At 66.1% G+C, this 57384-nt stretch carries 58 protein-coding genes and 1 pseudogene (2 of these 59 cut by a window edge); 50 read left to right on the top strand and 9 right to left on the bottom strand.

The window, feature by feature from the left end:
• On the bottom strand, window positions 1-86 hold the start of the coding sequence (gene cofC / locus A3K89_RS17835) for a 2-phospho-L-lactate guanylyltransferase (RefSeq protein ID WP_174551449.1). The gene continues 562 nt to the left of window position 1, outside the view; 86 of the gene's 648 nt are visible here — the first part of the coding sequence; the start codon lies at window positions 84-86; its stop codon lies beyond the left edge, outside the window.
• Between the two features lie 142 nt (window positions 87-228).
• Here cofC and A3K89_RS17840 point away from each other — a divergent pair, with 142 nt between their 5' ends.
• Both A3K89_RS17840 and A3K89_RS17845 read left to right on the top strand, forming a co-directional pair.
• Window positions 229-1227: an NAD(P)H-dependent glycerol-3-phosphate dehydrogenase gene (locus A3K89_RS17840; RefSeq protein ID WP_068428489.1), complete on the top strand. Its 999-nt coding sequence runs from the start codon at window positions 229-231 to the stop codon at window positions 1225-1227.
• 51 nt (window positions 1228-1278) lie between these two features.
• Entirely contained in the window at window positions 1279-2385 is a 1107-nt protein-coding gene (locus A3K89_RS17845; protein ID WP_068429138.1) for a D-alanine--D-alanine ligase family protein, read from the top strand.
• Here A3K89_RS17845 and A3K89_RS17850 read toward each other — a convergent pair.
• Complete coding sequence (locus tag A3K89_RS17850) at window positions 2382-2990, bottom strand: DUF3515 domain-containing protein (protein ID WP_068428491.1); 609 nt, start codon at window positions 2988-2990, stop codon at window positions 2382-2384. The genes A3K89_RS17845 and A3K89_RS17850 overlap by 4 nt on opposite strands.
• Window positions 2991-3018: 28 nt before the next feature.
• On the bottom strand, window positions 3019-3252 hold the full coding sequence (locus tag A3K89_RS17855) for an Lrp/AsnC ligand binding domain-containing protein (protein ID WP_068428494.1): 234 nt from the start codon (window positions 3250-3252) through the stop codon (window positions 3019-3021).
• Window positions 3253-3422: 170 nt separating this feature from the next.
• Here A3K89_RS17855 and A3K89_RS17860 point away from each other — a divergent pair, with 170 nt between their 5' ends.
• Both A3K89_RS17860 and A3K89_RS17865 read left to right on the top strand, forming a co-directional pair.
• The gene (locus tag A3K89_RS17860; protein ID WP_084423862.1) at window positions 3423-4379 is read left to right on the top strand and encodes a thiamine-phosphate kinase; all 957 of its coding nucleotides are present in this window, start codon (window positions 3423-3425) and stop codon (window positions 4377-4379) included.
• Between the two features lie 28 nt (window positions 4380-4407).
• Entirely contained in the window at window positions 4408-5100 is a 693-nt protein-coding gene (locus tag A3K89_RS17865) for a uracil-DNA glycosylase (RefSeq protein ID WP_068429139.1), read from the top strand.
• Window positions 5101-5112: 12 nt separating this feature from the next.
• On the opposite strand, the gene A3K89_RS17870 is transcribed toward A3K89_RS17865, so the two are convergent.
• Entirely contained in the window at window positions 5113-5901 is a 789-nt protein-coding gene (locus A3K89_RS17870) for an enoyl-CoA hydratase/isomerase family protein (protein ID WP_068429141.1), read from the bottom strand.
• Window positions 5902-6037: 136 nt separating this feature from the next.
• Window positions 6038-6229, bottom strand: coding sequence for a 50S ribosomal protein L28 (rpmB, locus tag A3K89_RS17875; protein WP_008717389.1), 192 nt, complete (start codon window positions 6227-6229; stop codon window positions 6038-6040).
• Window positions 6230-6493: 264 nt separating this feature from the next.
• Between rpmB and A3K89_RS17880 the strand changes: the two genes are divergently transcribed.
• The 10 genes from A3K89_RS17880 to mutM all read left to right on the top strand — a co-directional run bounded on the left by A3K89_RS17880 (window position 6494) and on the right by mutM (window position 18577).
• Window positions 6494-8182, top strand: a complete 1689-nt coding sequence (locus tag A3K89_RS17880; RefSeq protein ID WP_174551450.1) for a DAK2 domain-containing protein — start codon at window positions 6494-6496, stop codon at window positions 8180-8182.
• Window positions 8183-8212: 30 nt separating this feature from the next.
• Window positions 8213-10474 carry an ATP-dependent DNA helicase RecG gene (gene recG, locus A3K89_RS17885; RefSeq protein WP_068428503.1) on the top strand — a complete coding sequence of 754 codons (2262 nt, stop codon included), beginning with the start codon at window positions 8213-8215 and terminating at the stop codon, window positions 10472-10474.
• 110 nt (window positions 10475-10584) lie between these two features.
• On the top strand, window positions 10585-13998 hold the full coding sequence (locus A3K89_RS17890; protein WP_068428508.1) for a pyruvate carboxylase: 3414 nt from the start codon (window positions 10585-10587) through the stop codon (window positions 13996-13998).
• Between the two features lie 17 nt (window positions 13999-14015).
• Complete coding sequence (gene rsmD, locus A3K89_RS17895) at window positions 14016-14585, top strand: 16S rRNA (guanine(966)-N(2))-methyltransferase RsmD (protein ID WP_068428512.1); 570 nt, start codon at window positions 14016-14018, stop codon at window positions 14583-14585.
• Between the two features lie 28 nt (window positions 14586-14613).
• Entirely contained in the window at window positions 14614-15102 is a 489-nt protein-coding gene (coaD, locus tag A3K89_RS17900; protein WP_068428515.1) for a pantetheine-phosphate adenylyltransferase, read from the top strand.
• Window positions 15103-15212: 110 nt separating this feature from the next.
• Window positions 15213-15983, top strand: coding sequence for a DivIVA domain-containing protein (locus A3K89_RS17905; RefSeq protein ID WP_068428518.1), 771 nt, complete (start codon window positions 15213-15215; stop codon window positions 15981-15983).
• A gap of 190 nt (window positions 15984-16173) precedes the next feature.
• Window positions 16174-16734, top strand: a complete 561-nt coding sequence (locus A3K89_RS17910; RefSeq protein WP_174551465.1) for a YceD family protein — start codon at window positions 16174-16176, stop codon at window positions 16732-16734.
• A gap of 2 nt (window positions 16735-16736) precedes the next feature.
• On the top strand, window positions 16737-16919 hold the full coding sequence (rpmF, locus tag A3K89_RS25535; RefSeq protein WP_080733022.1) for a 50S ribosomal protein L32: 183 nt from the start codon (window positions 16737-16739) through the stop codon (window positions 16917-16919).
• A gap of 19 nt (window positions 16920-16938) precedes the next feature.
• The gene (gene rnc, locus A3K89_RS17915; RefSeq protein ID WP_068428521.1) at window positions 16939-17733 is read left to right on the top strand and encodes a ribonuclease III; all 795 of its coding nucleotides are present in this window, start codon (window positions 16939-16941) and stop codon (window positions 17731-17733) included.
• On the top strand, window positions 17726-18577 hold the full coding sequence (gene mutM / locus A3K89_RS17920; protein ID WP_068428524.1) for a bifunctional DNA-formamidopyrimidine glycosylase/DNA-(apurinic or apyrimidinic site) lyase: 852 nt from the start codon (window positions 17726-17728) through the stop codon (window positions 18575-18577). Before rnc ends, mutM begins: the two co-directional genes overlap by 8 nt.
• A gap of 6 nt (window positions 18578-18583) precedes the next feature.
• On the opposite strand, the gene A3K89_RS17925 is transcribed toward mutM, so the two are convergent.
• Window positions 18584-19036, bottom strand: a complete 453-nt coding sequence (locus tag A3K89_RS17925; protein ID WP_068429147.1) for a MarR family winged helix-turn-helix transcriptional regulator — start codon at window positions 19034-19036, stop codon at window positions 18584-18586.
• Window positions 19037-19117: 81 nt separating this feature from the next.
• Between A3K89_RS17925 and A3K89_RS17930 the strand changes: the two genes are divergently transcribed.
• From A3K89_RS17930 to trmD, 16 genes are all read left to right on the top strand, one after another.
• Window positions 19118-19999, top strand: coding sequence for an MBL fold metallo-hydrolase (locus A3K89_RS17930; protein ID WP_068428527.1), 882 nt, complete (start codon window positions 19118-19120; stop codon window positions 19997-19999).
• 79 nt (window positions 20000-20078) lie between these two features.
• Entirely contained in the window at window positions 20079-20507 is a 429-nt protein-coding gene (locus A3K89_RS17935; protein ID WP_068428530.1) for an OsmC family protein, read from the top strand.
• Window position 20508: 1 nt separating this feature from the next.
• Window positions 20509-21414, top strand: coding sequence for an SMP-30/gluconolactonase/LRE family protein (locus tag A3K89_RS17940; protein ID WP_068428532.1), 906 nt, complete (start codon window positions 20509-20511; stop codon window positions 21412-21414).
• Window positions 21411-21686 (top strand): acylphosphatase, encoded by a 276-nt coding sequence (locus tag A3K89_RS17945; protein WP_068428534.1) that lies wholly within the window; start codon window positions 21411-21413, stop codon window positions 21684-21686. Before A3K89_RS17940 ends, A3K89_RS17945 begins: the two co-directional genes overlap by 4 nt.
• A gap of 65 nt (window positions 21687-21751) precedes the next feature.
• Window positions 21752-25408 carry a chromosome segregation protein SMC gene (smc, locus tag A3K89_RS17950; RefSeq protein WP_068428536.1) on the top strand — a complete coding sequence of 1219 codons (3657 nt, stop codon included), beginning with the start codon at window positions 21752-21754 and terminating at the stop codon, window positions 25406-25408.
• A 37-nt stretch (window positions 25409-25445) separates the two neighbouring features.
• A complete protein-coding gene (ftsY, locus tag A3K89_RS17955) occupies window positions 25446-26891 on the top strand; it encodes a signal recognition particle-docking protein FtsY (protein WP_174551451.1) in 1446 nt (481 codons plus the stop codon).
• Between the two features lie 349 nt (window positions 26892-27240).
• The gene (locus A3K89_RS17960) at window positions 27241-28500 is read left to right on the top strand and encodes an ammonium transporter (RefSeq protein ID WP_174551466.1); all 1260 of its coding nucleotides are present in this window, start codon (window positions 27241-27243) and stop codon (window positions 28498-28500) included.
• 74 nt (window positions 28501-28574) lie between these two features.
• Window positions 28575-28913, top strand: coding sequence for a P-II family nitrogen regulator (locus tag A3K89_RS17965; RefSeq protein ID WP_019664269.1), 339 nt, complete (start codon window positions 28575-28577; stop codon window positions 28911-28913).
• The gene (locus tag A3K89_RS17970) at window positions 28903-31425 is read left to right on the top strand and encodes a [protein-PII] uridylyltransferase (protein WP_068429155.1); all 2523 of its coding nucleotides are present in this window, start codon (window positions 28903-28905) and stop codon (window positions 31423-31425) included. Before A3K89_RS17965 ends, A3K89_RS17970 begins: the two co-directional genes overlap by 11 nt.
• Window positions 31426-31599: 174 nt before the next feature.
• Window positions 31600-32421: a M23 family metallopeptidase gene (locus tag A3K89_RS17975; protein WP_068428542.1), complete on the top strand. Its 822-nt coding sequence runs from the start codon at window positions 31600-31602 to the stop codon at window positions 32419-32421.
• Window positions 32422-32545: 124 nt separating this feature from the next.
• Complete coding sequence (gene ffh / locus A3K89_RS17980; protein ID WP_068429158.1) at window positions 32546-34102, top strand: signal recognition particle protein; 1557 nt, start codon at window positions 32546-32548, stop codon at window positions 34100-34102.
• Between the two features lie 10 nt (window positions 34103-34112).
• Entirely contained in the window at window positions 34113-35204 is a 1092-nt protein-coding gene (locus A3K89_RS17985; RefSeq protein WP_068428545.1) for a metal-dependent hydrolase family protein, read from the top strand.
• Between the two features lie 158 nt (window positions 35205-35362).
• Entirely contained in the window at window positions 35363-35833 is a 471-nt protein-coding gene (gene rpsP, locus A3K89_RS17990) for a 30S ribosomal protein S16 (protein WP_068428548.1), read from the top strand.
• Window positions 35830-36072 carry an RNA-binding protein gene (locus A3K89_RS17995; protein WP_003939023.1) on the top strand — a complete coding sequence of 81 codons (243 nt, stop codon included), beginning with the start codon at window positions 35830-35832 and terminating at the stop codon, window positions 36070-36072. Before rpsP ends, A3K89_RS17995 begins: the two co-directional genes overlap by 4 nt.
• A 10-nt stretch (window positions 36073-36082) precedes the next feature.
• Window positions 36083-36613: a ribosome maturation factor RimM gene (gene rimM / locus A3K89_RS18000; RefSeq protein WP_068428551.1), complete on the top strand. Its 531-nt coding sequence runs from the start codon at window positions 36083-36085 to the stop codon at window positions 36611-36613.
• Window positions 36614-36618: 5 nt separating this feature from the next.
• Entirely contained in the window at window positions 36619-37299 is a 681-nt protein-coding gene (gene trmD / locus A3K89_RS18005; RefSeq protein ID WP_068428554.1) for a tRNA (guanosine(37)-N1)-methyltransferase TrmD, read from the top strand.
• Here trmD and A3K89_RS18010 read toward each other — a convergent pair.
• The gene (locus A3K89_RS18010; RefSeq protein ID WP_068428557.1) at window positions 37296-38252 is read right to left on the bottom strand and encodes a serine hydrolase; all 957 of its coding nucleotides are present in this window, start codon (window positions 38250-38252) and stop codon (window positions 37296-37298) included. The two genes, trmD and A3K89_RS18010, sit on opposite strands and share 4 nt — an antisense overlap.
• 62 nt (window positions 38253-38314) lie before the next feature.
• Between A3K89_RS18010 and A3K89_RS18015 the strand changes: the two genes are divergently transcribed.
• The 14 genes and pseudogenes from A3K89_RS18015 (at window position 38315) to A3K89_RS18075 (ending at window position 51358) form a co-directional block, all read left to right on the top strand.
• Window positions 38315-40663, top strand: a complete 2349-nt coding sequence (locus tag A3K89_RS18015; RefSeq protein WP_068428562.1) for a Tex family protein — start codon at window positions 38315-38317, stop codon at window positions 40661-40663.
• Between the two features lie 45 nt (window positions 40664-40708).
• Window positions 40709-41588 (top strand): annotated as a pseudogene (locus tag A3K89_RS18020) (hypothetical protein); the annotation flags it as partial.
• A 107-nt stretch (window positions 41589-41695) separates the two neighbouring features.
• Complete coding sequence (gene rplS, locus A3K89_RS18025; protein ID WP_068428564.1) at window positions 41696-42037, top strand: 50S ribosomal protein L19; 342 nt, start codon at window positions 41696-41698, stop codon at window positions 42035-42037.
• Between the two features lie 153 nt (window positions 42038-42190).
• Window positions 42191-42973 (top strand): signal peptidase I, encoded by a 783-nt coding sequence (gene lepB, locus A3K89_RS18030; protein WP_068428568.1) that lies wholly within the window; start codon window positions 42191-42193, stop codon window positions 42971-42973.
• A 15-nt stretch (window positions 42974-42988) separates the two neighbouring features.
• Window positions 42989-43735: a ribonuclease HII gene (locus A3K89_RS18035; protein WP_084423864.1), complete on the top strand. Its 747-nt coding sequence runs from the start codon at window positions 42989-42991 to the stop codon at window positions 43733-43735.
• Window positions 43736-43775: 40 nt separating this feature from the next.
• Window positions 43776-44081 (top strand): DUF2469 domain-containing protein, encoded by a 306-nt coding sequence (locus tag A3K89_RS18040; protein ID WP_068428573.1) that lies wholly within the window; start codon window positions 43776-43778, stop codon window positions 44079-44081.
• Window positions 44082-44085: 4 nt separating this feature from the next.
• Window positions 44086-44244 carry a hypothetical protein gene (locus A3K89_RS26035; protein ID WP_167674319.1) on the top strand — a complete coding sequence of 53 codons (159 nt, stop codon included), beginning with the start codon at window positions 44086-44088 and terminating at the stop codon, window positions 44242-44244.
• Between the two features lie 193 nt (window positions 44245-44437).
• Window positions 44438-44776: a histone-like nucleoid-structuring protein Lsr2 gene (locus tag A3K89_RS18045; protein WP_068428576.1), complete on the top strand. Its 339-nt coding sequence runs from the start codon at window positions 44438-44440 to the stop codon at window positions 44774-44776.
• 222 nt (window positions 44777-44998) lie between these two features.
• The gene (locus A3K89_RS18050) at window positions 44999-45352 is read left to right on the top strand and encodes a YraN family protein (RefSeq protein ID WP_068428579.1); all 354 of its coding nucleotides are present in this window, start codon (window positions 44999-45001) and stop codon (window positions 45350-45352) included.
• A complete protein-coding gene (locus A3K89_RS18055) occupies window positions 45352-46860 on the top strand; it encodes a YifB family Mg chelatase-like AAA ATPase (protein WP_068428583.1) in 1509 nt (502 codons plus the stop codon). Before A3K89_RS18050 ends, A3K89_RS18055 begins: the two co-directional genes overlap by 1 nt.
• Window positions 46857-47981, top strand: a complete 1125-nt coding sequence (gene dprA / locus A3K89_RS18060) for a DNA-processing protein DprA (protein WP_068428586.1) — start codon at window positions 46857-46859, stop codon at window positions 47979-47981. The genes A3K89_RS18055 and dprA overlap by 4 nt, the downstream gene beginning before the upstream one ends.
• 97 nt (window positions 47982-48078) lie before the next feature.
• Window positions 48079-48861 (top strand): siderophore-interacting protein, encoded by a 783-nt coding sequence (locus A3K89_RS18065; RefSeq protein WP_068428589.1) that lies wholly within the window; start codon window positions 48079-48081, stop codon window positions 48859-48861.
• A 99-nt stretch (window positions 48862-48960) separates the two neighbouring features.
• Window positions 48961-49887, top strand: a complete 927-nt coding sequence (locus A3K89_RS18070; RefSeq protein WP_068428592.1) for a tyrosine recombinase XerC — start codon at window positions 48961-48963, stop codon at window positions 49885-49887.
• Between the two features lie 268 nt (window positions 49888-50155).
• Complete coding sequence (locus A3K89_RS18075; protein ID WP_206031001.1) at window positions 50156-51358, top strand: MinD/ParA family ATP-binding protein; 1203 nt, start codon at window positions 50156-50158, stop codon at window positions 51356-51358.
• Here A3K89_RS18075 and A3K89_RS18080 read toward each other — a convergent pair.
• Window positions 51355-51855 (bottom strand): M23 family metallopeptidase, encoded by a 501-nt coding sequence (locus tag A3K89_RS18080; protein ID WP_068428598.1) that lies wholly within the window; start codon window positions 51853-51855, stop codon window positions 51355-51357. The genes A3K89_RS18075 and A3K89_RS18080 overlap by 4 nt on opposite strands.
• Window positions 51856-52192: 337 nt before the next feature.
• On the opposite strand from A3K89_RS18080, the gene rpsB reads away from it, so the two are divergent.
• The 6 genes from rpsB to A3K89_RS18110 all read left to right on the top strand — a co-directional run bounded on the left by rpsB (window position 52193) and on the right by A3K89_RS18110 (window position 57252).
• A complete protein-coding gene (gene rpsB / locus A3K89_RS18085) occupies window positions 52193-53056 on the top strand; it encodes a 30S ribosomal protein S2 (protein WP_068428601.1) in 864 nt (287 codons plus the stop codon).
• A gap of 106 nt (window positions 53057-53162) precedes the next feature.
• Window positions 53163-53987 (top strand): translation elongation factor Ts, encoded by an 825-nt coding sequence (gene tsf / locus A3K89_RS18090; protein WP_068428604.1) that lies wholly within the window; start codon window positions 53163-53165, stop codon window positions 53985-53987.
• A 216-nt stretch (window positions 53988-54203) separates the two neighbouring features.
• The gene (gene pyrH / locus A3K89_RS18095) at window positions 54204-54932 is read left to right on the top strand and encodes a UMP kinase (RefSeq protein WP_068428607.1); all 729 of its coding nucleotides are present in this window, start codon (window positions 54204-54206) and stop codon (window positions 54930-54932) included.
• A gap of 61 nt (window positions 54933-54993) precedes the next feature.
• Window positions 54994-55551, top strand: a complete 558-nt coding sequence (gene frr, locus A3K89_RS18100; RefSeq protein WP_068428610.1) for a ribosome recycling factor — start codon at window positions 54994-54996, stop codon at window positions 55549-55551.
• A gap of 109 nt (window positions 55552-55660) precedes the next feature.
• Complete coding sequence (locus tag A3K89_RS18105; protein ID WP_068429160.1) at window positions 55661-56545, top strand: phosphatidate cytidylyltransferase; 885 nt, start codon at window positions 55661-55663, stop codon at window positions 56543-56545.
• A complete protein-coding gene (locus A3K89_RS18110) occupies window positions 56542-57252 on the top strand; it encodes a class I SAM-dependent methyltransferase (RefSeq protein ID WP_068428613.1) in 711 nt (236 codons plus the stop codon). Before A3K89_RS18105 ends, A3K89_RS18110 begins: the two co-directional genes overlap by 4 nt.
• Window positions 57253-57258: 6 nt before the next feature.
• On the opposite strand, the gene A3K89_RS18115 is transcribed toward A3K89_RS18110, so the two are convergent.
• Window positions 57259-57384 carry the 3' end of an HpcH/HpaI aldolase/citrate lyase family protein gene (locus A3K89_RS18115; protein ID WP_068428616.1) on the bottom strand. Its footprint extends 714 nt past the window's final position, so the window shows 126 of its 840 coding nt (coding positions 715-840); its start codon lies beyond the right edge, outside the window; the stop codon is at window positions 57259-57261.

Raw genomic sequence — 57384 nt, forward strand, 5'->3', positions numbered from 1 at the left:
CGATCGACGTCCGAGAACGAATCGGCCAACCTCGTCTTGGCGGTGGTCAGATCCTTCACTGCGATGACCACGTGGGCGGTACTCATGGGTACCGATCCTGCCAGCGTGCGCGTCGCGCGCCGAGTTCGACCTCGGTGACGGGGCTCGGGCGGCTACTGTGATGCGGCGGCATGCTGGCGGGGTGGCCGACGCGGATTCCGGCGAGACTTTTCGAGAAGGTGGTTTTCGATGACCAGAGCAGCAGTACTCGGTTCCGGATCGTGGGGAACGGCATTCGCGAAAGTGCTTGCCGATGCCGGGACGGACGTCACGATGTGGGCCCGACGTGAGGAGTTGGCGTCGGCGATCGCCGACAAGCACGAGAACACCGACTATCTCCCCGGAATCACGTTGCCGTCGTCGATCTCGGCCACGAGCGACCCGGAGACGGCGCTCGACGGGGCCGACATCGTCGTGCTCGCGGTGCCCTCGCAGTCGTTGCGCGCCAACCTGGCCACGTGGACCGACTTCATTCCGGCGGATGCGACGCTGCTCAGTCTGGCCAAGGGAATCGAGACCGGAACCTTGCTGCGTATGAGTCAGGTGGTCGGTCAGGTGACGGGGGCGGATCCCAGTCGGATCGCGTCGTTGTCCGGCCCGAATCTCGCGCGGCCGATCGCGGAGGGTCAGCCGGCTGCAACGGTCATCGCATGCCCGGATTCCAGGCGCGCGCTCGAGATTCAGAAGTCCTGTGCGACAGGCTATTTCCGTCCCTACACCAATTCCGACGTCATCGGCTGCGAAATCGGCGGTGCGTGCAAGAACGTCATCGCCCTCGCCTGCGGAATGGCGAGTGGCGTCGGCTACGGCGAGAACACGCTCGCGTCGATCATGACGCGCGGCCTCGCCGAGATCATTCGGCTCGGCACCGCGCTCGGCGCGAAGCCGGCGACGCTGGCCGGTCTCGCGGGCGTCGGCGATCTCGTCGCGACATGCTCGTCGACGCTGTCGCGCAACCGCACGTTCGGTGAGCGTCTCGGGTCGGGCGGATCGATGGAGAGTGCGCAGGAAGCTGCACACGGTCAGGTCGCCGAGGGCGTCAAGTCCTGCACGTCGGTACGTGCGCTGGCCGAGAGCTACGACGTCGAGATGCCGCTCACCGAAGCGGTCCACCGCGTGTGCCACGAAGGATTGTCGGTTCCCGACGCCGTCGGGCATCTGCTCGGCCGTCGTATCAAGCCCGAGTGAAGGTGGGCCACGTCCACTGTGGCCGATGAGGTGGCGGTACGGTTTGGAACCGTGAGCACACCCCGTACCAAGGTCGCCGTCCTCTTCGGCGGCCGGAGCAACGAGCACGCCGTGTCCTGTGTATCCGCAGGCAGCGTGCTGAAGCATCTCGATCCGGAGCGGTACGAGGTCGTCCCGATCGGCATCACCACCGACGGCGCCTGGGTGCTCGGCGCCTCGGACCTCGAAGCACTGGCCATCCACGGCCGTGAACTTCCGTCCGTGGACAAGGACGGCGTCGCGCTGGCACTGACGGCCGATCCGACCCGTCGAGGCGCGCTCGTCGGACTCGGGGAGGGCGACGCGGGCAAGGTTCTCGACGCCGTCGACGTCGTCTTCCCGATCCTGCACGGACCGTACGGCGAGGACGGAACAGTTCAGGGGTTGCTCGAGCTCGCAGGCATTCCGTACGTCGGCCCGGGCGTCCTCGCCAGCGCTGCGGGAATGGACAAGGAGTTCACGAAGAAGCTGTTGGCGGCGGAGGGGCTGCCGGTCGGCAGGCAGGTGGTGCTCCGGCACGACACCGAATCGTTGACCCCTGCGCAGCAGGATTCGATCGGACTGCCCGCATTCGTCAAGCCCGCGCGTGGCGGATCGTCCATCGGCATCTCACGGATCGTCGCGTGGAGCCAACTTCCGGCGGCCATCGCCGAGGCTCGTCGCCACGATCCGAAAGTGGTTGTGGAAGCGGCCATTCACGGGCGTGAGGTCGAGTGCGGTGTTCTCGAGTTTCCGGACGGTGCCGTGCGCGCGAGCGCGGTCGCCGAGATCAAGTTGCCCGGCGCCGACGCGAACGACCACTCGTTCTACGACTTCGACAGCAAGTACCTCGACGACGTCACCGAATTCGACTTGCCCGCCGATCTTTCCGAGGACGTCGCCGACCGAATCCGTGCGATCGCGGTCGACGCGTTCCGTGCGCTCGATTGCCAGGGACTCGCGCGTGTCGACTTCTTCGTCACCGACGACGGCCCCGTCATCAACGAGATCAACACGATGCCCGGATTCACCTCGATCTCGATGTACCCGAAGATGTGGGGCGAAAGCGGTGTCGAGTACGGGGCCCTGCTCGATACGTTGATCGAGACGGCCGTCGCCCGGGGTGTCGGACTGCGCTAGTTCGGGGTCTGACGCAGAGGCGCAGGATCGAGCGGTGTCTGCGGCAATGCGGCGGTGATTGCGTTCGACGCGTCCTGCAGCGGTGTCGGTCCCGACCCACCGGGAACGGTCAATGCGACGTAGACGGCGCGGTCGACGGCGAACCACGTACTGGCGTCGATGCCGGAGTCGGCACCGGACACCTCGAACCATTGCACATCGTTGACGACCTGCAGGGGCGCTGCGACGTCGAACCCGTCAGGTCGGTCGAGGCCACAACGCAGGACGACAGGTTCGGACTCGTCGTCGCCTGGTGCCCACGCGCGAGCGCCCGCCGGGGCAGGGTCGAGCAGTTCGGCCGAGCGGTAGTCACCGAGTTGCTCGGGCAGAGCGCCCAGCAGCGAGGTGCATTCCGGACTCTCGGCTTCGGGCGCGTTCACCGGTCCGAGTGCTTCGGGTGGGCGCGTGGACTTGCCCGACACCATGACGGCCGCGACGATGACACCGATCAGCAGCGCGACCGGAAGCGCGACCGCCGTCGCGATGACCGCCGGGTGACGCCGCTCGGGTTGCTCCTGAAGTGTCGGCTCTGTCGGTGGCTGGGGCCTGGATTCGGGTTCGCTCATGGTCCTTCGGTCTTTTCGCAGTGTGAGGTCAGTGCTGGTCGACGACCTGGCAGGTCAACGTGCGAGTGATCGAGTCGACCTTCTGGATGTGTCCGACGATGTCGCGAACCTGTGCGTCGCCTTCACCCTCGGCGCGCACGACGACGTCGTACGGTCCGGTCACTGCTTCTGCCGACACCACGCCGGACACCTCGCGCAACGCGGATGCCACGAGGCCCGCGCGCCCCACCTCGGTCTGAACGAGGACGAATATCTGCACCATTGCTGGTCCCTTCCGGCGATCCTCGGCCGCGACACCGGCGGTAGTGTCGAGCGAGGGGAACGTGATCGTGGTGAACAGTTCACCGCCTGCGCACCTGCCGCTAAAAGTACCGCAGCGGCGAATCGGGTCCTCGCGCGCACGACCACCATCGACACGAGGGAGCTTTCGTCATCGACAACGGAGAGACGACCGTCGGCAGCGTCGGCGAGTTCGGTGTCATCGACAGGATCACCCAGGGGCGGCATCATCCGGCCGACACGGTCCTCGGCCCGGGAGACGACGCGGCGATCGTCGCCGCGCCCTCGCGATCGGTCGTGGCTACGACGGATATGTTGGTGCAGGGCAGGCATTTTCGACTGGACTGGTCGAGTCCGGTCGACATCGGACGTAAAGCGATTGCGCAGAACGCTGCGGACGTCGTGGCGATGGGTGCACGGTGCACCGGCTTCCTCGTCGCCCTCGGCTGCCCGTCGGACACGCCGATCTCGGTCACCGACGGACTCACCGACGGGCTGTGGCTCGAAGCCGAGCGCACGGGAGCGGGCATCGTCGGCGGTGATCTCGTGCAGTCGGAAAGCCTCGTGATTTCGATCACCGCCCTGGGGGATCTGGACGGGCGACCCGCCGTACTCCGTTCCGGGGCGCAACCGGGAGACGTCGTCGCCGTCGCCGGTCGGCTGGGACGGTCGGCCGCTGGGCTCGCCGTCCTGCTGGCGGGAATCGACGGTCACGACGGACTCGTCGACGCGCATCGGGTTCCCAGCCCGGACTATTCCCGAGGGGCGGCTGCCGCGCGTGCGGGTGCGACGTCGCTCACCGACGTCTCCGACGGGTTGCTCGCCGACCTCGGGCACATCGCGGACGCGTCGTCCGTGTCGATCGACGTCGTCACGGAACTGCTGCACCCTGACGACGACATGCGCTCTGCGGCAAACGAACTCGGGGTGTCCGTGTTCGACTGGATGCTCGGCGGAGGTGAGGACCATGCGTTCGCCGGAACCTTCCCGGCGAGCGTGATTCTGCCCGACGGATGGGTCGTGATCGGGGCCGTGCACGACGGGTCGGGCGTCACCGTCGACGGGAGAGGCCACGACGGGAGCCACGGCTGGTCGAGCTTCTCCGTGTGAGGACGGTTTCTCGGCTATGTTGCACGATATGACGAAGAAGCAGCTCGCGGAGGTAGTCGAAAAGGGTTGGGCTACAGCGCTCTCCCCGGTCGAGGATCGAATCACGCACATGGGGAACTTCCTGCGTGAGGAGGTCGCGAACGGTCGGCAGTATCTGCCGTCGGGGGACAACGTGTTGCGCGCGTTCACCCGACCGTTCGACGACGTCCGTGTCCTGATCGTCGGGCAGGACCCGTACCCGACGCCGGGACATGCGGTGGGACTGAGCTTCTCGGTCGCCCCGGATGTGCGCCCGGTGCCGCGTTCGCTCGCGAACATCTTCAAGGAGTACACCGAGGATCTCGGCTTCCCGACGCCTACCTCCGGCGATCTGACGCCGTGGGCGGATCAGGGTGTGCTGCTGCTGAATCGAGTCCTCACCGTCGAACCGGGTGTCGCCGCGTCGCACCGACGGAAAGGGTGGGAAGCGGTGACGGAACAGGCCATTCGAGCGCTCGTCGCCCGCTCCGAATCCGGTGAATCGGCGGGCTTGGTCGCCATTCTGTGGGGACGCGACGCGGCGACGCTGAAGCCGATGCTCGGAAGCACCCCGTACATCGAATCGGCCCATCCCTCACCGCTGTCCGCGTCGCGCGGATTCTTCGGTTCTCGGCCGTTCAGCAGAACGAACGACATCCTCGCCGACGGCGGCCACCGGCCGATCGACTGGCGGCTGCCCTAGCGGAGGAGAGGATCAGGAGAAGTCGGGGCGACGCTTCTCGACGAACGCGTCGACGCCTTCGCGTCCGGTAGGACTGTCGGCGGCGGCCGAGATGGACTCCGTCTCCGCAGCCAATTGCTGTGCGAGAGTGTTGTTCTCGGACTGCAACAGCAGCGCTTTCACGCCCTGGAACGCCGCGGTCGGGCCCGCGGCGAACGTGCGCGCCAGACGTTCGGCCTCGCTCACGATGATGTCGTCACCCACCAGACGGCTGAGGATGCCGAGGCGAACGGCTTCCTCGCCGTTGATGATCGAGTCGTTCAGCAGAATGTCCCGCGCCCGAGTGGAACCGACGATGCGGGGGAGCGTCCACGTCAGTCCGCCGTCCGGAGTGAATCCGATTCCGGGGTAGGCGGGACGAAGTTTGGTCGCGCGGCCGCCGATCGCGACGTCGGCGTGGCACACGATGCTCATGCCCGCGCCCGCCGCCCAACCCTGGACGCCTGCGACGATGGGCGCCGTGGCTGCGGCGAGCTCGGAGACGAAAGCGTGGAACGCGTCGGCGACCTCGCGCACGTACGCGCCGCGATCGGGTGCGTCGGCGAAGGCGCGGACGTTGCCGCCTGCACAGAAGTTCGGACCGGATCCGACGAGCAGAACACATCCCGCGCGAAGTTCGTCTGCGTTCAGCAACCGAAGTGCCGCAGCGCCTTCCGTCATCGCGTCACCGTTCAGCGACGTTCCCGCGGCCTCGGTGGCCACGGTGATTCTCAGTACACCGTCCTCGAGATGGACGTAGTTCGCGCTTTCGATGTTGGTCACCGTCGCACTGTAACGTGCCTCACCCGAGCGGACGCGAACCCCCTCCGGCAGATACGACGATGCCCCCGAAAACAACTGTGCCCCGGCGCTGAACAGCGTCGGGGCACAGTCGATGATGCAGTCGGTGAGGGCTCGATCAGCCCCGAACCACCTTGCCGGCCTTGAGGCAGGAGGTGCACACGTTCATGCGCTTGCTGTTGCCGGGGGCAACCTGAGCGTGAACGGTCTGGATGTTCGGGTTCCAGCGACGGTTGGTCCGTCGGTGCGAGTGCGAGACCGACTTACCGAAGCCGGGCCCCTTGGCGCATACGTCGCAGACGGCAGCCATAGTCGCGAACTCCTTGATAGATGTTGTTCATTACATGAGGGCATTTGCTCCGACACGTACGGCGCGCACAGCACACCGTGCCGCATCAGGCAACCCTGCAAGAATAGCCGTGCCCCCGGAATTAACCAAACCGCCACCTGAGGGCGTACGTCACAGCCGCTGGGAACGGTAGCCGCGCGTCACCGAGTCTAGGCTTGTCCGGTGTCGGTCCGCCGACGGACGGGGAGTTCTCGATCGATCTGCAGCGTCGAACAGGGGGTGTACGTGGCGGAGAGCGAGCTCGAGGCGACGTCGACAGAACTCGGCGTCGACGAGTTGCGTACGTGGGCGTACCGATGTGTCGACGATCTGACCGCGCGGTGCGACGAAATCAACGAGCTGAACGTCTTTCCCATCCCCGATTCCGACACCGGAACGAATCTGGTGTTCACCGTCCGCGCCGCCGTCGAGAGCATGCGTGCGGCCGGACCCGACGCGGATCTGCGGGCGACGGCGTCGGCCCTCGCGGCGGGAGCAGTGGCAGGCGCGCGAGGAAACTCGGGCGTCATCGTGTCGCAGGTTCTGCGAGCGGTCGCCGAAGTGGCGTCTCGTGGCTCATTCGACGGTGCGGCGTTGACCGATGCTCTCGTGCGCGCAGCCGAACTCGTCGTCGAGGTCGTCAGCGTTCCGGTGCAGGGCACCATCGTCAGCGTGCTCGCGCGGGTGGCCGAGGACGTGGCGTCGCTCGATCGGCAGGCCGACGTGGCGGTGGTGGCTCGCCGGGCTGCCGAATCGGCGTCCAGTGGGCTGGATCGCACACGCAAGCAGTTGCCCGCGCTCGACGCAGCAGGTGTCGTCGACGCCGGAGCACTCGGTCTCCGCGTGATGCTCGACGCACTCGCCACCACGCTGACCGGTGCTGTCCCGTCGCGGCAGCGTTATCACCGACGGGTCGACCCGCAGACGCGACGAAGCGCCTCACCCCGGTTGCTGCCGCGCGCGACGGCTGTCGGCGACGTCACGCACGGCGAAGCGACGGTCGGATACGAAGTTCTGTACGGGATTCGCGACATCGACGACGACGGTGCGCGACAGCTTCGACTCGGCCTCGCAGACATCGGGGATTCCGTCGTCGTGGCGGGCGACGGCGACGGCGGGTGGTCCGCGCACGTCCACACCGCCAATGCAGGGCTGGCCGTGGATGTCGGTCTGAAGATCGGGAACGTGCACGGGGTGAGGATCGAAGTGCTGGAGTCCGCCGAGGCGGGTTCGGGTGGGCACTGTCACCCGGGTGACTCCACTGCCGACGTTCGCGGTGGGCGCGACATTCTCGCGGTCGTGGCGGGCGACGGTGCCGAAGGGCTCTACTCGGGCGAGGGTGCGAGCGTCCTCCGATCCGACAGACAACGCCTCGGGCCTGCCGAACTGTGCGCCGCGATCGTCGAGTCGAACCACCCCGAAGTTCTCGTCCTGCCCAACGGAGCTCTGTCCGCCCAGGAATTGGTGCACGTCAGCATCGCGTCGCGCAACGCGGGCAAGGACGTGCTGATGCTGCCGTCCGGTTCGATGGTGCAAGGACTCGCTGCGCTCGCGGTCCACGACGCGTCGCGTGCAGCGGTGGACGACGCCTTCGCGATGTCCGAAGCGGCGGCCGGCACCCGGTGGGCGTCGCTGCGTCACGCCGAGGAACGCTCGCTCACGTGGGTCGGAACCTGCGAGCCCGGTGACGGTCTCGGACTCGTCGGGCACGAAGTCGTCGTCATCGGCCCCGACGGGGTCACCGCCGGCCGCGACCTGCTCGATCAACTTCTGTCGGTGGGTGGTGAGATGGTGACGATGCTGATGGGGCGGGCCGCGTCGGACGAGTTGGGTGAGCAGCTGACCGAACACGTACGCACCCGCTATCCAGGTGTGGAAGTCGTCGTCTACCACGGCGGGCAGATGGACGAACTGGCGCAGCTCGGCATCGAGTGACTGACGAGAAGGGACGGACGACAAGCAATCATGGCCGTACTCTCGGATCGGCTCGACTCCGTGTTGGGCGCCACTGTGGCCACGCCGCTGCACGAGTTCTTCGACATCTCCACCGTCGAGGACCTGCTGCGTCATTACCCACACCGGTACATGACCCACGGCGGGGAACTCAGCGAGAAGGAACCGCCGGAAGGTGAACACATCACCATCGTCGCCACCATCTCGTCGGCGACGATGCGGCAGATGAAGGTACGCAAGGGCCAGTTTCTCGCGGTGTCGCTCGCGGCCGACGGCCAGCAGATCGACGCCAGCTTCTTCAACCCGCACAAACTCAAGCACGTCCTGGTGCCGGGACGCCGTGGCATGTTCTCCGGGAAGGTCAAGTACTTCGGCCGTCGCTGGAATCTCGCACACCCCAGTTACGTGCTGCTCGGTGGTGACGACGAGGACGGCGCGATCGTGCCGGCCGGCCGGATCGTCGGAGGCGGGGCGCTCGCCGGCTTGGCTCGCGGGTCGGTCGACTCCTCGGGCAGCGTGGACATGGCCATGTTCGAGCGCAGGTACGTGCCGATCTATCCGGCCACCAAGGACGTCGAGAGCTGGACGTTCATGCGCTGCGTTCGTCAGGTTCTCGACCGACTCGACCCGACGCCGGATCCTGTTCCGGCCGACATCCTGGCCGATCGCGATCTCGTCGACCTGGACACCGCACTTCGATGGATTCACTTTCCGGACTCCTCGGAGCAGAAGGAACAAGCCCGTGAGCGTCTGAAGTTCGACGAGGCGCTCGCGGTGCAGTTGGTGCTGGCATCGAGGCGTCGGGACGTCCAGGCGCGGTCGGCTCCGCCGTGCCCGCCGCGGACCGACGGCATCGCGGCCGAATTCGAACGCCGACTTCCGTTCTCGCTGACCGAAGGTCAGCTCACCGTCGCGGGGGAGATCTCCGACGACCTGTCCCAGGGCCACCCGATGTCCCGGCTGCTGCAGGGCGAAGTCGGCTCGGGTAAGACCGTCGTCGCGCTGCGGGCGATGTTGCAGGTCGTCGACGCAGGCCACCAATGTGCGTTGTTGGCACCGACGGAAGTGCTTGCCGCCCAGCACGCTCGTTCCATCACGTCGATGCTCGGTTCGCTCGCGACCGCGGGCGAACTGGGATCGCACGATCTCGCGACGAAGGTCGCGTTGCTCACCGGGTCGATGAGTACGGCGGCCAAGAGGTCGGCGTTGCTGGACGTGGTCACCGGGGATGCAGGCATCGTCATCGGCACGCATGCACTCATCCAGGACCGCGTCGAATTCATGGACCTGGGCATGGTCGTCGTCGACGAGCAACACCGATTCGGCGTCGAACAGCGAGATGCGCTGCGGGGTAAAGCCCGTGAGGGCACGAGCCCACACCTGCTCGTGATGACGGCGACGCCGATTCCGCGAACCATCGCGATGTCGTCCCTCGGTGATCTCGAAACGTCCACGCTGACGCAACTTCCGCGTGGTCGATCGCCGATCGTCAGCAACGTCGTGTCGTCGAAGGACAAGCCGGCGTGGGTCGGTCGCGCGTGGGAACGCATCGTCGAAGAGGTCGAGCAGGGTAGGCAGGCGTACGTCGTGTGTTCGCGGATCGGCGGCGACGAGGACGAGAAGCCGGCCAAGAAGGCGTCCGACGAGGGAACGAATCTGCCCAAGCCGAAGGCCGCGCTCGACATGTTCGACATGCTGCGTGACGGTCCGCTGGCGCAGCTACGAGTGGGACTCCTGCACGGACGTATGCCGTCCGACGAGAAGGACGTCGCGATGTCCGAGTTCAATGCGGGCGAGATCGACGTTCTCGTCTGCACGACCGTCGTCGAAGTCGGCGTGGACGTGCCCAACGCGACGGTGATGGTGATCGTCGACGCCGACAGGTTCGGGATCAGTCAGTTGCATCAATTGCGCGGCCGTATCGGCCGAGGTGGCCACCAGGGTCTGTGCATCATGATCACCCAACTCGGCGGCGGCGGTCCGACGGCAGAGCGCTTGAAGTCGGTGGCGGCCACGAACGACGGATTCGAGCTGGCCAAGCTCGACCTCGCGATGCGGCGTGAAGGCGACGTCCTCGGAGCAGCGCAGTCCGGCACGGTCAGCAGCCTTCGTCTGCTCTCGCTCTTCGACGACGAGGACGTCATCGCCGACGCGCACGACTGCGCCCGCGCGTTGTTCGACGCAGACCCGCAGTTGGAGAACAGCCCGGGCATCGCCACGATGATGAAATCGGCGTGGCGGTCGGACCGAATAGACTTCCTCGACAAGTCCTGACCGGGGTCTGCCGACCTCTGCACCGTTCAAGCAACGCATTTTGGTCAATTTGTCCCACATCTCGAGACTGAGGTCACATCGACAGCGCTCGGCGGCGGTAGGTTGAGCCAATGTTCTCCAAAGTGTTGGTTGCAAATCGCGGCGAGATCGCCATCCGAGCGTTCCGCGCGTCGTACGAGTTGGGTGCCGCGACAGTGGCTGTCTTCCCCTTCGAGGATCGCAACTCGGTCCATCGAACGAAGGCCGACGAGGCGTACGAGATCGGCGAGAAGGGTCACCCCGTTCGCGCCTACCTGTCCGTGTCCGAGATCGTCGCCGCCGCGAAACGGGCAGGCGCCGACGCGGTGTACCCGGGCTACGGGTTCCTCTCGGAGAACCCGGACCTCGCCGCCGCGTGCGCCGAGGCAGGCATCACGTTCGTCGGGCCGTCGTCCGACGTGCTCGAGCTGACGGGCAACAAGGCCAGGGCGATCGCCGCGGCCAAGCGTGCAGGCTTGCCCGTGTTGGCGTCGTCGGAGCCGTCGAGCGACGTCGACGAGTTGGTGGCCGCATCCGAATCGATGACCTTCCCCGTGTTCGTCAAAGCCGTGGCCGGTGGCGGTGGCCGCGGTATGCGACGCGTGGCCGAACCCGCGCAGCTGCGTGAGTCCATCGAGGCCGCGGCGCGTGAGGCGGAGTCGGCGTTCGGCGATCCGACGGTGTTCCTCGAACAGGCCGTCATCGACCCGCGTCACATCGAGGTCCAGATCCTCGCCGACGGCGAGGGCAACGTCGTCCATCTCTTCGAGCGCGACTGCAGCCTGCAGCGTCGACACCAGAAGGTCATCGAGCTCGCACCCGCACCCAACCTTCCCGCCGAGGTGCGCGAGAAGATCTGCGCCGACGCCGTCGCGTTCGCGAAAGAGATCGGCTACTCGTGTGCAGGCACCGTCGAGTTCCTGCTCGACACTCGGGGCAACCACGTCTTCATCGAGATGAACCCTCGCATCCAGGTCGAGCACACCGTGACCGAGGAAGTGACCGACGTCGACCTCGTGCAGGCACAGCTACGGATCGCGTCGGGGGAGACCCTTGCCGACCTCGGCCTGAGCCAGGACAAGATCGTGCTGCGCGGTGCCGCACTGCAGTGCCGCATCACCACCGAGGACCCGGCCAACGGGTTCCGTCCCGACACCGGTCGCATCACCGCCTACCGCACCCCGGGCGGCGCAGGTGTCCGTCTCGACGGCGGTACGACGCTCGGCGCCGAGGTCGGTGCGTACTTCGACTCGATGCTCGTCAAATTGACTTGTCGCGGACGGGATTTCGAGACCGCTGTGGCGCGTGCGCGCCGTGCGGTGGCCGAGTTCCGCATCCGCGGTGTCGCGACGAACATCCCGTTCCTGCAGGCCGTTCTGGTCGATCCCGACTTCACCGCGGGACGCGTCACGACGTCGTTCATCGAGGAACGTCCGGAGCTGTTGACCTCGCGCACCTCGGGTGACCGCGGCACGAAGATCCTCAACTACCTCGCCGACGTGACGGTCAACAAGCCGCACGGGGAGCGCCCGTCGACGGTGTACCCGCAGGACAAGCTTCCCGAGGTGGACTTCTCGAAGCCCATTCCGGACGGCAGTCGTCAGCGTCTGCTCGCGCTCGGGCCCGAGGGCTTCGCGCGCGATCTGCGCAGTCGCAAGGCGCTCGGCGTCACCGACACGACGTTCCGCGACGCGCACCAGTCGCTGCTCGCGACGCGTGTACGAACGTCCGGGCTGCTGATGGTGGCACCCTACGTCGCGCGTACGACGCCGGAACTGTTGTCGATCGAGGCATGGGGCGGTGCGACGTACGATGTGGCGCTGCGGTTCCTGCACGAGGACCCGTGGGAGCGCCTCGCGGCGTTGCGTGAAGCGGTGCCGAACATCGCGCTGCAGATGCTGCTTCGCGGACGCAACACCGTCGGCTACACCCCGTACCCGGAGAAGGTGACCCGCAGCTTCGTCGCGGAGGCCACCGACACCGGTATCGACATCTTCCGCATCTTCGACGCGCTCAACAACGTCGACCAGATGCGTCCGGCGATCGACGCGGTGCGTGAAACCGGTACGGCCATCGCGGAAGTCGCGCTCAGCTACACCGGCGACCTGTCCAACCCGAACGAATCGCTCTACACGCTCGACTACTACCTGAAGCTGGCCGAGCAGATCGTCGACGCCGGTGCGCACATCCTCGCGATCAAGGACATGGCAGGCCTGTTGCGTGCTCCTGCCGCGAAAACCCTTGTGACAGCACTGCGCTCGAACTTCGATCTCCCGGTGCACGTGCACACGCACGACACGCCGGGCGGACAGTTGGCGACGTATCTCGCTGCGTGGGAGGCAGGCGCGGACGCCGTCGACGGTGCAAGCGCCGCGATGGCCGGAACCACCTCGCAGCCCGCACTGTCGGCGATCGTCGCCGCGGCAGCACATTCCGAGCGCGACACCGGTCTCGACCTGGACGCGGTATGCGACCTCGAACCGTACTGGGAGGCGCTGCGCAAGGTGTACGCGCCGTTCGAGTCCGGACTTCCGGCACCGACGGGCCGCGTCTACACGCACGAGATTCCGGGCGGCCAGTTGTCGAACCTGCGGCAGCAGGCGATCGCCCTCGGCCTCGGCGACAGGTTCGAGACCGTCGAAGCGAACTACGCTGCGGCCGACCGGATGCTGGGCCGTCTGGTCAAGGTGACACCGTCGTCCAAGGTCGTCGGCGATCTCGCGCTGGCTCTGGTCGGCGCGGGCGCGTCGGCCGAGGAGTTCGCCGAGAACCCACGGGCATACGACGTTCCGGACTCGGTCGTCGGATTCCTGCGCGGAGAACTGGGCACACCCGCGGGCGGATGGCCGGAACCGTTGCGCACGAAGGCATTGGAAGGTCGCACCGAGCCCAAGCCCGAGACGCCGATCTCGGAGGAGGACGAGAAATCGCTCGACGGAACCTCTGCCCAGCGTCGAGATGCACTGAATCGCTTGCTGTTTCCCGGACCGACGGCCGAACTGGCAGCGCACCGCGAGAAGTACGGCGACACGTCGCGGCTGTCGGCGAACCAGTTCTTCTACGGCCTGCGTCAGGGCGAGGAGCACCGGGTCAAGCTTGAGAAGGGCGTCGAACTGCTCATCGGACTCGAAGCGATCTCCGACGCCGACGAGCGCGGCATGCGCACGGTCATGTGCATCCTCAACGGCCAGTTGCGGCCGGTGTCGGTGCGGGACCGCTCGATCGCCTCCGATGCCCCGACGGTGGAGAAAGCGGATCGGTCCGATCCCGGACACGTGCCTGCCCCGTTCGCAGGCGTCGTCACGCTGTCGGTGTCCGAAGGCGACAAGATCGCCGCGGGAGACGTCGTCGGCACGATCGAGGCCATGAAGATGGAAGCCGCGATCACCGCCCCCAAGGGTGGCACGGTCACCCGTCTCGCGATCGGCAACGTCCAGCAGGTCGAAGGCGGCGATCTGCTGCTGGTGATCAAAACCGGATCGGGCGCGGAGGCGCCGAGCGCGTGATGCGTAACCTTCTGTAGATGACCAGGATCGTCGCAGGCATTGCAGGAGGACGGCGGTTGAAGGTGCCGCCTCGCGGTACACGTCCCACGTCGGAACGTGTCCGCGAGGCGCTCTTCAGCTCTCTCGATTCCAGGCTCGACCTCGACGGTGCCGTCGTGCTCGATCTGTTCGCGGGATCGGGAGCCCTTGGCCTCGAAGCACTTTCGCGTGGAGCGTCGTCGGTTCTGTTGGTCGAGTCGGATGCTCGCGCGGCGTCGGTCGTGCGCGACAACGTCTCCGGCGTCGGCCTGGCGGGTGCGACGGTTCGCTGCGCGCCCGTGTCGGCGGTGCTGGCCGCGCCGGCCGACACGCAGTACGACCTCGTGATGGCAGATCCGCCGTACGCCGTCAGCGATGCCGCGGTCGAGAAGATGCTGCAGGACCTGCTCGCCGGGAACTGGCTCGCGCCGGAAGCCGTTGTGGTGCTCGAACGTTCGTCGAGATCGCCCGAGACCGCATGGCCGGACGGGCTCGTTCCGGAGAAGGTCAAGAAGTACGGCGAGACGCGTATCGAGATCGCGAGCGTGGCAGCGTCGCCCGGCTCCTGACGCGTCCTCGGTGATAGCGTCTTCGTCCATGACTGGAGCTGTGTGCCCTGGATCCTTCGACCCCGTGACCAAAGGTCACCTCGACGTCATCACCCGGGCTGCAGCGCAGTTCGACGAGATCATCGTCACGGTGATGCTCAACAAGAGCAAGCGCGGACTGTTCACGGTCGACGAGCGCATCGAACTGTTGAAGGAAGCCACCGGCCATCTCGGAAACGTGCGGGTGTCGTCGTGGCACGGCCTGCTGGTCGACTACGCACGCCAGGAAGGCTTCACCGCCATCGTCAAGGGACTGCGCGGCGCCAACGACTTCGACTACGAACTGCAGATGGCGCAAATGAACCAGAAGTTGTCCGGCGTCGACACGCTTTTCATTCCGGCGAACCCCACGTACAGCTTCCTGTCGAGTTCTCTCGTGAAGGAAGTGGCGATGTTCGGCGGCGACGTCGAGGACATGGTTCCTGCTCACGTTCACGGACCGCTCCTCGAGCGCATCGCCGAACGCAAGGCGGAGTAGCGCGCGACACGCTTGTTCCGACACACCGCGGGCGCGTCGCGCACGGGCGGGGATCTGCAGGCAAACTGGACTGTGCTCGATCTTTCTTCGTTCGACGATTGGGGTTACCGGTGTATCGCGTATTCGAGGCGCTCGACGAACTCGTCGCCATTGTCGAGGAGGCGCGCGGTGTCCCGATGACAGCCGGTTGCGTCGTCCCCCGTGGCGACGTGCTGGAACTGCTCGACGACGTCCGTGATTCCATCCCCGGCGAGCTCGACGACGCCCAGGACGTGCTCGACCACCGCGACAAGCTCGTGGGCGATGCTCGCGCCACGGCCGACAAGACCGTCACGTCGGCCAATCAGGAGGCGCAGGACACCGTCGAGAATGCTCGGGATTCGGCCGACCGCATTCTGGCCGACGCCAAAGCCCAGGCGGACCGCATGGTCGCCGAAGCGAAGGCACACGCCGAACAGCTGGTCGACGACGCCACCGACACTGCCGAACGGACCGTGGAGGACGGCCGTCGGGAGTACGAGGCCGTGACGACGCGGGCGCGCACCGAGGCCGATCGCATGATCGAGTCCGGGCAGGCGGCATACGACCGCAGCGTGGCGGACGGCGTCGCGGAACAGGCTCGTCTCGTCGCGCAGACCGAGGTCGTTCAGGCCGCGCACGCGGAATCGGCGCGGGTCATCGACGAGGCGCACGCGGAGTCGGATCGGATGCGCAGTGAATGTGACGTGTACGTCGACACGAAGCTCGCCGAGTTCGAGGAGTTCCTGACCGGCACCATTCGCTCGGTCGGACGAGGTCGTCAACAGCTTCGCACCGGGTCCGGCGTCCCCGATTATGGAACCGACCCGGCCGACGATTTCCGTCGGTCACGCCGTTCGTAGTCGTCCTCGCTCGGGATCCGGGGCCGCAGTTTGCCCCGACATGCATGCATGCGTATCGTTGTGTGGTTGCCTGATGCACGGTTCGACGACTCGTCGTGCCTGCGATCGGGCAGACATCCGTCATCGAGCAGGAAGATTCACTGTGTCAACCGGTCGTAGTACCCCCCGTCCCGACGCGGACGCGGGTTTCGTGCTGGACGTCGACAATCTGGGTCGCAGGCCCGGGTCGATGAAACAGATCCAGCGGACGGTCGCCGCGCCGTCGCGCATCGGGCTCGACTCGATCGCGATCAGCGAAGGATCGCCCGTCGAGCTCGACCTTCGGTTGGAAGCAGTGTCCGAGGGCGTTCTCGTCACCGGCACCGTGCGTGCCGACACGACGGGGGAGTGCTCTCGCTGCCTCGAACCGGTGACAGGTGACGTCGACGTCTACCTCACCGAGCTGTTCGCCTACCCGGACAGCGTGACGGAAGAAACGACCGACGAGGACGAGATTCATCGCGTCGTCGACGATCGGATCGACCTCGAACCGGTCATCGTGGACTCGGTCGGACTGGAGCTTCCGCTCTATCCGCTGTGCCGCGAAGACTGCGAGGGATTGTGCCCCGAATGTGGCGTTCGCCTGGCGATTGCTGAATCCGGCCACAGTCATGACATACTGGATCCTCGCTGGGCTGGTCTTGCAGCCAAATTTGGCGTGGGCTCAGAACCGAGCACAGAACTTGTGAACAACGAAGCCGAGGAGAAGTAGAAGTGGCTGTCCCGAAGCGCAAAATGTCGCGTTCCAACACGAGGTCGCGTCGTGCACAGTGGAAGACCACTGCGCCCACCCTCGTCACCTGCCCCAACCGCGGTTGCGGCGAGAAGACCCTGCCCCACATCGCGTGCCCCTCGTGCGGCACCTACAAGGGTCGCCAGGTAGCAGCAGCGGTCTGATCCCAGGATCGGACGAATTGTGACGAACAAGGGCAGTTCTACCTACAGGAACAGCTCGACAGCCGGCAGCGGCGGGGACGACCGAGAGTCGCTCCTCGCCGCTCTTGGCGTTGTACTGGACGAATCACTGCTGACGTTGGCGTTGACGCACCGCTCGTACGCGTACGAGCAGGGCGGGCTGCCGACGAACGAGCGCCTCGAGTTCCTCGGAGACTCGGTGCTCGGACTCGCGATCACCGAACGGCTGTATGCGGTGCACCCGGACAAGTCCGAGGGCGAGCTCGCCAAGATCCGCGCCAGCGTCGTGAACATGCACGCTCTGGCCGAAGTGGCACGCGGCCTCGGCGAGGGCGGACTCGGTCGTCATCTGCTGCTCGGTAAAGGCGAAGAGCAGACCGGCGGGCGTGACAAGCCGAGCATCCTCGCCGACGGTATGGAATCGCTCCTCGGTGCGATCCATCTGCAGCACAGCATCGACGTCGCGCGTGAGGTCGTGTCCCGACTGTTCGCCGACCTGCTCGATCGTGCACCCCGACTCGGCGCAGGGCTCGACTGGAAGACCAGCCTTCAAGAGCTGACGGCGGGCAAGACGCTCGGCGTCCCCGTGTACGAGATCTCGTCGACGGGCCCCGATCACGACAAGGAGTTCACCGCGACGGTGCTCGTCGGCGGTCACGCGTTCGGTGTCGGTATCGGCCGGTCGAAGAAGGAAGCGGAGCAGAAGGCCGCGAGTACCGCGTGGAATGCGTTGTCGGACAGCGAAGATGAGTCCGACGGCGGCACCGACGTGGCGTCGGGCAGTGTGGATGCCTGAGCTTCCCGAAGTCGAGGTCGTGCGCCTCGGTCTGGAGGCACACGTTGTCGGGTCGCGCATCGACTCGGTCGACGTTCTGCATCCGCGTGCCGTGCGCCGCCACTTCGCGGGTGAGCGAGATCTGGTGGCCCAGTTGCGCGGTCGTCGAATCGCGTCGGCGCAGCGGCGCGGAAAATATCTGTGGTTGCCACTCGACCCCGGCGACATGGCGATCGTCGTGCATCTGGGCATGAGTGGGCAGATGCTCGTCCAGCCGCCGACCGTTCCCGACGAGAAACACTTGCGGATCAGGGCACACCTCGATTCCGGCGCCGATCTACGATTCGTGGACCAGCGCACGTTCGGGGGGTGGGCCGTCGCCCCACTCGAAGTGGTCGACGGCACCGAAGTTCCCGAACCCGTGGCACACATCGCACGTGACCCCATCGACCCGCTCTTCGACGCCGAAAAGGTCGTGGAAGTGTTGCGCGGCAAGCACACCGAGATCAAACGGGCACTGCTCGACCAAACCGTCGTGTCCGGTGTCGGCAACATCTACGCCGACGAAGCATTGTGGCGAGCCAAGATTCACGGCAACCGCATCGCCGACACCCTGACGCGACCTGCGCTTCGGCGTCTTCTGACGTCGGCGCACGCGGTGATGGGCGAGGCCCTCGCACAAGGCGGTACGTCGTTCGACGCGCTGTACGTCAACGTCAACGGCGAATCCGGTTATTTCGATCGATCGCTCGACGCGTACGGACAAGAGGGTCGTCCGTGTTCGCGTTGCGGTGCGCCGATCAGGCGTGAGAAGTTCATGAACCGGTCGTCGTACAGCTGCCCGAAATGTCAGCGTAAACGGTAGAGGCGTTCAATCCGGTACTGCGCTGCCGCGACGCTCCGGCGCGACGGCCCGACGCAGTAAGTCCCCGAGCGTCTCCAGCTCGGCCGGGGTGAGCCCGGAAATCAGCGGCGACGCTCCCCGCAGCCCCGCGAGCAGTGTCCTTCGGCGCTCGGCCCCCTCGGCGGTGAGAAGAATCTGCTTGGCCCGTCGGTCGGTGGGGTGTGGGCGGCGCTCGAGCAAGCCCTGGCTTTCCAGGTAGTCGATGACAGCGGTGGCGTTGGACGGCTCACAGCCCATTTGCTCGGCCAATTCACGCATCGTCATCGGGCCGGTCAGCTCCCTGAGGGCGGAGGCCTGGGAAACGGTGAGTCCATGCGCGCCGACGCGCGCGCGCTGGCGGGCCGTGCTCTGGGTGTCGACCTCGTGCACGAGCTTGGCCAGCTCCCAGTCCGCCGCCACCATCGAATCCGTCGACGTCATGATCACACTCTAGCAATACCCTTCAGACCATGATAGATATGATCTGAATAGTTCAGTTCATATCTAAATGGAGGTTCGATCATGACGAACGAAATCGACACACGGGAGCGTCTTCGCCGCCCGTCCGGTGTCCGTTCGCTTACTCTCGGCGAGACCAAGCTCACCTATGTTCCCGATGGCGTGGCCAGACTCGACGCCCGAATGTTGCTGCCGGAACCGTCGGAAGAGGACTGGGCGCAGAACGCCGAGTATCTGGACGAGGGCGGTCATCTGGTGGCGGGCGTCGGCGGACTGCTGGTCGAGCGCGACGGGCACGCACTACTGATCGACGCGGGCGTCGGACCGTTGACGATCGGCCCGCCGATGAACCCGTTCGGCGTTCTTTCCGGCGGTGCGTTGCTGGACAACCTGGCGAGAATCGGTTGCAGCCCAGCCGATATCGACGCGGTCGCATTGACGCACCTGCACACCGACCACTTCGGTTGGGCATGGCATCCGGCTCCCGGCAGCACCCGCCCCGCCTTCACCGAAGCCGATTACCTTGTCGCCGAGACGGAATGGGCCAACCGTCACGTCGCCGAAGAGCAGGGGCAGGCCGACATGATCAAGGCTCTCGCGCCGCACGTACGGACCGTGGTGGAGAACGAGGAAGTCTTCCCCGGCGTTCGGGTCATGTCCGCTCCCGGCCACAGTCCTGGCCATGTCGGGTTCGTCATCGAAGCGGACGGGCAGCGGGTGATCGCTTTCGGCGACGCGTTCCACTCTCCGATTCAGATCACTCATCCGTTGTGGGAGAACACATTCGACCACGATCACCGGCAGGCAACCGCCCTGCGCCACCGCCTCGTGCTCGAACTGGCCGGGTCCGACGCCATCGGCTTCGGTATCCACTTCGCCGACGTACCGTTCGGACGAGTTCGCATCGAAGACAACCGGGCGACCTGGCACCCCGTCGACGACTGACGAAGCACGATCCGGTCCGCGCCCAGGGGACCATCCGCGTCGATCACGACGTCGGTGGCACTGTCTAGAATCTGCTGTCATGGCTGACGAGAGCACACCGACAGAGCTGTGGGTCGAACGCACGGGCACCCGCCGGTACACCGGCAAGAGTTCGCGAGGGGCCGAGGTGTCGATCGGTTCCGAGTCGGTGGACGGAGTCTTCACTCCCGGTGAACTGCTGAAGATCGCGCTGGCGGCATGCACCGGTATGAGCTCGGACCTGCCGCTGTCACGCAGGCTCGGAGACAACTACGACGCCACCGTCCGAGTCTCGGGCGCCGCGGACCGCGAGAACGAGCTGTACCCGGAACTCCACGAAATTCTCGAGCTCGACCTCAGCGAGCTCGACCCCGAGGCGCAGCAGCGGTTGCTGACCGTCGTCGAGCGGGCGATCGACAAGGTCTGCACCGTCGGGCGCACACTGAAGGCGGGCACGAAGATATCCCTCGACGTCGTCACGGACGCCTGACATGAGATGGGGGGCGGCGCTGGGGGTACTGGCGGCAACGTGCGGGGCAGTGGTGGCCGTCGCTCCCACGGCAGCGGCAGCGCCCGCGTGCGCACCGTGGACCGTCAGCACGGTCGCGTCGGGGCTCGGCCTGCTCGAGAACGTGACGTTCGACGACCGAGGAACGATGCTGCTGTCCCGGACGTCGCTCACCGGTCCCGGCGCCATCGCCGGTCTGACGCCGGACGGGACTCGGTCGGTCGTCGTTCCGGACGTGACCGCACCCGGTGGGCTCGTCGTGCGCGGCGACACCCTGTATTTCACGACCGGCAACGGCTTCTCGTCGGGACTTCTCGACGTTCACGACGGCACGGTCGAGGCCGTCGACCTCGACACCGGTGCGCGCACGGTGGTGGCGCGCGACGTCGTCATGCCCAACGGCCTTGCCGTGCTCGACGACGGTGACCTCCTGGTCACTCGCAATCTCGGCGCGCCGAGCGGCATCACACGGGTCGACGCGGGCGATCCCAACTCGGCTCGATACGTGCGCACGGACGTCGGGAGCGCCAACGGTCTGGCCGTGGACGACGGAACGGTGTACGTGTCGAACACGTTCGAGCCCGAACTGGCGATCACCGTTCTCGACGCGTCGAACCTCGGTGGGGATGCTCGTCGCATTCCGGTCGACGGATTCGGACCTGTCACCGCGTCGGACGACTTGACCGTCGGGCCGGACGGACAGATCTACCTCGCCCAGAACCTCGCCGGTCGAGTACTGCGCATCGACCCCGAGTCCGGTGCGTCGTGCGTCATCGGAACCGGTCTGCCGTCGACCTCGGCGGTCGAGTTCGGTGGTGTCGGATGGGACCCGGATTCGCTGTACGCCACGAGTTTCGACGGCTCGGTCCGCCGGCTGGCCCCCGCATGAGCGACGAACGACTGACTGCGTGGGTCCACGGAACCGTGCAGGGTGTGGGTTTTCGATGGTGGACGCGGTCTCGGGCGCTCGAACTCGGTCTCGTCGGGCACGCCACCAACCATGCCGACGGCCGTGTTCTCGTCGTCGCCGAGGGCTCGCGCGAGCGGCTGGAACGACTTCTCGACTTGTTGCGCGGCGGGACGACTCCCGGCGTCGTGTCGCTCGTCGTGGAATCCTGGGATCCAGCACGCGGCGGACTCTCCGGGTTCGTCGAGCGTTGAGGCCTGACGTCGGCGACTGGAGTGTCGACCGAACAGGTCGGACCTACCCGGTAATCTGACTCGTCATGCATCTCAAGAGTCTGACGCTGAAGGGCTTCAAGTCCTTCGCCTCGGCGACGACTCTTCGTTTCGAACCGGGAATCACCTGCGTCGTCGGACCCAACGGGTCGGGTAAGTCCAACGTCGTCGACGCGCTCACCTGGGTCATGGGGGAGCAGGGCGCGAAAGCGCTGCGCGGCGGGAAGATGGAAGACGTCATCTTCGCCGGCACGTCCGGCCGGGCGCCGCTCGGCCGGGCGGAAGTGACGCTGACCATCGACAACGCCGACGGTGCACTGCCCATCGATTACACCGAGGTCTCGATCACCCGGCGCATGTTCCGCGACGGTGCGGGCGAGTACGAGATCAACGGCAACTCGTGTCGGTTGATGGACGTGCAGGAACTGCTGAGCGACTCCGGTATCGGACGCGAGATGCACGTCATCGTCGGACAGGGACGCCTCGCCGCCATTCTCGAATCGCGGCCCGAGGACCGACGCGCCTTCATCGAGGAGGCCGCGGGTGTTCTCAAACACCGCAAGCGCAAGGAAAAGGCCGTCCGCAAACTCGACGCGATGCAGGCCAACCTCGCGCGTCTGACCGACCTCACCGCCGAGCTCCGGCGTCAGCTCAAGCCGCTCGGCAGGCAGGCCGAAGTCGCACGGCGTGCACAGACCGTCCAGGCCGATCTGCGCGATGCGAAGCTGCGCCTGGCCGCCGACGATCTCGTGACGCGCCGTGAGGCATTCGCCAGCCAGGAACAGGACGAAGCGGCGCAACGCGAGCAGTACGCCGTCGTTCAGGACACCCTCGAAGCCGGAAACGTCGCGCTCGGCGAGCTCGAGCAGTCGGTCGCCCGTCTGACACCCAGTGCCGAGGCGGCGAGCCAGACCTGGTTCCAGCTGTCCGCGCTCGCCGAACGCGTGAACGCCACCATCAGGATCGCGAAGGAACGCGCACGTCACCTCGACAGTGCGCCGTCGACGGGCCGCGGTCAGGATCCCGACGAGCTCGAGCAGCAGGCCGAACGCGTCGCCGAGGAAGAGATGGAGCTCGTCGAGGCCGTCGAGATCGCCCGCGAGACGCTCGAAGCAGCGCGCGAGCAGCTGATGGAACGTGAGTCGGCCGCAGCCGAGGCCGAACGCGCCCACATGGCCGCCGTGCGCGCCGTCGCCGATCGTCGTGAGGGATTCGCCCGGCTGTCCGGGCAGGTCGACACGTATCGAACGAAGGTCGAGTCCATCGATGCCGAGGTAGCTCGGTTGTCGGTCGCCATCGACGAAGCCCGTGAGCGCGGCGACGTCGCGCAATCGGAGTTCGACAGCGTCCAGGACCAGATTTCAGGGCTCGATGCAAGCGAACTCAGCCTCGACACGCACTACGAGCGTGCGGTCGCCGCACTGCGCAGCGCCGATGCTCGCGTCACCGAGTTGCAGAACGAGGATCGAACCGCGGGCAAGAAGGTCGCGTCGTTCCAGGCGCGCATCGAAGCACTGACGATGGGCCTCGAACGCAAGGACGGCGCGGGCTGGCTCATCGAGAACGGCCAGTCCGGTCTGTCCGGCCTGCTGGCCGAGCGGATCACGATCGAGCCCGGATTCGACGTCGCCATCGCGGTGGCCATGGGTCCGGTCGCCGACGCGGCACATGCCGACTCGTTCGCGAGCGCGCGCGAGGCCGTACGGGCACTCCGCGAAGCCGACGGAGGCCGAGCAGCGATCGTGTTCGACGGCACCGCCGTCGAGGCGCAGCATCGGTCGGTCACCCTGCCCGACGGGGCACGGTGGGCTCTCGACGTCGTGTCGTACCCGGATTCGTTGGTCGAGTCGATGCTCGCCCTGCTCGGTGACGTCGCAGTCGTCCCGTCGCTCGACGACGCAGCGTCGCTGGTGGCGTCGGCGCGTGGCGTGCGTGCGGTGACGACGGCGGGCGATCTCGTCGACGCGGGCCTGGTCACCGGTGGTTCGGATCGTCGGCCCAGCACGCTGGAGGTACAGGCCGCGATCGATACGTCCATGGTCGAACTCGCTGCGGCCGAACGCCGTTCGGCCGAGCTGGAAGCTGCGTTGTCGGGCGCGCTCGCCGAGCAGTCCGACCGCAAGGAATCGGCCGAGCAGGCATTGGCCGCGCTCAACGAGTCGGATGCGGCCATGGCTGCGGTCTACGAACAGCTGGGCCGCCTCGGCCAATTGGCGCGATCCGCCCACGCCGAGTCGACGCGTCTGTCCGAGCAGCGAGCGGCCGCGGAGACCGGTCGAGAGGAAGCTCTGGGGGCGCTGGCGGAACTCGAGGAACGGCTTCGACTCGCCGAGGACGAACAATCCGGGTTGGAGGGCACCGGCGACTCCACCGAGTCCACCATCGCCCGCGAGACAGCCGCGGCCGCGTTGGCGGAGGTCCGTGCCGTCGAGGTCGAAGCACGCCTGAACGTGCGCACCGCCGAGGAACGTGCGCAGTCGCTGCGTGGACGCGCCGACTCGTTGCGCCGAGCGGCTCGCGCCGAGCGCGAGGCCCGTGCCCGTGCCGAACGCGAGATGGCATCGCGACGGCATGCAGCTGCCGTCGCCGAGGCCGTGGCGTCCGCGGGAGAGCGCGTCGCCGAGCGGTTGGCGATGGTCGTCGACGAGGCCGCGTCCCGTCGCGACGAGCTCGCCGAACGCAAAGCGACGACGACGGCCGAGCTCGAACGCGTCAAGGAACAGGTGCGCGCGTTGCAGGCGCAGCTCGCGTCGATCACCGACGCCGTGCACCGCGACGAGGTAGCCCGCGCCCAGGCGGCACTGCGCATCGAACAGCTGGAAGCGAGCATTCTCGAGCAGCACGGCATCGGTCTCGACGATTTGATCGCCGAGTACGGGCCGGACATCGCGGCGCCGCCGACCGACCTGGAGATGGCCGAGTACGAAGCAGCGAAGGAACGCGGCGAACAGGTCGTCGCCCCCGCACCGATGCCGTTCGATCGTGTGACGCAGGAGAAGCGCGCCAAGAAGGCCGAACGCGATCTCGCGACACTCGGCAAGGTCAACCCGCTCGCGCTCGAAGAGTTCGCCGCGCTCGAGGAGCGCTACAACTTCCTCTCGACGCAGCTCGAAGACGTCAAATCGGCGCGCAAGGATCTGCTCGAGGTCGTCGCCGACGTCGACGACCGCATCCTTCAGCTGTTCACCGATGCCTGGCTCGACGTCGAGCGCGAATTCACGCAGGTGTTCGCGAAACTGTTCCCCGGCGGGGAGGGTCGACTGATTCTCACCGAACCCGGCGACATGCTGACCACCGGTATCGAGGTGGAAGCGCGACCGCCCGGCAAGAAGGTCAAGCGGTTGTCGCTGCTGTCCGGCGGTGAGAAATCACTGACCGCGGTCGCGATGCTCGTGGCCATCTTCCGTGCGCGGCCGTCCCCGTTCTACGTCATGGACGAGGTCGAGGCCGCGCTCGACGACACCAACCTGCGGCGGCTGATCGGGCTGTTCGAGCAGCTACGGGAGAAGTCGCAGCTCATCGTCATCACTCACCAGAAGCCGACGATGGAGGTCGCCGACGCGTTGTACGGCGTCTCGATGCGCGGCGACGGCATCACGACGGTCATCTCGCAACGGTTGAACCGGGATCGCGTCGAAACCATCGGCAGCGCAACGGTCGACGAAGATTCCGTGGTGGATCCCGCACCGGCGCCGCCGGCATGACACGGCTGACGCGGGCGCTGTAGCGCATCGTGACAGGATGGTCCCCGTGAGTACCGAAGCGTGGATCGTCGTCGCGGCCGTTCTGGCCATTCTTGTCGTCGTGCTCGTCGCGGGATTCGTTCTGTCCCGTCGACGCCGTGTGTCCTTCCAGTCCAAGGACATCAAGGCCGTCGAGGAAACTCCGAAGGACAGATCGGGTGGTTACAAGGCGGGCGGTGGCTTCTCGTTCAGCCAGGGCACCGCCACCGCCGAGCCGGAGCTCGCCCCGAAACCCAAGCCGCGCCCCGAGCCGACTCCGCGGCCGGAACCGACGCCCACACCCGAGCCCGCTCCGACGCCCGAGCCTGCGCCGACGCCCGAGCCTGCTCCGACGCCCGAGCCCGCTCCGACTCCCGAGCCTGCGCCTACACCGGAGCCCGCGCCTACACCCGAACCCGCGCCTACACCGGAGCCCGCTCCCGAGCCTGCACCGACTCCCGAGCCTGCACCCACACCCGAGCCCGCGCCGGAACCTGCTCCTGTCCCGACGCCCGAGCCCGAGCGTCCTGTCATCGAGGAGATCGCACCCACCGAGGGCCGGATCGACCGACTGCGTGGCCGGTTGTCCCGGTCGCAGTCCGCGGTCGGGAAGAGCTTGCTGGGACTGCTCGGTGGTGGCGATCTCGACGAGGATTCGTGGGAGGAAGTCGAGGACACGCTGCTGATCGCCGACATCGGGTCGTCGACCACGGCGGAGATCATGTCGACGCTGCGTGAACAGATGGCGGCGCGCAGCATTCGCACCGAAGCGGATGCGCGAGCACTGCTGCGCGAGGTCCTCGTCGCGCAACTGCACCCCGAGTTCGATCGGTCGATCAAGGCGCTGCCGCACGAAGGTACGCCTGCGGTGCTGCTCGTCGTCGGTGTCAACGGCACCGGCAAGACGACGACCACCGGCAAGCTCGCCCGCGTGCTCGTCGCCGACGGCCGCCGGGTTCTGCTCGGCGCGGCCGACACGTTCCGCGCCGCAGCAGCGGACCAGTTGCAGACGTGGGCCGAGCGCGTCGGTGCGGACGTCGTGCGCGGCAAGGAAGGCGCCGATCCGGCCGCCGTCGGATTCGACGCGGTGTCCAAGGGCATCGAGCAGGGTGTCGACGTCGTCGTCGTGGACACGGCCGGGCGTCTGCACACCAAGTCGGGCCTGATGGACGAGCTCGGAAAGGTCAAGCGCGTCATCGAGAAGCGAGCGCGCGTCGACGACGTGCTGTTGGTTCTCGACGCGACGGTCGGACAGAACGGTCTGATGCAGGCACGTGTGTTCGCCGAGGTCGTGGACATCAGCGGCGTCGTACTGACCAAGCTCGACGGCACCGCGAAGGGCGGCATCGTGTTCCAGGTCCAACGCGAACTCGGTGTTCCGGTGAAGCTCGTCGGGCTCGGCGAGGGCGCCGACGACCTGGCGCCGTTCGAGCCGGGGGCGTTCGTCGACGCACTGCTCGGCTGACATCAGGTGCGGCCGTCCGCCGCACGAAGCCACACGAAACACGCCCCGCCGAACCGTCGGCGGGGCGTGTTTCTCGTTGCGGACGGGGTCGTTCGAGTGTGTCCGGTTTCGACCGCTTTTCCCCGGTTTCGTGCTCGAAGCAAAACCGGCGAAAGAACGAAACGCCTGGACGAAACGTACTAGCAACACATTCCGTCCGTCCGTTCACATGCGCGAAACACCGGAGTGTCACCGATGAAACCTAGTGAAACCACTCTTTGTCCAGACCACGCGCCAACCGGTGCGTCAGATAAGGAGGGTGTACGTGAGTCCCGAGGATTTGTTGGCCAACTCCGGCAATGCCGCCTGGATGCTGGTGGCCGCATCGCTGGTGCTGCTGATGACGCCAGGCCTGGCGTTCTTCTACGGCGGCATGTCGCAGCAGAAGTCCGTGCTGAACATGATGATGATGTCGTTCGGCTCGATGTTCGTCGTCGCCATCATCTACGTTCTGTGGGGTTGGTCCATGTCCTACGGCACCGAGAACATCGGCGGGATCTTCGCGAACCCGTTCGAGTTCTTCGGACTGAAGGATTCGATCACCGACGCGGACGGCAACTTCATCGCCGGTGCCTGGGGCTACGCCAACGTGATCGACATCGCGTTCCAGGTCACCTTCGCGATCATCACCGTCGCCCTCATCAGCGGTTCCATCGCAGGCCGCGTGAAGTACGGAACGTGGCTCGCGTTCGCAGGCATCTGGGTCACGCTGGCCTACTTCCCGCTGGCACACATGGTGTGGGGCGGTGGACTCCTCTCGGGCTCCGAGGACGGACTCGCGGCCAAGCTGTTCGGCACGACCGACGACGGCGAGGGGGGCCTGGTCGCCTCCGTCGCACCGATCGACTTCGCCGGTGGCACCGTCGTTCACATCAACGCCGGTATGGCCGGCCTCGTGTTGGCCCTGATCGTCGGTAAGCGCGCCGGATTCGGCCGCGTCGCATTCCGCCCGCACAACCTGCCGTTCGTCATGCTCGGCGCTGCACTTCTGTGGTTCGGTTGGTTCGGCTTCAACGGTGGATCCGCATTCGCCGCCGACGGTGTCGCCGGCCTCGCCTGGGTCAACACCACCACGGCCACCGCTGCCGCCATCGCAGGATGGCTCGTCGTCGAGCGCATTCGCGACGGCAAGGCCACCAGCCTCGGCGCTGCGTCGGGCATCGTCGCCGGTCTCGTCGCCATCACGCCTGCCGCCGGTGCTCTCACGCCGATCGGCTCGATCTTCCTCGGCGCCATCGCCGGTGTTCTCTCCGCTCTCGCAGTCGGCCTGAAGTTCAAGTTCGGCTACGACGACTCGCTCGACGTCGTCGGTGTCCACCTCGTCGCAGGCCTGTGGGGAACCGTCGCCATCGGCTTCTTCGGATCCGAGACCGGCCTGTTCTACGGCGGTGACTACAAGCAACTCGTCGTCCAGATCGTCATCGCTCTCGTCGCACTGATCTTCACCGGCATCATCACGACCGTCATTGCATTCGCGCTGAAGCCGATCGGTTGGCGTGTGTCGAAGGAAGACGAAGCCAAGGGAATCGACGAAGCCGAACACGCCGAGACGGCGTACGACTTCGCCTGACAAGGTAGAGATAGGAGCGAATCGAAGCTCCGCACGCAACCGGGCACTCCAGAGCTTGTGAAGGGAAGCAGAAAATGAAGCTGATCACGGCAATCGTCAAGCCGTTCACGTTGGAGGACGTCAAGACGGGTCTCGAACAGGCCGGTGTGCTTGGCATGACGGTCAGTGAAGTCCAGGGATACGGACGTCAGAAGGGCCACACCGAGGTATACCGAGGCGCCGAGTACTCGGTCGACTTCGTGCCGAAGGTGCGCGTCGAGGTCGTCGTCGACGACGCCGCGGTGGAGAAGGTCGTCGAGGTCATCGTCGAAGCCGCTCGCACCGGCAAGATCGGCGACGGCAAGGTGTGGGTTTCGCCGGTCGACTCGGTCATCCGGGTACGTACCGGGGAACGTGGTGCCGATGCGCTCTGACCCCACTGGGTCGCGGGCAGGCGGCCCCGGCTCTGCAGCGAAAGCTGCAGGGTCGGGGCCTTCGGCCTCTGGGCCGTCCGCTACCAAGAGTTCCGATGCGGCGGCAGACCTGGCGCGCGCCAGGAAACAATTGCTCGACGGCGGAACACGCGGACGCCGTCTCGACGCGCCCGCGCTGAGGCAGGCGCTCGTGGACCTTCACGAGTTCTGGCTCACCACGAAGGGTGCCGAACTCGGGATCAAACCCGATTCGGGATTCGCGATCGTTGCAGTCGGAGGCCTCGCGCGCCGCGAATTGCTTCCGTACTCCGATCTCGATCTCGTACTGCTCCACGACGACATGGACCCCGAGTTGGTGTCGGAGGTGGCCGACAAGCTGTGGTATCCGCTGTGGGACGCCCACATCAAACTCGACCACAGTGTGCGCACGGTGCCGCAGGCTCTGCAGGTGGCGTCGACGGATCTGACTGCAGCGCTCGGCATGCTCGAAGCCCGTCACATCGCGGGAGACGTCGAGCTCAGCAATCTGCTGATCGGCGGAGTGCGGCGCGAGTGGCGTACCGGCATCCGGTCGCGGTTCGACGAACTGATCACCCAGACGCAGTCGCGGTGGTCGCGGAGCGGCGAAATCGCACATCGCGCCGAACCGGACCTCAAGAGCGGTCGTGGTGGACTGCGGGACGTCCAGCTTCTCGACGCCCTGTCCATCGCCCAGCTGACCGACGGCATGCCGGGACTCGGTCCGCAGTCTCCGGGAGGAGGACTCGCCTTCGCCCACACGCGCATGCTCGACGTCCGAACCGAACTGCATCGTGTTGCCGGCCGCGCCCGCGACCAACTGCGTGCGCAGGATGCCGACGAGATCGGTGCAGCACTGCGCATCGGAGACCGGTTCGACCTCGCCCGCGTTCTCAGCGACTCGGCACGCACCATCAGCTACTCGGTGGACGTCGGGCTACGCACCGCCGGGAATTCGCTTCCACGACGCGGGCTGTCGCGTCTGCGCCGAGTGCCCGTACGTCGGCCGCTCGACGAAGGCGTCGTCGAGCATGCAGGAGAGGTCGTGCTCGCCCGAGATGCCCGTCCGAGCAAGGATCCGGGACTTATCACCCGCGTGGCGGCCGCGTCGGCGCAGTACGGGATGCCGATGTCGGCGTCCACGTTGAGCAGACTCTCCGACAGCGCACCCGAACTGCGCGAACCGTGGCCCAAGGAAGCGGTGAACGATCTGTTGGTCCTGCTCGGCTCCGGTCGACGCTCGATCCCGGCGATCGAGGCACTGGACCGCACGGGCCTGTGGGGACGGTTGCTGCCCGAGTGGGGTGCCGTCCGCGACCTTCCGCCGCGCGACGCGGTGCACACCTGGACTGTCGACCGGCATCTCGTCGAGACTGCGGCGTACGCGTCGGCGCTGACGACGCGCGTCGCTCGACCCGATCTGCTGATCCTCGGGGCATTGATCCACGACATCGGCAAGGGTCGCGGGGGAGACCACAGCGTCGTCGGCGCCGAGTTGGCGACGCAGATCGGTAACCGGCTCGGGCTCTGGCCGTCGGACGTGGCACTCCTGACCGCGATGGTGCGTCACCATCTGTTGTTGCCCGAGACAGCGACACGACGCGATCTGGACGATCCCGTGACGGTGCAGACCGTCGTCGACGCCCTGGGCGCCGATCCGGTTCTTCTGGAGCTGTTGCACGCGCTCGCCGAGGCCGACTCGCTCGCGACGGGTCCGGGAGTGTGGGGTGATTGGAAGGCGTCGCTGATCCGGGAGCTCGTGCGGCGGTGCAGGCTGGTGATGGCAGGGGAGTCGTTGCCCACGCCCGATCCGCTCGACCCGGCTCACGTCGAGTTGGCCGAGAAGGGTGGCGTACACGTCGATCTGCAGCCGACCGAGGGGTCGCACACGTTCGTCGTGACGGTCGTCGCGCCGGACACCCCCGGTTTGTTGTCGGACGCCGCGGGTGTTCTCGCGCTGCATTCGCTGCGCGTGTTGTCGGCGTCCCTCGGCAGTCACGACGGTTCGGCGGTCAACTCGTTCGCCGTCACGCCGTTGTTCGGAGCTCCGCCTCAAGCGGGGCTGCTGCGTCAGGAACTCATTCGCGCACAGGCCGGTGAGCTCGATCTGGTGGCGGTGCTGAACGAGAAGGAACGGAATGCTCGCCCTCCGGTTCTCGACGGGGAGGACTCGGCGGTGCCGGTGCTGTACGCCCAGGCTCCTCCGCGCGTGTTGTGGTTCGACGGGACCGAACCGGGACAGGTCGTGCTCGAACTGCGGGCCGAGGACCGGCTCGGCCTGCTCTGTCGACTCGCGAGCGCGCTGGAGAAGCTCGGTGCCGACGTGCGGTGGGCGCGGGTGGCGACTCTCGGTACGTCCGTCGTCGACGCCTTCTGCATCGACCTGACCGGATCGGACACTCGTGCGACACGCGAGGAGATCGAAGAAGCGATTCTCGGTGTGGTTCCCGCCCCGGAACCGCCGAGACCACCGGAAAAGCCCGAAGGAACCTAGGTACGGTGTCGGCCAGGCGTCGAATTCCCATCGTTCGTAGTGAGATCTCATAAAGATTCGGTTACGGTGTTTGCGCGCGAGATCGTTTTGTTACGTTTCCCGCCAGCAGACGAAAAGCGGGTCCGAGCAGTGACTGCTCGGGGGCGCACGCCGACGACTGATGAGGTAGACACTGTGGGATCCCACCGGCGGTCGAACATTTACGTTCCGGCCGATACAGATTCGACGACACCACGTGGGCGCCACAGGGCGACGGAGGACTCCAAGGATTCGGGGTTGAAGGCGGCGACCATCGTCGCCGCCACCGGTGCGATCGTCGCGGGTGCGGCTCAGATGGGAACGGGTACCGCGTCGGCGGCACCTGCTCCCGCGCCGCAGGCCCCCGCGGCGGCTGTGCCGTTCCAGATCCCGCCGAACCTGCTCCCGGCCGGGTTCGAACTCCCCGCGGGCATCCAGTTGCCGGAGAACATCCAGCTGCCGCCCGGCATCGAGATTCCCGACACCTCCGACCTTCCCGCACTCGGGCTGCCGGACGTCGGCAAAGCGGCTCAGGATCTGTTGCAGGGACTGCAGCCGCTGAAAGAGAAGGCCGTGCAACCGGTTTCGGGTGTTCTGACGTCGAGCTTCGGTTCGCGATGGGGAACGCACCACGGTGGGCTCGACGTCGCGGCCCCCATCGGAACGCCCGTTCTTGCCGCTGCCGACGGCGTCGTCACCGCGGCAGGGCCTGCATCGGGGTTCGGCTTGTGGGTCAAGGTCATGCACGCCGACGGCACCGAAACCATCTACGGCCATGTCGGCAACTACTCGGTGGCCGAAGGACAGCAGGTCTCGGCGGGCCAACAGATCGCGACGGTCGGCAACCGAGGTCAGTCCACCGGCCCGCACCTGCACTTCGAGGTCCACGACCCGAGTGGGGTCAAGGTCGACCCGGCGCAGTGGTTGGCCACCCGCGGGGTGTCGGTGACCTGGAACGACGCAGCACTAAACGCGTAGGCAATCCTGCGGACCGCGCTCTGTCGGCCTCGATGACGACGGGGCGCGGTAGCGGGCGCTAGTCTGGAGCCTGCTCTACTCGTCTGTTCAGGCCCCATTCGCAATTGGCTCAGGAGTGCAATCGGTGTTCGAATCCCTATCCGACAGGTTGACCGGGACCCTCAAGGACCTGCGTGGCAAGGGTCGACTCTCGGGGGCCGACATCGATGCCACAGCCCGTGAAATCAGGCTCGCGCTGCTCGAAGCCGACGTCGCTCTGCCCGTCGTGCGTGAGTTCATCACGCGCATCAAGACGCGCGCCAAGGGCGCCGAGGTCTCGGGCGCTCTCAACCCGGCCCAGCAGGTCGTCAAGATCGTCAACGAGGAACTCGTCGGCATTCTCGGCGGCGAGACGCGCCGGCTGACGTTCGCCAAGACGGCGCCGACGGTCATCATGCTGGCCGGTCTGCAGGGTTCCGGTAAGACGACGCTCGCCGGCAAGCTCGCCAAATGGCTCAAGGAGCAGGGACACACACCGCTTCTGGTCGCGTGTGACCTCCAGCGCCCCGGTGCTGTCAGCCAGCTCCAGATCGTCGGTGAGCGTGCGGGCGCCACGGTGTTTGCTCCGCACCCCGGCACGTCGATCGGTGGCGGCGAGAACGAGCTCGGCATCTCGGCTGCCGACCCGATCGAGGTCGCACGTGCCGGTGTCGCCGAAGCACGCACCAAGCAGTACGACATCGTCATCGTTGACACCGCAGGCCGTCTCGGTATCGACACCGAACTGATGAATCAGGCCGCGGGCATCCGAGACGCCGTGCAGCCCGACGAGACGCTGTTCGTGCTCGACGCGATGGTCGGTCAGGACGCGGTCAGCACCGCGCAGGCCTTCCGGGACGGCGTCGGGTTCACCGGCGTCGTGCTCACCAAGCTCGACGGCGACGCCCGAGGTGGTGCGGCGCTCAGCGTGCGCGAGGTGACGGGCGAGCCCATCATGTTCGCGTCGACCGGTGAAAAGCTCGAAGACTTCGACGTCTTCCACCCGGACCGTATGGCCAGTCGAATTCTCGGCATGGGTGACGTCCTCAGCCTCATCGAGCAGGCGGAGCAGCACTTCGACGCCGAGCAGGCCGAGGCGACCGCCAACAAGATCGGTTCCGGTCAGCTCACGCTCGACGACTTCCTCGAGCAGATGATGGCCGTCCGCAAGATGGGCCCGATCGGCAACCTGTTGGGCATGCTCCCGGGTGCAGGCCAGATGAAAGAACTGGCCAACATCGACGAGAAGCAGCTCGACCGTGTGCAGGCGATCATTCGTGGCATGACGCCGCAGGAACGCAACGATCCGAAGATCATCAACGCGTCGCGGCGTCTACGCATCGCGAACGGATCGGGCGTCAAGGTGTCGGACGTCAACCAGCTCGTGGACCGGTTCTTCGAAGCGCGCAAGATGATGTCGGCGATGGCAGGCCGCATGGGCATGCCCGGCGCGCGCAAGCAGGTCCGCAGCAAGAAGGGCAAGAAGGGCAAGAAGGGCGGACGCGGGCCGACTCAGCCCAAGATCAGGGGCGGTTTCCCCGGCATGCCCGGTGGAATGCCCGCGGGAATGCCGGATCTGTCGGGCATGCCCAAGGGTCTCGACCAGCTACCCCCGGGACTCGAGGGCATCGACCTGTCGCAGTTGAAACTGCCGAAGAAGTAGCGGACCGACCGTGCCCGCCTTCCGGGTTCGGGGTCGGCCGGTGCCGTCGGAGGATCCGGTCGATTTCTGGATCGTCGACGGCCGCATCTCGCTCGACCCGGTCACGCACGCGGACATCTTGTGCGACGACGGGTGGATTCTTCCCGGCCTCGTCGACGCGCACTGCCACGTGGGCATCAAGTACGGCGGCGGCCACGAGGATGTCGACGGCGCCGTCGAACAGGCGAGGGCCGAACGGGACGTCGGCGTGCTGCTGCTGCGCGATGCAGGCTCGCCCGTCGACACACGCGCCCTCGACGATCACGACGACCTGCCCCGCATCATCCGCGCGGGTCGGCACATCGCGTCCCCCAAGCGGTACATCCAAGGCCTCGCGATCGACGTCGAGGACGAGTCGCAACTACCGGAAGTCGTTGCGCGACAAGCACGTTTCGGTGACGGCTGGGTCAAACTCGTCGGCGACTGGATCGATCGCAGCGTCGGCGACCTGAGGCCCCTGTGGGACGAGAAGATCCTGCGAGCATCGATCGACGCCGCCCACGCCGAGGGCGCTCGCGTCACGGCGCACGTCTTCGGTGAGGACGCCCTGCCCGGGTTGATCTCGGCGGGCATCGACTGCATCGAGCACGGCACCGGCTTGACCGACGAGACCATCGAGATGATGGTCCGGCACGACACCGCGCTGGTGCCGACTCTCGTGAACATCGCGACCTTTCCCGACATCGCCGCGTCGGCGTCGAAGTACCCGATCTACGCACGTCACATGCGCGACCTGCACGCGCGGGTCAGCTCGACCATCGGTCGAGCGCACGATGCGGGCGTGTCGATCTACGCGGGTACCGACGCGGGCGGATCCATCCGGCACGGGCGTATCGCCGACGAGGTGCAGGCGCTGACCGAAGTCGGAATGACGCCGACCGAGGCGCTCGGCGCCGCGAGCTGGAGTGCCAGATCGTGGCTCGGATGGCCGGGTCTGGAACACGGCGCTCCCGCGGACCTTCTGGTCTACGACGTCGATCCCCGGACGTCACCGGCGGTGCTGTCACATCCCGACGTCATCGTTCTGCGCGGTGTGCCGCAGCGTCGCCGACAGGTCGATTAACTTCCGGCGGCGCTCGTCTGGCACAATGGACTGCTGTTCGCCCGTCTCCGGTTACGTACCGCACGGCGGTCACGACACCCCATCAACGCAAAACCGGGTGCGCGGTCCACGCGCACCGCTGAATTGCGGAGTGACCAACTCGAAAGGCTCTACTTTTCATGGCTGTCAAGATCAAGCTCATGCGCATCGGTAAGATCCGCACCCCGCACTACCGCGTCGTCATCGCCGACTCTCGCACCCGCCGCAGCGGCCGTGCGATCGAGACCATCGGCACGTACGAGCCCAAGCAGGAGCCGAGCGTCATCGACATCGATTCCGAGCGTGCTCAGTACTGGCTCGGCGTCGGCGCTCAGCCCACCGAGCCCGTCGAGGCTCTGCTGAAGATCACCGGTGACTGGCAGAAGTTCAAGGGCCTCCCCGGCGCCGAGGGCACCCTCCGCGTTGCCGAGCCCAAGCCGTCCAAGCTGGACCTGTTCAACGCTGCGCTCGCTCAGGCCGACGCCGAGCCGCTCGGTGACGCCACCACGGCCAAGAAGAAGAAGGCTCCGAAGGCCGACGAGGCTGCTTCGGCCGACGACGCCGCAGCCGAGACCGCAGAAGCACCGGCCGCCGAGGCTGCTGAGAAGTGAGTGCCGTGGTCGCCGACGCCGTCGAGCATCTCGTTCGTGGCATCGTCGCCAACCCTGACGACGTTCGCGTCGAATTGATCACCGGCCGTCGCGGACGCACCGTGGAAGTTCACGTGCATCCCGACGATCTCGGCAAGGTCATCGGTCGCGGAGGTCGGACGGCAACAGCTCTGCGCACGCTGGTCTCCGGTATCGGAGGCCGCGGAATTCGCGTCGACGTCGTCGACACGGATCAGTAGCGCAGCACACATGGAGCTGGTAACCGGCCGTGTGGTGAAGTCACACGGCATCCGCGGCGAGGTCGTCGTCGAGGTTCGCACCGACGAACCCGACGATCGCTTCGCCGTGGGGTCGGTGATTCGCGGGCGTAAGCCACGCGATACCACCGGCGAGGTCGACTACACGGTGGAAGCCGCCCGGGAACACTCCGGGCGGCTTTTGCTGCGCCTGAAGGGAATCGATTCCCGGGACGCCGCCGACGCCCTCCGCGGCACACTGTTCATGGTCGAGTCGGACGATCTCGAATCCTCCGACGACCCGGACGAGTTCTACGATCACGAGCTCGAAGGTCTGACCGTGCAGCTCGCCGACGGTACGGTCGTCGGAACGGTTCGTGAGGTACTGCATTCCGCGGCAGGCGAATTGCTGTCCATCCGTCCCGCCGACGGAAGCCGATCCGAAGTGCTCGTGCCGTTCGTGGCTGCCATCGTCACGTCGGTGTCCCTGGCCGACGGCACGGTCGTGATCGATCCGCCCGAAGGTCTCCTGGATCCGGAGTAGACATCGTGAAACTCGACGTCGTCACGATCTTTCCCGAATACCTGGACCCGTTGCGAACTGCCTTGCTGGGCAAGGCGATCGACAAGGGCCTGGTGTCGGTGGACGTACACGATCTGCGTAGCTGGACCCACGACGTGCACAAGGCCGTCGACGATTCGCCGTACGGCGGCGGACCCGGAATGGTCATGAAGCCCACCGTGTGGGGCGACGCGCTCGACGACGTCCTCACCGAGGACTCTCTTCTCGTCGTCCCGACTCCGGCCGGTGTGCCGTTCACGCAGCGCACCGCCGAGCGATGGTCACAGGAGAAGCACATCGTCTTTGCATGCGGACGCTACGAGGGCATCGATCAGCGCGTGTTCGACGACGCGGCCACCCGTGTGCGCGTCGAAGAGGTGAGTATCGGCGACTACGTCCTCATCGGGGGAGAGGCCGCCGTTCTCGTCATGGGCGAAGCCGTCGTGCGGTTGCTGCCCGGCGTGCTCGGGAATCAGCAGTCGCACCAAGAGGATTCGTTCTCCGACGGGCTCCTCGAAGGCCCCAGCTACACCCGGCCCGTCCGGTGGCGTGGGCTCGACGTCCCGGACGTCCTGTTGTCGGGCGATCACGCGAAGGTCGCCGCGTGGCGCGCGGAGCAATCACTGCAGCGGACGCGTGAACGCCGTCCTGATCTGCTCGCCGACTAGTCGACCCGGCCGTCCGGGAAGAGCATCGACACGACGCCCGTGATGGTGTCGCGCGCATGCTGGGCGCTGCTGTCGTCCGTGACGTCGACGACGGCGGTGTCGGGGTAGTGCTCCCAGTCGTCGTCGTAATGGACCTCTTCGCGTGAGATCACGGCGATGACGTAGTCGTCGTTGCTCCCCACCGTGCCCGTCGACAGGTGCACCCACCGGCCGGCGATGCAGCACATCCAGCCCTGCTTGACGGCCCAGACCGGTTCGGACGGAAGGCCGTCGACGATTCCGAAGTGCTGGTGATAGCCGTCCGTCGCCACCGGAGTCGACTCGCGGAGGAGATCCTCGATCGTCGACGTCGACGTCGCGGACAGGCCGCCGGTGCCGTCGACGAGTTGCGCGTAATACGTGACGATGTCGGCTGCCGTCGTCATCGTGTTCCACCACAGTCCGTCCCACGGAGGCGACGTAGCCGCGAGGCCGTAGCGTTCGGCCACCCGTACGACGATGTCGTTGCCGCCGTACTCGTCCCAGAGATAGTTGGCGGCGTCGTCGCTGGACGACTTCAACATCACCTTCAGCAAGGTCATCTCGTCCTCGGCGAGGGGAACCTGCGCGACGTCGGCCTCGTGGAGAACCTCGTCGGCGATGAAAAGCTTGGAGACCGAAGCGGTTTCGCTCTGTATGGTGTCACCGTTCGAGAAATAGGATCCGGTTCGTCGGTCGAGAACGGCGAACGACACCTCCGCGCCTCGACCCGCCGCCGACGCGATGGCCGCCGGGATGCGCGAATCGAGATCGAGATCCTGGACCGTCTCGGTGTCCGGGAACGGTGACGACGACGTCGCGGACGACGCGCCCGACGCGGAATCGGCAGGAACGTCGCAGCCGGTGACGAGAACGGCGATCGCGGCGAACAGTGCCGTGCACGAGAGCGCCAGGACTTGCATGGGCCTGGACATCCTCGGTCTCCTGCACTGGTCACTGATGAACGTGTCCCACACTAGCTGTAGGGTCGTGCGCCGTGACGACTGCTCTGAAAACTGTGAACAAGCGCATAGCCGAGGAACTCGACGTATCCGAAGGTCAGGTCAGCGCTGCCGTGGATCTGCTGGACAGCGGATCGACCGTGCCGTTCATCGCTCGGTACCGCAAGGAAGTCACCGGCATGCTCGACGACGCGCAGCTCCGTCAGCTCGAAGAACGGCTCCGGTACCTCCGTGAGCTCGACGAGCGACGCGACGCGGTCATCGAATCGATTCGCTCGCAGGGCAAGCTCGACGAGGCTCTCGAACAATCACTGATGCTGGCCGAGACCAAGGCCCGCGTCGAGGACATCTACCTGCCGTTCAAGCCCAAGCGTCGGACCAAGGCGCAGATCGCGCGCGAGGCGGGCCACGAACCCGTCGCCGACGCCCTCATCACCGATCCCACTACCGATCCCGCGTCGTACGACTCCGAGCAGCTCGACGGCGCGCGCGCCATCCTCGTCGAGCGCTTCGCCGAGGACGCCGACCTGGTGGGCGAACTGCGTGAATTGATGTGGACCCGTGGAAAACTGGTCTCGACCGTGCGCAAGGGCAAGGAAGAAGGAGGCGCCAAGTTCGCCGACTACTTCGAATTCTCCGAACCGTTCACGTCGTTGCCGTCGCACCGCATTCTGGCGACGCTGCGCGGCGAGAAGGAAGAAGTTCTGTCCCTGGGGTTCGAACCGGAGCAGGACGAGACGCCTCCCGGTGAGCGGACGGTGTACGAGGGACGCATCGCCACCGCGTTCGGTATCGCCGACCAGGGCAGGGCCGCGGATCGGTGGTTGCTCGACACGGTGCGATGGGCTTGGCGTACCAAACTGCTCGTGACCCTCGCCATCGACGTTCGGATGCGGCTTCGCCAGTCCGCGGAGCAGGATGCCGTCGACGTCTTCGCTACCAACCTGAAGGACCTGCTGCTCGCTGCGCCCGCGGGCAATCGCGCGACGATGGGCCTGGACCCCGGGTTCCGCACCGGGACGAAGGTCGCGGTCGTCGATTCGACCGGCAAGGTCGTCGACCACGACACGATCTACCCGCACAAGCCCCAGGGCAAATGGGATCAGGCTGTCGCGACGTTGGCCGCGCTTGCCGCGAAGCATTCGGTCCAGCTCATCGCCATCGGCAACGGCACGGCGTCCCGCGAGACCGATGCGCTTGCTGCCGACCTGATCTCGAAGTTCCCGGAAGCGGGTCTGACCAAGGTCGTCGTGTCCGAGGCAGGCGCTTCGGTGTACTCGGCGTCGGCATACGCGTCGAGCGAACTTCCCGAGCTCGACGTCTCGATCCGAGGCGCCGTCTCCATCGCGCGTCGGCTGCAGGATCCGCTCGCCGAGCTCGTGAAGATCGATCCCAAGTCCATCGGCGTCGGCCAGTACCAGCACGACATCTCCGAATCCCTGCTGGCGCGTTCGCTCGGTGCGGTCGTCGAGGACGCGGTGAACGCTGTCGGCGTCGACGTCAACACCGCGTCGGTCCCGTTGCTGTCGCGTGTGTCGGGCATCGCCGGTTCGCTTGCGGAAAGCATTGTCGCGCACCGTGATCAGAACGGTCCCTTCACCTCGCGCTCCAAGCTGAAGGACGTCGCGCGTCTCGGGCCGAAGGCATTCGAGCAGTGTGCCGGCTTCCTGCGGATCCAGGACGGCGACGATCCGCTCGACCGGTCGAGCGTGCACCCCGAGGCGTACCCGGTGGTTCGCCGCATCGTGGATTCGGCGGGCGTCGGGGTGCTCGAGGTCATCGGCAACACGTCGCTGCTGCGCGGTCTGCAGCCGCAGCAGTTCGCCGACGAGCGCTTCGGTATCCCGACGGTCACCGACATCATCGCCGAACTCGAGAAGCCGGGCCGCGACCCGCGACCGGAATTCAAGACGGCGACGTTCGCCGCCGGGATCGAGAAGGTCGCCGACCTGAAGCCGGGCATGACGCTGGAAGGCGTCGTCACCAACGTGGCAGCGTTCGGGGCCTTCGTCGACGTCGGTGTGCACCAGGACGGACTCGTCCACGTCTCCGCGATGTCGCACAACTTCGTCAAGGATCCGCGCGAGGTCGTCAAGTCGGGTGACGTCGTCAAGGTCAAGGTCATGGAGGTCGACGTCCCACGTCAGCGCATCGGCTTGAGTCTGCGCCTCGACGACGAACCGGGCGCGGCCGCCAAGGACAAGCCTCGTGGCGGGTCCGGCGGGGGACAGCGCGGGGGGAACGGAGGCGGGCCGCGTAATGGCCAGCAGGATCGCAGGTCCCAGGCGGGCCGTCGCGACAATCGCGGGGGGAGTCGCCAAGCGAGCGCACCGGCGAGTGGATCGATGGCCGACGCGCTACGGAAGGCCGGATTCGGGAAGTAACATCTCGTTTCACGTGTGAAGGGAGATGCGGCGGCCGTGAAGTGGTTGGATCGTGAGATCATCGCGCACGGCCGCCTGCCTCTTCTGTGTTTCCTCCTCGGCTTCGTCGTGGGTTTCCTGTTGATTCGCTTGAGCGTCAGGATGATTCGCGCGCAGGTCAGGTGGTGGCCCGGAAACATCACGCCCGGCGGACAGCACATCCATCACGTCGTGTTCGGCATCGTCTTGATGCTGGTGTCCGGCGTCTCGTTGATCGCCGTCTTCGAGGACGCCACCCAGGAGACCGGGGCAGTGCTCGCCACCTTGTTCGGCGTGGGTGCCGCGCTCGTCCTCGACGAGTTCGCGCTGATCTTCTATCTGCAGGACGTCTACTGGGCGGAGCAGGGACGGACCTCGGTCGACGCCGTGTTCGTCGCTGTCGCGGGCACCGGCTTGCTACTCCTCGGATTCCACCCACTCGAACTGTTGAACGTCACCGACATTCGACGAAGCCCGGACACATGGGTTCGCGTCGGTTACGTGGTGTTGGCCGTCGTCAATCTCGGACTCTGTGCCGTTGTCGTGCTGAAGGGGAAGATCTGGACCGGTCTGATCGGGCTGTTCTTCGTTCCGATTCTGGTGGTCGCCTCGCTGCGGCTCAGCAGGCCGTCCGCGCCGTGGGCCCGATGGCGGTACACGAGACGTCCGAGGAAGATGGAGCGTGCGTTGCGCCGTGAACGCACGATCAGGCGACCGGCCATTCGAGCCAAGATCTACTGCCAGGACCTGATCGCGGGCAAACCGAGCGTGGAGCACGCCGTCTCTGCGACCGAGGACGAGCTGGACCGGACCGTACAGCCGGCCGCACCGCCGCGTGGGTGACCACGATTTCGTGGGCGGAGCGACGTCTGGCACAATAGTGGGGTTGCCTGTACCAGGCACAGACCTAATCGGAGTACGAACCAGCCGAGTTCCGTGTCGACAGTGTTTTCTGTCGTCGCGGTACCGCTCGGTTCCTCTACTCGCGCGAAGAACGCAAGGATGGCCCCACCGATGAACACTTTGGACTTCTTGGACAACAAGTCGCTGCGCAGCGACGTTCCTGACTTCCGCCCCGGCGACACGCTCAACGTGCACGTCAAGGTTATCGAAGGCTCGAAGGAGCGCGTGCAGATCTTCAAGGGCGTCGTCATTCGTCGCCAGGGTGGTGGCGTCCGCGAGACGTTCACCGTGCGCAAGGTCTCGTTCGGCGTCGGCGTCGAGCGTACTTTCCCGGTGCACAGCCCCAACATCGCTCAGATCGATGTTCTGACCCGCGGTGACGTTCGTCGCGCGAAGCTGTACTACCTTCGCGATCTGCGTGGCAAGGCCGCCAAGATCAAGGAAAAGCGCTGACACCAGCTCGTCGACAGACGGCTACATTCTTTCCGACGCCGCATCACCCAACTGGGTGGTGCGGCGTCGGTCGTTGTGTGACCTGTCACGACACTTGGCGAGTGGGTTCGACGCAGCTCTCGTCCACGGCAGCGCTACGGCTAATCTGGTGCGGTGGCTGATTCCTCGTACGATCCGAACGGCACTTCGGATTCCGACGCCGACGAACCCGCGACCAGGAAGCGCGAGAAGAAGCCTCGCTCGTTCTGGCGCGAGCTGCCGATCCTCATCCTCGTCGCCCTTGTCCTCAGTTTCCTGCTGCAGACGTTCATCGCACGGGTCTATCTGATCCCGTCCGAATCGATGGAGCCGACGCTGCACGGGTGTCCCGGATGCACCGGTGACCGCATCGTCGTCGAGAAGATCGGCTATCGGTTCGGCGATCCGAAGCCCGGCGACGTCATCGTCTTCCGCGGTCCCGACTCGTGGAACGGCGAATACGTGTCGACGCGGTCGTCCAACCCGGTCGTGCGTGGTGCGCAGGAAGTCGGATCGTTGATCGGCATCGTCGCGCCCGACGAGAACGACTTGGTCAAGCGAGTCATCGCGACCGGAGGCCAGACCGTCGAATGCTGCGACGATCAGGGGCGGGTGCTCGTGGACGGCAAGCCGCTCGACGAGCCGTACATTCAGATGGACTTCCCCTTCACGCCCGGCGTTCTGACGTGCGACACCGAGATCAAGTCGGGTCGCTGTTTCTCCGCGGTCACGGTTCCCGAAGGAAACCTGTGGGTCATGGGGGACAACCGCAGCAATTCGGCGGACTCGAGGTTCCATGTGTCCGACGAACTGAAGGGCACCGTTCCAGTCGACAACGTCATCGGGCGCGCATTCGTCATCGCGCTGCCGCCGTCGCGCTGGGGCACACTCGACTCGCCCGACATCCAAGGACAGTGAAACCGAGCAGAACAGATGGCTAGAACGAGTACGAGCCGGTCCCGCGGCCGGCCACCGTGGCCACCGCGGCCGGTCATCCGCCGGTCCTCGGGTCTGCGGACCATGGAGTCCGCCCTGGATCGACACGGGTTGGGCCCCGTCGCCGGGGTGGACGAGGCGGGTCGAGGTGCGTGCGCCGGACCACTGACGGTTGCCGCGTGCGTGCTGGGGCCGAAACGGTACGAGTCGTTGGCGGACCTCGACGACTCGAAGAAGCTGACGGAGAAGCGTCGTGAACTGCTGTTCCCGAAGATCCAGCGGCTCGCGCTCGCGTGGAGCATCGTGTTCATCGAAGCCGAAGAGATCGACCGCATCGGTCTGCACGTCGCGAACATCGAGGGGATGAGACGTGCCGTTGCGGGCCTCGGCGTCGCGCCGGGGTACGTGTTGACCGACGGATTTCGCGTCCCTGGGCTGCCCGCGCCGTCGCTACCCGTCATCGGCGGCGACGCGACTGCCGCATGCATCGCCGCGGCCAGCGTGCTGGCCAAGGTGTCGCGGGACCGCGTCATGGTCGAGATGGATTCCTCGATTCCCGGATACGGCTTCGCGATACACAAGGGATACAGCACCAAGGCGCACGCAGCCGCCATGGTCGAGCTGGGCCCGTGCGAGGAACACCGGATGTCCTACGCCAACGTGTCTGCAGCGGCGGCCGGTCGTCCCGATTCGGTGGCCGCGGTGTTGGGGCGGATGGACTGCACGGACACCGGTGCGCGATGATTGACGTTCATGCAAACAGACGGAGGATGAGTAGAAACCGATGAGTGCCGAGGATCTCGAAAAGTACGAAACCGAGATGGAGCTCTCGCTGTATCGCGAGTATCGGGACATTGTCGGTCAGTTCAACTATGTCGTGGAAACCGAACGGCGTTTCTACCTCGCGAACTCCGTAGAACTCATACCGCACAACGCCGACGGCGAGATCTATTTCGAGCTTCGCATGTCGGACGCATGGGTCTGGGACATGTACCGGCCCGCGCGGTTCGTCAAGCATGTCCGCGTCATCACCTTCAAGGACGTCAACATCGAGGAGCTCGACAAACCGGATCTGCGGCTTCCGGAGTAGAAGTATGTCGGTGACGCTGTGGTTGTTGCTCGTCGCGGCAGCGATCTATCTGTTCGGACGTCGGCGCTCGCGTCGAAACCTCGTGATGTGCGGCCAATTGATCGGTCTGGTCGCGGTGTGCCTCGTGGTGGGGCAAGTCGGCTGGCAAATTCTTGCGCAATGATCACTGTAGTGTGAATCGTTGCGACACACCGTATTTCGATGAGTCGACGCATTCGGGTCGGGTGAAATGGCTCATATAAACGGGGTCATTGTTGCTGAAAAGAAACTGTGGATTCAGCGATTGTTTTGTCCGATCGGAGGAATGAGTGGTAGAAACATGCATACATCATTCCTTGACGGTTAGAGGTTCGGACATGGCGCGTAAGACACTCGTCCAAATGATCGATGATGTCGATGGGTCGGTCATCAAGGAGGGGCAGGGCGAAACCGTCGAATTCGGTATCGACGGCAATCTGTATCGCATCGACCTGAATCTGAAGCACGCGAACGAATTACACGAGCAATTGGCGTTCTGGATCGAACACGCGGAGAAGGTTTCCGGCCGCCGGAGCAAGAAAGTCGCGTCGGCGCCGTCCCGCGGGAAAGTCGATTTGCAGGATGTTCGCGCGTGGGCTCGCGAGAACGGCTACGAGGTCAGTGCTCGCGGAAGAATCAGCCAGGACGTGCAGGCAGCCTACGAGGCAGCACACTGAAACCGCGATAGTTCACAAAAGCTCGACTCTCGATGCCCCGGCCGATTCGGCCGGGGCATCGAATCGTTTCGGGCGGCCTTTCTCACCCCGTTCATCCACAGCTTCGCTTCGTCCACAGGGCAATTCTCGACCTGCGGTTTCTCCGATGTCACCGGCGGCACGACAGTGCATGGTCGTGCAGTGGTTCGGCAGTCGGCGGACCGACGATCAGTGGGGGAATGGATGTCGAATGCGGAGTTGGGGGCTCGGGGCGAAGCGTTCGCCGCGCTGCACCTGGTGGAGTCCGGAATGGAATTGGTCGACCGGAATTGGCGGTGCAGACACGGCGAGTTGGACATCGTCGCTCGTGACGGCGAGACGATGGTGTTCGTCGAGGTGAAGACGCGGTCGGGCACCGGGTACGGAACTCCGGCGGAGGCCGTGACGCCCGTCAAACGCGATCGAATTCGCAAGTTGGCGCTGATGTGGCTCGCGGAACACGATTATCCCTGGGTGCGAATGCGTTTCGACGTCGTAGCAATCCTGGTGACCCGAGACGGCGATCCAGTGGTGTCGCACTTGCGGGCGGTGTTCTGATGGCGCTCGGAAAAGCCTTCTCGGTCGCGGTCACCGGTGTCGACGGTCAGGTCGTCGAGATCGAGGCGGATATAGGCAGAGGATTGCCAGGAACACATCTGGTGGGATTGCCGGATACCGCCTTGCACGAATCACGCGACCGCATCAAGGCTGCGGTGTCGAATTCGGGTGGTAGTTGGCCCGATTCGCGCGTGGTGCTCGCGTTGTCGCCGGCGACCCTGCCGAAGATGGGATCGGTGTACGACCTCGCGCTCGCGTTGGCGGTACTGCACGCCGACAAGCAGATTCCCCGTGCGTCGATGCGGCGGACGGTGTTTCTGGGGGAGTTGGCTCTCGATGGTCGACTGCGGAGAATTCGCGGAGTTCTGCCCGCGGTACTGGCGGCGAAGAACGCGGGATGGTCCTCGGTGGTGGTGCCGACGGCCGCGTTGGCCGAGGCAGGTCTCGTCGACGGAATCGACGTGTTCGGGGCGCGGTCGCTGAAGGACGTGGTGGCCTGGCTGCGCGGCGAGGACGATCTCGTTCGCCCGGCGCCCGGTGTGTGGGACGACGGGGTGTCGTACCCGGACATGAGCGAGGTCGTCGGGCAACCGGAGGCACGGTGGGCTCTGGAGGTCGCGGCCGCGGGTGCGCATCACGTCATGTTGACCGGGCCGCCGGGCATCGGGAAGACGATGCTGGCCCAGCGTCTCCCGGGAATACTTCCCCCGTTGACCGAGCAGGAGGCGTTGGAAGTGACGGCGATCCATTCGGTCGCCGGGACGTTGCCCGACGACCGGCCGTTGATCGGTTCGCCGCCGTTCATCGCGCCGCACCATTCGACGTCGGTCAGTGCCATGGTCGGAGGCGGATCCGGAATGGCGAAACCCGGCGCCGTCAGCCGGGCGCATCGTGGTGTCCTGTTTCTCGACGAATGCGCCGAGATCGGCGTGAAGGTGCTCGAGTCGTTGCGAACACCGTTGGAAGACGGGGAGATTCGCATCGCGCGCCGCGACGGTGTGGCGCGGTACCCGGCTCGATTCCAGTTGGTTCTCGCTGCCAATCCGTGCCCGTGCGCTCCCGCACGCGACGTCGACTGCGTCTGCACGCCGACGGTGCGACGGAAATATCTCGGAAAACTATCCGGGCCTCTGCTCGATCGCGTCGACCTCCGAATTGCGATGAAAGCGGTCGCCACAGGAGCTCTGACGGACGACGTGGGCGAGACCACCGAGGTGGTGAGGGCACGGGTCACCGGTGCACGTGATGCAGCAGCCGAACGCTGGCGCGACTACGGATGGCGCACCAACGCAGAGGTGCCGGGTCCTGCACTGCGCCAGAAGTTCACGCTGCCCCGGGAATCGGTGAGACCGATCGAGCGGGCGCTCCGGAACGGATCGCTGACCGCGCGAGGGGCGGACCGCGCTCTGCGGGTGTCGTGGACCCTGTGCGATCTGGCGGGCGGCACCGTGCCCGGCATCGACGAGGTCGGCGCGGCGCTCGATTTTCGAGACAGGGGAATGTCGTGACGGGACACGACGATCGCAGGCTGGCGTGGGCGTATCTGTCACGTGTCGCGCAGGGGCCGCATCGACAACTGGCAGAGTTCGCAGTCGCGGCGGGGCCGCAGGAGGCGCGAGCCGAACTGGCCCGCGGCCGATTCGGCGAGCGCCTACAGGTTCGTGCGCACATCGACACCGCCGAAGACGACCTGAATCTGGTTGCGTCGCTCGGCGGTCGACTCGTCACACCGGACGACGACGAATGGCCCACATGGCAGTTCCTGTCGTTCGACGGTGCAGGAATGCCGACGTCGTCGGACCACTGCGCGCCGTTCGCGCTGTGGGTGCTCGGGCGAGGACCGCTCGACACGCTGGGGGAACGAGCGGTGTCCATCGTCGGTACGAGAGCGGCGAGCGCCTACGGCGAACATGTGACCGCGGAGATCTCGGGTGACCTGGCGGTCGACGGGTGGACGATCGTCTCCGGCGGGGCGTTCGGGATCGACGCGGCCGCCCACCGTGCGGCCCTCGGTGTGGGAGGTGCGACGGTGGCCGTGCTGGCGTGCGGAATCGACCGGGCATACCCGTCGGGACATGCGCGGCTGCTCGGCCGCATCAAGGAATCCGGCGCAGTGATCAGCGAATACGCGCCCGGAACGACGCCGGCGAAGCATCGGTTTCTCGCGCGAAACCGGCTCGTCGCCAGTCTCGGCTCGGCGGTCGTCGTCGTCGAAGCGGGGTGGCGTAGCGGTGCACGCAACACCGCGGCGTGGGCGCGAAAGCTCGGAAGGCCGGTGTTGGCGGTGCCGGGTCCGGTGACCTCGGCGTCGTCGAAAGGCTGCCACCGCATGATCCGCGAGGGGGAGGCTCGGCTCGTCGCCGACGCGCACGACGTCGTCGCCGAAGCAGGCGTCGTCGGTGAAACCGACGAGGGTCGACCGTCGATGTTCCGCGATATCGACGCGCTGTCGGAACCGGCGCTGCTGGTCTACGAAGCGCTTCCGGCGTCGGGCACGTTGTCTCCGCGTGAACTGTCCGAGCGGTCGTCCCTGCCGATCGCGAAGGTGCGTTCGGTCCTACCGCTCCTGGAACTCGACGGCTTCGTCGCTAGCGACGACACCGGCTGGTACCGCGTGGTCGGGACGTGAACGACCCGGACGCATATCGGTACCGGTAGCCTGATTAGGCAATGCTTACTCGAATAGCTATCTGGTAGCGCTGGAGCAGCTCGGAAAGGCTGAACACGTGGCACGACGCAAGACCACCCTGACCGTCCTCCGGACGGAGGCGCTGACCCCCCACATGCAGCGGGTCTACCTGGGCGATCCCGGATTCGACGACTTCGAGCCGGTCGACTACACCGATTCGTACGTCAAATTGATCTTCGGAACCGAGGACGACGAGATCAAGCGCACGTACACGATTCGGTCGGTTAATACCGATGCGCGTGAGATCGCGATCGATTTCGTCGTGCACGGCGACGAGGGTGTCGCGGGTCCGTGGGCTGCCCACGCGCAACCGGGAGACACGATCAGCCTGTACGGCCCCGCGGGCGCGTACACACCACGCGCGGACGCCGACTGGCATCTGTTCGCCGGTGACGAGTCCGCGATCCCCGCGATCTCGGCGGCCGTCGAGGCGCTCCCCGAGGACGCGATCGCCAAGGTCTTCGTCGAGGTCGCGGATCGTAAGGACGAGATCTACATGGAGACGCTCGCCCTCGTCGACGTCACGTGGATCCATCGTGGTGCGGGTTCCAACGAGATCACCGACGACAAGGCAGGCGACAACGCGCCGCTGATCGAGGCGGTACGGAACACCGAATGGTTGCCCGGCCAGGCTCAGGTCTTCATCCACGGTGAGGCGCAGGCCGTCATGCACAATCTGCGCGGCTACATCCGAAAAGAGCGCGGCGTGTCGGCCGAGTGGGCGTCGATCTCCGGGTACTGGCGTCGCGGCCGCACCGAGGAGACGTTCCGCGTGTGGAAGCGCGAGCTGGCCGAGGCCGAGGCCGGCGCGTCGAGCTGATCGTCGAGCTGATCGTCGACCCGATCGGGCGACCGGCGAGGCGACGGCTCCCCGGCGCGCCCGGTTGCTCGGTCGGCTCCGAGGGGCCACGCTGAACCGATGTCCGACGAGCTGACACCGACGTTTCGAGCGCTCCTCGACGACTACGCCGAGCACCTCCGGCTCGGACGAAGTCGGTCGGCCAACACGATTCGCGCGTATGTCGCCGACGCCGAGTCGCTCCTGGCCTATCTGGTGCACGAAGAGGACTCGGACGAGGTGTCCGACCTGAGTCTCCGCGTGCTTCGCGCATGGCTCGCACACCAGTCGCGGGCCGGTTCGGCGCGATCGTCGATGGCGCGTCGAACATCGTCCGCGAGGGCATTCACCGCGTGGCTGACGCGAACCGGTTACCTCGACACCGATCCTGCGCTTCGTCTGTCCTCCCCGTCGGCGAAACGAGCGCTGCCTGCCGTGCTGAAGAAGTCGCAGGCGTCGGACGCGTTGTCGGCTGCGGAATCGGGTGCAGCCGAACGAGATCCGATCGCCCTGCGGGACAGACTGATCGTCGAGATGTTGTACGCCACGGGAATTCGAGTCAGCGAACTGTGCGGACTCGACGTGGACGACGTCGACACCGGGCGTCGACTGGTACGCGTTATCGGCAAGGGGGACAAGGAGCGATCGGCGCCGTACGGGCTGCCTGCGCACCAGGCACTCGACGCGTGGATCGCGTTCGGGCGACCGGCGCTGGCCACCGAGCGGTCGGGTTCGGCGCTGCTGCTGGGCAAGCGCGGCGGGCGAATCGACCCTCGCCAAGCTCGAACGGCGGTGCACGACGTCCTGGACTCGGTGCCCGGTGCGCCCGACATGGGCCCGCACGGCCTCCGGCACTCCGCGGCGACGCACCTGCTGGAAGGTGGCGCCGATCTACGCGTGGTGCAGGAATTGCTCGGTCACGCATCCCTGGCGACGACACAGATCTACACCCACGTGTCCGTGGAACGACTACGCACCGTCCACGACCGAGCGCATCCGCGGGGGTGACGTCACCGGCCGGGCTGCCGGGATTTGGTAGCGTCGTAGCGAAACAAACCGCGTGCACAGTATTGTCGGGCGCATACGTATCGACGTCAGATTTCGACCCGCAATTCGTATACCGGGGGGCACCGTGGACCGCGAAGAACCACAAGGCACGTCAGCCGCGTGGTCGATCCGTGACCAGATCAGGCCGGGGCGGCCGTTTCGTTCCAACCCGGTGCCCATCGATCCCGCACCTGCCGGGTCCACCTCGTTCCAGGCTGGAGAACCGCCGATGAACGGCGACCGCCAGGCCCCGCCGTGGCAGACCCCACGTCCGGATCGCCGTCCACCGCGGTACACGCCTCCGACGGAGAATTCGGCGGCGAACCCGGAACCTGCTCAGCCGTCCGGGCCGCAGGGTCAGGCGCGATCCGAGGACTCGCGATCGCACAGCCCGCGGAACTGGACTCCGCCGTGGGCCGACCCGGCCGCTGCGCCCGGTCAGCCGCACACGAACTCGTTTCCCGGCGTCCCGCACCATCAGCCGACGAGCCAGGATCTCGCTCCCGATTCGCTGCTCAAGCGGCCGCGTCGGACGTCGGCGTCGGGGTGGCGTCGCGGAGTGCACCGCCTCACCGGCGGTGTCATCAACCCCGGTGAATCGACGGCCGAGGAGCGTTACCGCAACCAGGTGGATCGCATTCGGCAACCGGTCATGGGGGATTACCGGATCGCGTTCCTGTCCTTGAAGGGTGGGGTCGGCAAGACCACGACGACGCTCGGTCTCGGGTCCACCTTCGCGTCGCTCCGGGGGGACTGCGTCATCGCCGTCGACGCCAATCCGGATTTCGGCACACTCGGCGAGCGGGTGCCGCGCCAGACGTCGTCGACGGTGCGGGACCTCCTCGCCGACGCACCGAACATCAAGCGCTACTCGGACATCAGGGCGCACACGTCGCAGGCGCCGAGTCGACTCGAAGTGCTTGCGGGAGAACGGGATCCGGCTGCGTCCGAGGCGTTCGACGAGAAGGACTACCGGTCCGTCATCGAGATGCTGCAGGTGTACTACAACCTGATTCTGACGGACTGCGGCACCGGCATCATGCACTCGGCGATGAACGGCGTTCTGCAGTTGGCCAACGCGCTCGTGCTGGTCTCGTCACCCGCGGTGGACGGGGCGCGCAGCGCCGCGGCCACCCTGGATTGGCTGCAGTTGCACGGCTACGGTCATCTGGTCGAGCGCACGGTCGTCGTCATCAGCTCGGTACGGCCGGGCTCGTCGGCGGTCGACATGAACCTGCTCACCCAACACTTCCTCGAGCGCTGCCGCGCAGTGCTCGTGGTTCCGTTCGACGAACATCTCGCCGAGGGTGCCGTCGTCGACTTGAATTCGATGCGTCCACAGACGCGTGCGGCGTTCGTCGAACTGGCTGCCATGGTGGCCGACGACTTCCCGGCCGCCACGGGTCGGCACTCCGGCCCGAGCTGGCGTTAATTCCCGTCCGCCGGCGCAAGGGGTTTGAGCACGATCCTCGACGCGCCGACCAGCCGCAGCGGATCCAGATACTCACGCCCTCGCCGGACACCCCAGTGCAGACAACTGTCCGCGCACCCCGGGTGTCCCGGTTCCACCGTCCCGATCGTCGTGCCGGGTCGGACGCGGTCACCGGGGGAGACGACCGCGAGCACCGGTTCGTACGTCGTCCGCAGTCCGTTCGGATGGTCGATCGACACGACGGGTTTGCCCGCGACGGATCCGGCGAACACGACGGTTCCGTCGCCCGCCGCCCGAACGGTCTGCCCCGCCGCGCCGGCGAGATCGACTCCGCGGTGGCCAGGAAGCCAGTCGTGCTCGGGTGGGTCGAACGGGCCGACCACCGCGGGCCGCGGGGCGAGCGGCCAGACGAAGCGGTCGCCGGGAGACGCGTCGGCGTCCGTCGTGCAGTGCGTGATGACGGCGGCGGCCACGAAGACCGTGAGCAGGCGTTTCATACAGTCCAGGGTCACCCGAGATCGATGCCGTCCCAGCGTCGAATCGATATCTGTGGACGAACGAGAAATCCGTCCACAGATGTCGTTCGCCCTTGACCATCGGGCCTGGTTATGTAGTCGGGCGCGCGAGGTCTACACTTGTCGAGCGGCCTGTGCATGCATGGGTCGACTTCGCGCGTCCGCGTCATGTGGCAGCCATCGTTTCCGTGGCATCGTCGCACGACCCGGCTGTCGGGCGGTCCTGCTTCTCGAAGTGGGTCCGACAGTCAGCGGTCGCCAGGGCAGGGGTCGAACGACACCCTGCATCAACCGGCAATCGAAAGAGAGTTCTTCAGCCATGGCTGTAGTAACCATGAAGCAGCTGCTCGACAGCGGCACACACTTCGGACATCAGACCCGTCGCTGGAACCCGAAGATGAAGCGTTTCATCTTCACCGACCGCAACGGCATCTACATCATCGACTTGCAGCAGACGCTGACCTTCATCGACAAGGCCTACGAGTTCGTCAAGGAGACTGTCGCTCACGGCGGCACGGTCCTGTTCGTCGGCACGAAGAAGCAGGCTCAGGAGTCCATCGCAGCCGAGGCCACTCGCGTGGGAATGCCCTACGTGAACCAGCGCTGGCTCGGTGGCATGCTCACCAACTTCCAGACGGTTCACAAGCGTCTTCTCCGCCTCAAGGAGCTCGAGGCCATGGAGCAGACCGGTGGCTTCGAGGGACGCACCAAGAAGGAAATCCTCATGCTCACGCGTGAGATGACCAAGCTGGATCGCACCCTCGGTGGTATCCGCGACATGGCCAAGGTTCCGTCGGCCATCTGGATCGTCGACACCAACAAGGAGCACATCGCCGTCGGCGAGGCTCGCAAGCTGAAGATCCCGGTCATCGCGATCCTGGACACCAACTGCGACCCCGACGTCGTCGACTACCCGATCCCGGGCAACGACGATGCGATCCGTTCCGCTGCACTGCTGACCAAGGTCGTCGCTTCGGCTGTCGCCGAGGGTGTCCAGGCTCGCGCCGGACTGAACACCTCGTCCGACGCCAAGCCCGAGGTCGGCGCAGGCGAGCCGCTCGCCGAGTGGGAGCTCGAGCAGCTGGCACAGGCGTCGCCCGCAGCCGAGGCCACGCAGGAAGCTGCTGCCGAGGCGCCGGTCGCCGATGCTCCGGCCGGAGAAGCGTCCGCAACTCAGGCATGATCTTCGAAGGTCCCGAACGGCGTGACCACGCCGCTCGGGACCTTTCTTGCGGATCACCGAGATTCAAGCTCTGCCCACCCACAGCATTCGAGGAGGGTCGCCCAACATGGCGAACTACACCGCCGCTGACGTCAAGCGGCTCCGCGAGCTCACCGGCTCCGGAATGATGGACTGCAAGAACGCACTCGCGGAGACCGACGGCGACTTCGACAAGGCCGTCGAGCAGCTTCGCATCAAGGGCGCGAAGGACGTCGGCAAGCGTGCCGAGCGTTCCACCGCCGAGGGCCTCGTCGTCGCCAAGGGCGGCGTTCTGGTCGAGATCAACTCGGAGACCGACTTCGTCGCGAAGAACGAAGAGTTCCAGGCGTTCGCCGACTCGGTCGCCGCTGTTGCCGAGGCCGGCAAGCCCGCCGACGTCGACGCTCTGAAGGCGCTCGATCTGAACGGCAAGACCGTCGACACCGCTCTGCAGGAGCTCTCGGCCAAGATCGGCGAGAAGCTCGAGATCCGTCGCGTCGTGTCCTTCGACGGACCGGTCGCCACGTACCTGCACAAGCGCAGCGCAGACCTGCCGCCCGCCGTCGGCGTGCTCGTCGAGTACACCGGAGAGGGCGAGGCGGCAGCCGAGGCCGCTCGCGGTGCTGCCATGCAGGTTGCCGCGCTCAAGGCCAAGTACGTCACGCGCGACGAGGTCCCCGAGGAGATCGTCGCGTCGGAGCGTCGCATCGCCGAGGAGACCGCTCGCGAAGAGGGCAAGCCCGAGCAGGCACTGCCGAAGATCATCGAAGGCCGCGTCAACGGCTTCTTCAAGGACGTCGTGCTGACCGAGCAGTCTTCGGTCCAGGACTCGAAGAAGACCGTGAAGGCGATCCTCGACGAGGCAGGCGTCACCCTGGTTCGTTTCGCTCGCTTCGAGGTCGGCTCCAACTGATCCCGGCTTCACACCAGTAACACGCGCGATGCCGCTCGCCCGGCCGAACAGCCGGGCGAGCGGCATCGCTGTGTGGGGACATTCCCCGCGGGCGCGTCACGTCACGCATGGCGGATGCGTCGGTCGTGTCCCGAATAAGGCAGGATAAGGGTGACGGCGTAGGTGAACGCGCCGTGTTCACCGTGCGCATTCGACAGGCGAGTACCGAGGAGAGCAATGACCGATCCCGCCACCGACCGCCCCGGATTCAAGCGTGTGATGCTCAAGCTGGGTGGTGAAATGTTCGGCGGAGGGCAAGTCGGCCTCGACCCGGACGTCGTCAACAACGTCGCAGAGCAGATCGCCGAGGTCGTCGGCACCGGCGTTCAGGTAGCCGTCGTCATCGGCGGTGGCAACTTCTTCCGCGGCGCCGAACTGCAGGTGCGAGGCATGGACCGGTCCAGGTCGGACTACATGGGCATGCTCGGAACGGTCATGAACTGCCTTGCGCTACAGGACTTCCTCGAAAAGCAGGGCGTCGCCACTCGCGTGCAGACCGCCATCACGATGGGCCAGGTCGCCGAACCGTACCTGCCGTTGCGTGCCCGCAGGCACCTCGAGAAGGGCCGAGTCGTCATCTTCGGTGCAGGCATGGGTATGCCGTACTTCTCGACCGACACCACCGCAGCGCAGCGCGCGCTCGAGATCGGCGCCGAGGTACTCCTGATGGCGAAGGCCGTCGACGGTGTGTACTCGGCCGATCCCCGTATCGATCCCGACGCGACGATGTACGACTCGATCACGCACCGTCAGGTCATCGAGAAAGGGCTGAAGGTCGCCGACGCGACTGCTTTCAGCCTCTGCATGGACAACCAGATGCCGATCATGGTGTTCAATCTGCTGACTCAGGGCAACATCGCTCGCGCGGTCGCGGGTGAGAAGATCGGAACACTGGTCCAGTCGTGACCGGGCTGACCACGGACACAGACTTGCCAGCAACACGAACGAGGACGATGGAGGACAGATCGTGATCGACGAAGCGCTCTTCGACGCCGAGGAACGAATGGAGAAGGCGGTCACCGTAGCCCGGGACGACCTGTCGACCATCCGTACCGGTCGTGCGAACCCCGGCATGTTCAACCGCATCGTCGTCGACTACTACGGCGCGCCGACACCCATCACGCAGCTCGCGAGCATCAACGTTCCCGAGGCTCGCCTCGTCGTCATCAAGCCGTACGAGCAGGCGCAGCTCGGACCGATCGAGACGGCCATCAGGAACTCCGATCTCGGCGTCAACCCGACCAACGACGGCAACCTGATCCGTATCGGTGTGCCGCAGCTGACGGAGGAGCGCCGCCGCGAGTTTGTGAAGCAGGCGAAGGGCAAGGGCGAGGACGCGAAGGTGTCCATCCGCAACGTTCGTCGCAAGACCATGGAAGAGCTCAAGCGCATCCAGAAGGACGGCGAAGCAGGCGAGGACGAGGTCGTGCGCGCCGAGAACGAGCTCGACAAGACCACGTCCAAGTACACCGCGTCGATCGACGAGCTGGTCAAGCGCAAGGAAGCCGAGTTGATGGAGGTCTGACGCCTCGTTCGACCAGGGACCGGAGAGTTTTTCGATGCAAGGAGATGGCGGCGTGGTGGGATCGGAACGACCGCGAGGGCCGGCCACGCCCGACCCGGACGGCGAACCCATGGCCGGCGAGAACGGGTCGGCCACCGGCGCGGTCGCGAGTCCAGCCGGGTCCGACCGGAAGTCGCCGGGACGCGCCGGACGTAACCTTCCCGCCGCGATCGCCGTCGGCGGCGGACTCGGTATCGGCCTCATCGCTGTCATGGTCTTCGCGCCGCTGGTGTGGATCGGAGTCGTCGCCGTCGCGCTCGCGGTCGCGACCTACGAGGTATCCAAGCGGCTTCGTGAAGCAGGAGTGCTGGTTCCGCGTGTTCCGCTGATTCTCGGTGGTCAAGCAATCATCTGGTTCGCCTGGCCGTGGGGCACGACCGGTGTACTGACCGCGACGGCAGGCACGGTGCTCGTGTGCATGGTCTGGTTGCTGTTGCAGCAGGGGTTGGGCTCTGCTCCCAAGAACTACCTTCGAGAACTCGCGGTCACCATCATGGTCGCGTGCTGGCTACCGCTGCTGGCCTCGTTCGCCGTTCTGATGGTGCTCGACGACGACGGTGCAGGCCGCGTACTCGTGTTCCTCATCGCGGTGGTGTGCTCGGACGTCGGTGGGTACATCGCGGGCGTCCTGTTCGGCAAGCACCCGATGGCTCCTGCGATCAGTCCGAAGAAGTCCTGGGAAGGGCTGATCGGCTCTCTGCTCTTCTGCGTCATCGGCTGTCTGCTCACCGTCACGCTCATTCTGGACGCCAACTCGATGATCGGCGTTCTGCTCGGCGTCGTGCTGGTGGTGACGGGCACGCTGGGTGACCTGATCGAATCACAGGTCAAGCGCGACCTTCGAATCAAGGACATGGGCACGTTGCTGCCCGGCCACGGCGGCATCATGGACCGTCTCGACTCGTTGCTCCCGTCGGCCTTCGTCGCGTGGTTGGTCTTCACGGTCCTTCTGTGAGTAGTCCACGCATCATTCCCAGCCCGAACATCTGGCACTGGCCCAGGGTGTACGAGGCCGAGAATCGGGCGCAGGACATCGACGGCCGCATTCCCGCAGCACTGAAACGCATCGCGCCATGGGAGGGCGCGACCGTCGTCGACGTCGGATGCGGCAGCGGGTTCCACCTTCCGGAGTTCGCGGCGACGGCTGCCCGGGTCGTCGGCGTCGAACCTCATGCTCCGCTGGTGAGGGCCGCTCGTGCACGTACCGCGTCGCTCGACAATGTCGAGATCGTCGACGGCAACGCGGAATCGCTTCCGCTCGACGACGCGTCGGCAGACGTCGTGCACGCCAGAACGGCCTACTTCTTCGGGGCCGGTTGCGGTCCCGGCATCACCGAGGCCATGCGAGTGCTGCGGCCCGGTGGGACCCTCGTCGTCGTCGATCTGGATGTATCGGCGTCGCCGTACGGAGACTGGATGCGCGCGGATCTGCCGAAATACGACTGCGCTGCCGTGGAAGCGTTCTTCGACGCGGAAGGATTCTCCCTCGAACGCGTCGACACGCGGTGGCAGTTCGACAGCCGCGAGACGATGCGTGCCGTGCTGGGAATCGAGTTCACCGAACGCACCGCGACCAGGGCTGCGCGGAGCATCCCTGGCCTCGGATTCGACGTTCGATATCGCATTCATTGGCGACGAAGGCCCGCAGGCCTCGTCACCTAGGGTCGATCAGTCTGCGGAGATTCCGAAGACCTCGGCGGCCTCGCGGATCTTCATCGCTTTCGCCAGTCGCGGCAGATCGCTGCCGTCGCGAACACCGGCACCGTCGATTCCGAGATCCTCGATGACCTCGTT

This window comes from Rhodococcoides kyotonense, assembly GCF_001645385.1.
Classification (GTDB): domain Bacteria; phylum Actinomycetota; class Actinomycetes; order Mycobacteriales; family Mycobacteriaceae; genus Rhodococcoides; species Rhodococcoides kyotonensis_B.

Coding starts and splice junctions, on each gene's coding strand:
- A3K89_RS17840 (WP_068428489.1), top strand. CDS start 229: ATGACCAGAGCAGCAGTACTCGGTTCCGGATCGTGGGGAACGGCATTC.
- A3K89_RS17850 (WP_068428491.1), bottom strand. CDS start 2,990: ATGAGCGAACCCGAATCCAGGCCCCAGCCACCGACAGAGCCGACACTT.
- A3K89_RS17855 (WP_068428494.1), bottom strand. CDS start 3,252: ATGGTGCAGATATTCGTCCTCGTTCAGACCGAGGTGGGGCGCGCGGGC.
- A3K89_RS17865 (WP_068429139.1), top strand. CDS start 4,408: ATGACGAAGAAGCAGCTCGCGGAGGTAGTCGAAAAGGGTTGGGCTACA.
- rpmB (WP_008717389.1), bottom strand. CDS start 6,229: ATGGCTGCCGTCTGCGACGTATGCGCCAAGGGGCCCGGCTTCGGTAAG.
- recG (WP_068428503.1), top strand. CDS start 8,213: ATGGCCGTACTCTCGGATCGGCTCGACTCCGTGTTGGGCGCCACTGTG.
- A3K89_RS17890 (WP_068428508.1), top strand. CDS start 10,585: ATGTTCTCCAAAGTGTTGGTTGCAAATCGCGGCGAGATCGCCATCCGA.
- rsmD (WP_068428512.1), top strand. CDS start 14,016: ATGACCAGGATCGTCGCAGGCATTGCAGGAGGACGGCGGTTGAAGGTG.
- coaD (WP_068428515.1), top strand. CDS start 14,614: ATGACTGGAGCTGTGTGCCCTGGATCCTTCGACCCCGTGACCAAAGGT.
- mutM (WP_068428524.1), top strand. CDS start 17,726: ATGCCTGAGCTTCCCGAAGTCGAGGTCGTGCGCCTCGGTCTGGAGGCA.
- A3K89_RS17925 (WP_068429147.1), bottom strand. CDS start 19,036: ATGACGTCGACGGATTCGATGGTGGCGGCGGACTGGGAGCTGGCCAAG.
- A3K89_RS17930 (WP_068428527.1), top strand. CDS start 19,118: ATGACGAACGAAATCGACACACGGGAGCGTCTTCGCCGCCCGTCCGGT.
- A3K89_RS17935 (WP_068428530.1), top strand. CDS start 20,079: ATGGCTGACGAGAGCACACCGACAGAGCTGTGGGTCGAACGCACGGGC.
- A3K89_RS17940 (WP_068428532.1), top strand. CDS start 20,509: ATGAGATGGGGGGCGGCGCTGGGGGTACTGGCGGCAACGTGCGGGGCA.
- A3K89_RS17945 (WP_068428534.1), top strand. CDS start 21,411: ATGAGCGACGAACGACTGACTGCGTGGGTCCACGGAACCGTGCAGGGT.
- smc (WP_068428536.1), top strand. CDS start 21,752: ATGCATCTCAAGAGTCTGACGCTGAAGGGCTTCAAGTCCTTCGCCTCG.
- ftsY (WP_174551451.1), top strand. CDS start 25,446: ATGGTCCCCGTGAGTACCGAAGCGTGGATCGTCGTCGCGGCCGTTCTG.
- A3K89_RS17960 (WP_174551466.1), top strand. CDS start 27,241: ATGCTGGTGGCCGCATCGCTGGTGCTGCTGATGACGCCAGGCCTGGCG.
- A3K89_RS17965 (WP_019664269.1), top strand. CDS start 28,575: ATGAAGCTGATCACGGCAATCGTCAAGCCGTTCACGTTGGAGGACGTC.
- A3K89_RS17970 (WP_068429155.1), top strand. CDS start 28,903: ATGCGCTCTGACCCCACTGGGTCGCGGGCAGGCGGCCCCGGCTCTGCA.
- rpsP (WP_068428548.1), top strand. CDS start 35,363: ATGGCTGTCAAGATCAAGCTCATGCGCATCGGTAAGATCCGCACCCCG.
- rimM (WP_068428551.1), top strand. CDS start 36,083: ATGGAGCTGGTAACCGGCCGTGTGGTGAAGTCACACGGCATCCGCGGC.
- A3K89_RS18010 (WP_068428557.1), bottom strand. CDS start 38,252: ATGTCCAGGCCCATGCAAGTCCTGGCGCTCTCGTGCACGGCACTGTTC.
- rplS (WP_068428564.1), top strand. CDS start 41,696: ATGAACACTTTGGACTTCTTGGACAACAAGTCGCTGCGCAGCGACGTT.
- A3K89_RS18035 (WP_084423864.1), top strand. CDS start 42,989: ATGGCTAGAACGAGTACGAGCCGGTCCCGCGGCCGGCCACCGTGGCCA.
- A3K89_RS18040 (WP_068428573.1), top strand. CDS start 43,776: ATGAGTGCCGAGGATCTCGAAAAGTACGAAACCGAGATGGAGCTCTCG.
- A3K89_RS26035 (WP_167674319.1), top strand. CDS start 44,086: ATGTCGGTGACGCTGTGGTTGTTGCTCGTCGCGGCAGCGATCTATCTG.
- A3K89_RS18045 (WP_068428576.1), top strand. CDS start 44,438: ATGGCGCGTAAGACACTCGTCCAAATGATCGATGATGTCGATGGGTCG.
- A3K89_RS18050 (WP_068428579.1), top strand. CDS start 44,999: ATGTCGAATGCGGAGTTGGGGGCTCGGGGCGAAGCGTTCGCCGCGCTG.
- A3K89_RS18055 (WP_068428583.1), top strand. CDS start 45,352: ATGGCGCTCGGAAAAGCCTTCTCGGTCGCGGTCACCGGTGTCGACGGT.
- A3K89_RS18070 (WP_068428592.1), top strand. CDS start 48,961: ATGTCCGACGAGCTGACACCGACGTTTCGAGCGCTCCTCGACGACTAC.
- A3K89_RS18075 (WP_206031001.1), top strand. CDS start 50,156: ATGAACGGCGACCGCCAGGCCCCGCCGTGGCAGACCCCACGTCCGGAT.
- A3K89_RS18080 (WP_068428598.1), bottom strand. CDS start 51,855: ATGAAACGCCTGCTCACGGTCTTCGTGGCCGCCGCCGTCATCACGCAC.
- rpsB (WP_068428601.1), top strand. CDS start 52,193: ATGGCTGTAGTAACCATGAAGCAGCTGCTCGACAGCGGCACACACTTC.
- tsf (WP_068428604.1), top strand. CDS start 53,163: ATGGCGAACTACACCGCCGCTGACGTCAAGCGGCTCCGCGAGCTCACC.
- pyrH (WP_068428607.1), top strand. CDS start 54,204: ATGACCGATCCCGCCACCGACCGCCCCGGATTCAAGCGTGTGATGCTC.
- A3K89_RS18105 (WP_068429160.1), top strand. CDS start 55,661: ATGGCCGGCGAGAACGGGTCGGCCACCGGCGCGGTCGCGAGTCCAGCC.